Origin of the sequence: Streptomyces sp. NPDC088766, assembly GCF_044750845.1 — a bacterium.
Lineage (GTDB): Bacteria > Actinomycetota > Actinomycetes > Streptomycetales > Streptomycetaceae > Streptomyces.
The window spans coordinates 60,665-117,412 of sequence record NZ_JBIVKQ010000022.1; the positions used below are offsets into that span (position 1 = coordinate 60,665).

The 56,748-nt window shown below is 71.8% G+C and carries 48 protein-coding genes, 1 other RNA gene, 5 pseudogenes and 1 riboswitch (1 of these 55 running past the window's edge); of the genes and pseudogenes, 20 read left to right on the forward strand and 34 right to left on the reverse strand.

Annotated elements, in window-relative coordinates; translation table 11 throughout:
- Positions 1-159 precede the first annotated feature (159 nt).
- Genes ACIP5W_RS26685 through ACIP5W_RS26695 form a run of 3 tightly spaced genes read left to right on the forward strand, consistent with a single transcriptional unit; the run spans position 160 to position 4,929 of the window.
- The gene (locus tag ACIP5W_RS26685) at positions 160-465 is read left to right on the forward strand and encodes a hypothetical protein (protein ID WP_401478531.1); all 306 of its coding nucleotides are present in this window, start codon (positions 160-162) and stop codon (positions 463-465) included.
- Complete coding sequence (locus ACIP5W_RS26690; protein ID WP_401478533.1) at positions 465-2,681, forward strand: bifunctional serine/threonine-protein kinase/ABC transporter substrate-binding protein; 2,217 nt, start codon at positions 465-467, stop codon at positions 2,679-2,681. The genes ACIP5W_RS26685 and ACIP5W_RS26690 overlap by 1 nt, the downstream gene beginning before the upstream one ends.
- Before the next feature lie 13 nt (positions 2,682-2,694).
- A complete protein-coding gene (locus tag ACIP5W_RS26695; protein ID WP_401478536.1) occupies positions 2,695-4,929 on the forward strand; it encodes a bifunctional serine/threonine-protein kinase/ABC transporter substrate-binding protein in 2,235 nt (744 codons plus the stop codon).
- 53 nt (positions 4,930-4,982) lie between these two features.
- Here the strand turns inward: ACIP5W_RS26695 and ACIP5W_RS26700 are convergent, their stop codons facing one another.
- Positions 4,983-6,455, reverse strand: coding sequence for an APC family permease (locus ACIP5W_RS26700; protein ID WP_401478539.1), 1,473 nt, complete (start codon positions 6,453-6,455; stop codon positions 4,983-4,985).
- 23 nt (positions 6,456-6,478) lie between these two features.
- A complete protein-coding gene (locus tag ACIP5W_RS26705; RefSeq protein ID WP_401478542.1) occupies positions 6,479-7,177 on the reverse strand; it encodes a FadR/GntR family transcriptional regulator in 699 nt (232 codons plus the stop codon).
- Positions 7,178-7,385: 208 nt separating this feature from the next.
- Between ACIP5W_RS26705 and ACIP5W_RS26710 the strand changes: the two genes are divergently transcribed.
- The 3 genes and pseudogenes from ACIP5W_RS26710 to ACIP5W_RS26720 all read left to right on the forward strand — a co-directional run bounded on the left by ACIP5W_RS26710 (position 7,386) and on the right by ACIP5W_RS26720 (position 9,952).
- Positions 7,386-8,828 (forward strand): amino acid permease, encoded by a 1,443-nt coding sequence (locus tag ACIP5W_RS26710; protein WP_401478545.1) that lies wholly within the window; start codon positions 7,386-7,388, stop codon positions 8,826-8,828.
- Positions 8,829-8,954: 126 nt separating this feature from the next.
- Positions 8,955-9,107, forward strand: a pseudogene (locus ACIP5W_RS26715) (hypothetical protein); the annotation flags it as partial.
- Positions 9,104-9,952, forward strand: coding sequence for a Fic/DOC family protein (locus tag ACIP5W_RS26720; protein WP_401478547.1), 849 nt, complete (start codon positions 9,104-9,106; stop codon positions 9,950-9,952). The pseudogene ACIP5W_RS26715 and the gene ACIP5W_RS26720, both read left to right, overlap by 4 nt.
- A gap of 38 nt (positions 9,953-9,990) precedes the next feature.
- Here the strand turns inward: ACIP5W_RS26720 and ACIP5W_RS26725 are convergent.
- Positions 9,991-10,260, reverse strand: a pseudogene (locus ACIP5W_RS26725) (transposase); the annotation flags it as partial.
- A gap of 410 nt (positions 10,261-10,670) precedes the next feature.
- On the opposite strand from ACIP5W_RS26725, the gene ACIP5W_RS26730 reads away from it, so the two are divergent.
- Together ACIP5W_RS26730 and ACIP5W_RS26735 are read left to right on the forward strand one after the other, a co-directional pair.
- Positions 10,671-11,339: a DUF5134 domain-containing protein gene (locus tag ACIP5W_RS26730; protein WP_401478550.1), complete on the forward strand. Its 669-nt coding sequence runs from the start codon at positions 10,671-10,673 to the stop codon at positions 11,337-11,339.
- Between the two features lie 131 nt (positions 11,340-11,470).
- Positions 11,471-11,749 carry a hypothetical protein gene (locus ACIP5W_RS26735; RefSeq protein WP_401478553.1) on the forward strand — a complete coding sequence of 93 codons (279 nt, stop codon included), beginning with the start codon at positions 11,471-11,473 and terminating at the stop codon, positions 11,747-11,749.
- A gap of 135 nt (positions 11,750-11,884) precedes the next feature.
- On the opposite strand, the gene ACIP5W_RS26740 is transcribed toward ACIP5W_RS26735, so the two are convergent.
- The 6 genes from ACIP5W_RS26740 to ACIP5W_RS26765 form a co-directional block, all read right to left on the reverse strand.
- Complete coding sequence (locus tag ACIP5W_RS26740; RefSeq protein ID WP_401478556.1) at positions 11,885-12,100, reverse strand: heavy-metal-associated domain-containing protein; 216 nt, start codon at positions 12,098-12,100, stop codon at positions 11,885-11,887.
- A gap of 212 nt (positions 12,101-12,312) precedes the next feature.
- The gene (locus tag ACIP5W_RS26745) at positions 12,313-13,764 is read right to left on the reverse strand and encodes a PepSY-associated TM helix domain-containing protein (RefSeq protein ID WP_401478559.1); all 1,452 of its coding nucleotides are present in this window, start codon (positions 13,762-13,764) and stop codon (positions 12,313-12,315) included.
- A gap of 617 nt (positions 13,765-14,381) precedes the next feature.
- Positions 14,382-14,969, reverse strand: a complete 588-nt coding sequence (locus ACIP5W_RS26750; protein WP_401478562.1) for a copper resistance protein CopC — start codon at positions 14,967-14,969, stop codon at positions 14,382-14,384.
- On the reverse strand, positions 14,948-15,523 hold the full coding sequence (locus ACIP5W_RS26755; RefSeq protein ID WP_401478565.1) for a superoxide dismutase family protein: 576 nt from the start codon (positions 15,521-15,523) through the stop codon (positions 14,948-14,950). Before ACIP5W_RS26755 ends, ACIP5W_RS26750 begins: the two co-directional genes overlap by 22 nt.
- A 220-nt stretch (positions 15,524-15,743) precedes the next feature.
- Positions 15,744-16,559, reverse strand: coding sequence for a hypothetical protein (locus ACIP5W_RS26760; RefSeq protein WP_401478568.1), 816 nt, complete (start codon positions 16,557-16,559; stop codon positions 15,744-15,746).
- Between the two features lie 104 nt (positions 16,560-16,663).
- The gene (locus tag ACIP5W_RS26765; RefSeq protein ID WP_327408372.1) at positions 16,664-16,879 is read right to left on the reverse strand and encodes a hypothetical protein; all 216 of its coding nucleotides are present in this window, start codon (positions 16,877-16,879) and stop codon (positions 16,664-16,666) included.
- A gap of 297 nt (positions 16,880-17,176) precedes the next feature.
- Here ACIP5W_RS26765 and ACIP5W_RS26770 point away from each other — a divergent pair, with 297 nt between their 5' ends.
- On the forward strand, positions 17,177-17,791 hold the full coding sequence (locus ACIP5W_RS26770) for a DJ-1/PfpI family protein (protein WP_401478571.1): 615 nt from the start codon (positions 17,177-17,179) through the stop codon (positions 17,789-17,791).
- Positions 17,792-17,809: 18 nt separating this feature from the next.
- Here the strand turns inward: ACIP5W_RS26770 and ACIP5W_RS26775 are convergent, their stop codons facing one another.
- The 20 genes and pseudogenes from ACIP5W_RS26775 to ACIP5W_RS26870 all read right to left on the reverse strand — a co-directional run.
- Positions 17,810-18,640, reverse strand: coding sequence for an ABC transporter ATP-binding protein (locus ACIP5W_RS26775; protein WP_401478574.1), 831 nt, complete (start codon positions 18,638-18,640; stop codon positions 17,810-17,812).
- A 4-nt stretch (positions 18,641-18,644) separates the two neighbouring features.
- Positions 18,645-19,610 carry an iron ABC transporter permease gene (locus ACIP5W_RS26780; protein WP_266795395.1) on the reverse strand — a complete coding sequence of 322 codons (966 nt, stop codon included), beginning with the start codon at positions 19,608-19,610 and terminating at the stop codon, positions 18,645-18,647.
- A 56-nt stretch (positions 19,611-19,666) separates the two neighbouring features.
- The gene (locus ACIP5W_RS26785) at positions 19,667-20,707 is read right to left on the reverse strand and encodes an ABC transporter substrate-binding protein (protein WP_401478578.1); all 1,041 of its coding nucleotides are present in this window, start codon (positions 20,705-20,707) and stop codon (positions 19,667-19,669) included.
- Positions 20,708-20,800: 93 nt separating this feature from the next.
- The gene (locus ACIP5W_RS26790) at positions 20,801-25,117 is read right to left on the reverse strand and encodes an amino acid adenylation domain-containing protein (RefSeq protein ID WP_401478581.1); all 4,317 of its coding nucleotides are present in this window, start codon (positions 25,115-25,117) and stop codon (positions 20,801-20,803) included.
- The gene (locus ACIP5W_RS26795) at positions 25,104-25,361 is read right to left on the reverse strand and encodes a phosphopantetheine-binding protein (RefSeq protein ID WP_093590710.1); all 258 of its coding nucleotides are present in this window, start codon (positions 25,359-25,361) and stop codon (positions 25,104-25,106) included. The genes ACIP5W_RS26790 and ACIP5W_RS26795 overlap by 14 nt, the downstream gene beginning before the upstream one ends.
- Before the next feature lie 96 nt (positions 25,362-25,457).
- Complete coding sequence (locus ACIP5W_RS26800) at positions 25,458-27,041, reverse strand: long-chain-fatty-acid--CoA ligase (protein ID WP_401478585.1); 1,584 nt, start codon at positions 27,039-27,041, stop codon at positions 25,458-25,460.
- Positions 27,042-27,063: 22 nt separating this feature from the next.
- Entirely contained in the window at positions 27,064-27,612 is a 549-nt protein-coding gene (locus ACIP5W_RS26805) for an FcoT family thioesterase (RefSeq protein ID WP_401478588.1), read from the reverse strand.
- Positions 27,609-28,499 (reverse strand): TauD/TfdA dioxygenase family protein, encoded by an 891-nt coding sequence (locus ACIP5W_RS26810; protein WP_401478591.1) that lies wholly within the window; start codon positions 28,497-28,499, stop codon positions 27,609-27,611. The genes ACIP5W_RS26805 and ACIP5W_RS26810 overlap by 4 nt, the downstream gene beginning before the upstream one ends.
- A 22-nt stretch (positions 28,500-28,521) precedes the next feature.
- Positions 28,522-28,761 carry an acyl carrier protein gene (locus ACIP5W_RS26815; RefSeq protein ID WP_327408382.1) on the reverse strand — a complete coding sequence of 80 codons (240 nt, stop codon included), beginning with the start codon at positions 28,759-28,761 and terminating at the stop codon, positions 28,522-28,524.
- Positions 28,758-29,807 (reverse strand): beta-ketoacyl-ACP synthase III, encoded by a 1,050-nt coding sequence (locus tag ACIP5W_RS26820; RefSeq protein WP_401478595.1) that lies wholly within the window; start codon positions 29,805-29,807, stop codon positions 28,758-28,760. Before ACIP5W_RS26820 ends, ACIP5W_RS26815 begins: the two co-directional genes overlap by 4 nt.
- 42 nt (positions 29,808-29,849) lie before the next feature.
- Positions 29,850-31,223 carry an MFS transporter gene (locus ACIP5W_RS26825; protein WP_401478598.1) on the reverse strand — a complete coding sequence of 458 codons (1,374 nt, stop codon included), beginning with the start codon at positions 31,221-31,223 and terminating at the stop codon, positions 29,850-29,852.
- 224 nt (positions 31,224-31,447) lie between these two features.
- The gene (locus ACIP5W_RS26830) at positions 31,448-32,203 is read right to left on the reverse strand and encodes an aspartyl/asparaginyl beta-hydroxylase domain-containing protein (RefSeq protein ID WP_401478601.1); all 756 of its coding nucleotides are present in this window, start codon (positions 32,201-32,203) and stop codon (positions 31,448-31,450) included.
- 97 nt (positions 32,204-32,300) lie between these two features.
- The gene (locus tag ACIP5W_RS26835; protein WP_401478604.1) at positions 32,301-32,942 is read right to left on the reverse strand and encodes an ATP-binding cassette domain-containing protein; all 642 of its coding nucleotides are present in this window, start codon (positions 32,940-32,942) and stop codon (positions 32,301-32,303) included.
- A gap of 181 nt (positions 32,943-33,123) precedes the next feature.
- A complete protein-coding gene (locus tag ACIP5W_RS26840) occupies positions 33,124-33,726 on the reverse strand; it encodes a sigma-70 family RNA polymerase sigma factor (RefSeq protein WP_401478607.1) in 603 nt (200 codons plus the stop codon).
- Positions 33,727-33,963: 237 nt separating this feature from the next.
- A complete protein-coding gene (locus tag ACIP5W_RS26845; protein ID WP_401478610.1) occupies positions 33,964-34,719 on the reverse strand; it encodes a hypothetical protein in 756 nt (251 codons plus the stop codon).
- Positions 34,720-34,853: 134 nt separating this feature from the next.
- Positions 34,854-35,396: a copper chaperone PCu(A)C gene (locus ACIP5W_RS26850; RefSeq protein WP_401478613.1), complete on the reverse strand. Its 543-nt coding sequence runs from the start codon at positions 35,394-35,396 to the stop codon at positions 34,854-34,856.
- On the reverse strand, positions 35,393-37,687 hold the full coding sequence (locus ACIP5W_RS26855; protein ID WP_401478616.1) for a heavy metal translocating P-type ATPase: 2,295 nt from the start codon (positions 37,685-37,687) through the stop codon (positions 35,393-35,395). The genes ACIP5W_RS26850 and ACIP5W_RS26855 overlap by 4 nt, the downstream gene beginning before the upstream one ends.
- Before the next feature lie 718 nt (positions 37,688-38,405).
- Positions 38,406-39,143: a YcnI family protein gene (locus ACIP5W_RS26860; RefSeq protein WP_401478619.1), complete on the reverse strand. Its 738-nt coding sequence runs from the start codon at positions 39,141-39,143 to the stop codon at positions 38,406-38,408.
- Positions 39,144-39,181: 38 nt separating this feature from the next.
- The gene (locus ACIP5W_RS26865; RefSeq protein WP_401478622.1) at positions 39,182-39,769 is read right to left on the reverse strand and encodes a hypothetical protein; all 588 of its coding nucleotides are present in this window, start codon (positions 39,767-39,769) and stop codon (positions 39,182-39,184) included.
- Between the two features lie 230 nt (positions 39,770-39,999).
- Positions 40,000-40,818: pseudogene (locus ACIP5W_RS26870) on the reverse strand (HoxN/HupN/NixA family nickel/cobalt transporter); the annotation flags it as partial.
- A 347-nt stretch (positions 40,819-41,165) separates the two neighbouring features.
- Positions 41,166-41,357: riboswitch (cobalamin riboswitch) on the forward strand.
- A gap of 171 nt (positions 41,358-41,528) precedes the next feature.
- Between ACIP5W_RS26870 and metE the strand changes: the two are divergent.
- The 7 genes and pseudogenes from metE to ACIP5W_RS26905 all read left to right on the forward strand — a co-directional run bounded on the left by metE (position 41,529) and on the right by ACIP5W_RS26905 (position 49,491).
- On the forward strand, positions 41,529-43,847 hold the full coding sequence (gene metE / locus ACIP5W_RS26875) for a 5-methyltetrahydropteroyltriglutamate--homocysteine S-methyltransferase (protein WP_401478625.1): 2,319 nt from the start codon (positions 41,529-41,531) through the stop codon (positions 43,845-43,847).
- 93 nt (positions 43,848-43,940) lie between these two features.
- Entirely contained in the window at positions 43,941-45,524 is a 1,584-nt protein-coding gene (locus ACIP5W_RS26880) for an ABC transporter substrate-binding protein (protein ID WP_401478723.1), read from the forward strand.
- Between the two features lie 23 nt (positions 45,525-45,547).
- Positions 45,548-46,516, forward strand: a complete 969-nt coding sequence (locus ACIP5W_RS26885) for an ABC transporter permease (protein ID WP_401478628.1) — start codon at positions 45,548-45,550, stop codon at positions 46,514-46,516.
- A gap of 13 nt (positions 46,517-46,529) precedes the next feature.
- Positions 46,530-47,411: an ABC transporter permease gene (locus ACIP5W_RS26890; protein WP_401478631.1), complete on the forward strand. Its 882-nt coding sequence runs from the start codon at positions 46,530-46,532 to the stop codon at positions 47,409-47,411.
- Positions 47,408-48,373, forward strand: a complete 966-nt coding sequence (locus ACIP5W_RS26895; RefSeq protein WP_401478633.1) for an ABC transporter ATP-binding protein — start codon at positions 47,408-47,410, stop codon at positions 48,371-48,373. Before ACIP5W_RS26890 ends, ACIP5W_RS26895 begins: the two co-directional genes overlap by 4 nt.
- Positions 48,366-49,037 carry an ABC transporter ATP-binding protein gene (locus ACIP5W_RS26900; protein ID WP_401478636.1) on the forward strand — a complete coding sequence of 224 codons (672 nt, stop codon included), beginning with the start codon at positions 48,366-48,368 and terminating at the stop codon, positions 49,035-49,037. Before ACIP5W_RS26895 ends, ACIP5W_RS26900 begins: the two co-directional genes overlap by 8 nt.
- An 18-nt stretch (positions 49,038-49,055) precedes the next feature.
- Positions 49,056-49,491: pseudogene (locus tag ACIP5W_RS26905) on the forward strand (GNAT family N-acetyltransferase).
- Positions 49,492-49,640: 149 nt separating this feature from the next.
- Here ACIP5W_RS26905 and ACIP5W_RS26910 read toward each other — a convergent pair.
- Both ACIP5W_RS26910 and ACIP5W_RS26915 read right to left on the reverse strand, forming a co-directional pair.
- The gene (locus ACIP5W_RS26910) at positions 49,641-50,288 is read right to left on the reverse strand and encodes a superoxide dismutase (RefSeq protein WP_401478639.1); all 648 of its coding nucleotides are present in this window, start codon (positions 50,286-50,288) and stop codon (positions 49,641-49,643) included.
- 71 nt (positions 50,289-50,359) lie between these two features.
- Positions 50,360-50,830: a hypothetical protein gene (locus ACIP5W_RS26915; RefSeq protein ID WP_401478726.1), complete on the reverse strand. Its 471-nt coding sequence runs from the start codon at positions 50,828-50,830 to the stop codon at positions 50,360-50,362.
- Between the two features lie 215 nt (positions 50,831-51,045).
- On the opposite strand from ACIP5W_RS26915, the gene tsaD reads away from it, so the two are divergent.
- Both tsaD and ACIP5W_RS26925 read left to right on the forward strand, forming a co-directional pair.
- Positions 51,046-52,098, forward strand: a complete 1,053-nt coding sequence (tsaD, locus tag ACIP5W_RS26920; protein ID WP_401478642.1) for a tRNA (adenosine(37)-N6)-threonylcarbamoyltransferase complex transferase subunit TsaD — start codon at positions 51,046-51,048, stop codon at positions 52,096-52,098.
- Positions 52,098-52,665, forward strand: a pseudogene (locus tag ACIP5W_RS26925) (GNAT family N-acetyltransferase). Before tsaD ends, ACIP5W_RS26925 begins: the two are co-directional and overlap by 1 nt.
- Before the next feature lie 455 nt (positions 52,666-53,120).
- Here ACIP5W_RS26925 and rnpB read toward each other — a convergent pair.
- An RNA gene (gene rnpB, locus ACIP5W_RS26930) (RNase P RNA component class A) lies at positions 53,121-53,538 on the reverse strand.
- A gap of 33 nt (positions 53,539-53,571) precedes the next feature.
- Positions 53,572-54,141, reverse strand: a complete 570-nt coding sequence (locus ACIP5W_RS26935; protein WP_401478729.1) for a Uma2 family endonuclease — start codon at positions 54,139-54,141, stop codon at positions 53,572-53,574.
- Between the two features lie 201 nt (positions 54,142-54,342).
- Here ACIP5W_RS26935 and yaaA point away from each other — a divergent pair, with 201 nt between their 5' ends.
- The gene (gene yaaA, locus ACIP5W_RS26940; protein WP_401478645.1) at positions 54,343-55,125 is read left to right on the forward strand and encodes a peroxide stress protein YaaA; all 783 of its coding nucleotides are present in this window, start codon (positions 54,343-54,345) and stop codon (positions 55,123-55,125) included.
- A gap of 72 nt (positions 55,126-55,197) precedes the next feature.
- Entirely contained in the window at positions 55,198-55,860 is a 663-nt protein-coding gene (gene eda / locus ACIP5W_RS26945; protein WP_401478648.1) for a bifunctional 4-hydroxy-2-oxoglutarate aldolase/2-dehydro-3-deoxy-phosphogluconate aldolase, read from the forward strand.
- On the opposite strand, the gene ACIP5W_RS26950 is transcribed toward eda, so the two are convergent.
- Positions 55,832-56,748, reverse strand: partial view of a bifunctional RNase H/acid phosphatase gene (locus tag ACIP5W_RS26950; protein ID WP_401478651.1) — the 3' portion only. 613 nt of this gene lie beyond the right edge of the window; 917 of the gene's 1,530 nt are visible here — the last part of the coding sequence; its start codon lies off the right edge, out of view; the stop codon is at positions 55,832-55,834. The genes eda and ACIP5W_RS26950 overlap by 29 nt on opposite strands.

Below are 56,748 nucleotides of genomic sequence, written 5' to 3' on the forward strand. Positions count from 1 at the left end.
GGGCCGGCGCGGGGGGGCGGGGCGCCCCCCCCCCCCCCCGCCCCCCCCCCCCCCCCCGGCGGGGGGGGGGGGGGGGGGGGCGGGGGGCGGGCGCGCCCCCCCCCCCCCCCCCCCCCCCCCCCCGCCGACGAACAGCTGGCCACCACGCTGGAGGAGCCGTTGCGCTGCCGGGAGCAGCAGGTCCGTGCCGGCGAGCGGATCTCCGGACTCATGTCCGCCGCCATTCCTTACGGCCAGGGCAGCAACACCTACGCCGACGACCAGGTCGTGGAGATCGGTTCGTACGTCACCGGGGACGGCGAGCAGCCGTACCGCTGGTACGTCACCCGGCTCGGCACGGTGACCCTGGCGGTGTCGGTGAAGGGCGCCGCGGGTTACCCGGACGCCGAGTTGAACCAGTACGCGTCGCACGCCACCGTCGCGATGCTCGACCGCGTGGAGTTCGAGCTCGGGGGGAAGGGCTGATGGAGCCGTTGCGTTCGTCCGATCCCGCGCGTATCGCGGACCACCGCCTGCTCGGGCGGCTCGGCGCCGGAGGCATGGGCGTGGTGTACCTGGCGCGCACGCCCGGCGGCGCGCTGGTGGCGCTGAAGGTCCTGCTCGCGGAGTACGCCGAGGAGCCGGGCTTCAAGGAGCGGTTCCGCCGCGAGGTCGAGGTGGCCCGGCGGGTCGGCAGTCCCTGGGCGGTGCCGCTGGTGGACGCCGACCCGGACGCCGCGGCGCCGTGGCTGGCGACGGCCTTCGTGCCCGGCCCGTCGCTGGGCGAGGCGGTGGCCGCGTACGGGCCCCTGCCGGAGCGCGGGCTGCGGCTGCTCGGCGCCCGGCTGGCCGAGGCGCTGGGCGAGGTGCACCGGGCCGGGCTGGTCCACCGGGACCTGAAGCCCGGCAACGTGCTGATCGCCCATGACGGGCCGCGGCTCATCGACTTCGGCATCGCCCGGGCCCCGGAGGACCGCACGCTCACGGCGACCGGGATGGTGGTCGGCACGCCCGGCTACCTGTCGCCCGAGCAGGCCGGGGGAGCCGGTGGGGACGGCATCGGCCCGGCGAGCGACGTGTTCTCCCTCGGGTGCGTCCTGGCGTTCGCGGCGACCGGCCGGGCACCGTTCGGCAGCGGGACGGTCGACGCCCTGCTGTACCGGGCCGTGCACGATCCGGCGGACCTCGACGGGGTGCCCGCGGGCCTGCTCGGGGTGCTGGAGCGCTGTCTGGAGAAGGATCCGGACCGGCGGCCGGCCGCCGGGGAACTGGTGCGGGAACTGGCGGCCGACGACGCTCCGCAGGACGGGGAGGCGGCAGACTGGCTGCCCGAGCCGGTCGCCCGGCTGATCGCCGAGCGCTCGGCCGCCGCGCTCGCGCTGCCGGACATCGAGCACACGCTGGCGCCGACCGCCCCGGGGTCGGCGGAGCCCGACACGCACGAGACGTCCGGCTCGCCGCAGCCGCAGGACGCCCGTCCGGCCGGCCGGCGCCGTTTCCTGCTGCTCGCCGGCGGGGCCGCGGCGCTGGCGGCGGGCGGGGGCGGGGCGTGGTGGGCGGTCGCCCGGGACGGCCGTTCGGGAGGCGACAGCCCTGCCGCCGCCGCGTCCTCGCGCCGCCCGGTGCACACCGTCGTGCTGCACGGTGACCTCAGCGGCCCGCAGCGGGAGACGGGCAGGGCCCAGGAGCGCGGACTGCGGCTGGCCGTCGCGGAGTTCAACGCGCGCGACGACGCCCCGTTCACCGTGAAGGCCAGGACCGTCGACGACGCGGGCGACCCGGCGGCATCGGCCCGGCTCGCCGCGGAGCTCACGGCCGATCCGGCGGTCCTCGCCGTGGTCGGCCCGACCACCGACGCCACGGCGCAGGCGGCGCTCGCGAAGTACGACGCCGCACTGCTGCCGGTCGTCGCCGTGTCCCCCGGCAGTGTCAGCCTCGTCACCCAGGGGTACCGCTCGTTCCTGCTCGGACGGCTGCCCGACTCGGTGCTCGCCGTGTACGCGAGCAACTACCTCCTCGGCAGAGCCGGTTCACGCAAGGTCGGCCTCGTCGTGGACCGCCCGGCCGGCAACTACGCCACGGACCTGGGCACTTCCCTCAGCACCCAGCTCGGCAACGCACAGCGGCCGCCGGTTCCGGAAGTGGTCAGCGCGATGCGCCGCGACTTCGGCAGCGCGGTGGACGGGGTGCTCTCCGCCGGCGCCGACTCCGTGTTCTTCGCCGGTCTGCCCGACCGGGGGGCGTCGATCGCCGCGACGTTGCGGCAACGCGGCTTCCGGGGTGCGCGGGTGTCCGGCCCGGCGCTGCTCGACGGGCGTTTCCCGACCGCAGGTCAGGAGGCGGCCGAGGGATGGGTGATGGTGGCTCCGGTCATCGACGCGACCCGCAAGCCCGAGGCGAAGAAGTTCGCCGCCGCCTATCGCGAGCGCTTCGAGGAGGCGCCGCCCCGGTACGCGGCGGAGGCCTACGACGTGACCGGGATGCTGCTGAAGGCCCTGTCCGGGCTGCCGGCGAAGAAACGCACCCGGGCGAACCTGCTCGCGGCCGTGCGGACGGGAAAGTACGAGGGCATCACGAAACCGTTCGCCTTCCAGCAGACCGGCCTGACCGGCCTGATCGCCATCGACGGCAACGGTGGCTACCTCTGGCGGGTCGCGCAGGGCGACTTCGTGTACGACGGCCCCGCGCCGCTCACGGTCTGACGGAGCCCGTCCGATGGAGCCCCTGCGGACCGGCGACCCGTCCCGGATCGGCCACTACCGTCTGCTGCGCCGGCTGGGCGCCGGCGGCATGGGCGTGGTCTTCCTGGCCCGCGCGCCGGGCGGGGCCGTCGCCGCGGTGAAGACGGTCCGTTCCTCGTACGCCGACGGGACGGGCTTCCGGGCCCGGTTCGGCCGTGAGGTGGAGGCAGCCCGGCAGGTGGACAACCGCTGGGTGGTGCCGTTGCTGGACGCGGACGCCGACGCCGAGACACCGTGGCTGGCGACCTCGTACGTACCGGGCCCCTCGCTCGCCGAGACGGTGGACACCTTCGGGCCGCTGTCGCTCGCCTCCGTGCGGGTGCTGGGCGTGCGGCTCGCCGAGGCGCTCGAGGCGGTGCACGCGGCCGGTCTCGTGCACCGCGACGTGAAGCCGGGCAACGTCCTGCTGGCGCCGGACGGGCCGCGGCTCATCGACTTCGGGATCGCCCGCGCGCCGGAGGCCACCGCGCTCACCTCCAGCGGCGTGATCGTCGGCTCGCCCGGTTTCCTGTCGCCGGAGCAGGCGCGGGCGCGGAGCGGCGAAATCGGGCCGCCCAGCGACGTGTTCTCGCTGGGGTGCGTGCTGGCGTTCGCCGCGACCGGGGTGCGGCCGTTCGGTGGCGGCGCGGCGGCCGGCATGCTGCTGCGCACGGTCTACGACGAACCGGATCCGGCGGCGGTCCCGGACGCTCTGGCACCCGTGCTGAGAGCCTGCCTGCACAAGGATCCGTCCGGCCGCCCCACCCTCGCACGGCTGCGCGAGGCGCTCGGGGAAGGAGCGGGAGGAGCGGAGGCCGGTTCCGCCGAGCGGTCGGGCTGGCTGCCCGCGCCGGTCACCCGGCTGATCAACGACCGTTCCGCCGCGGTGCTCGCCATCGGCGCGATCGAGCCGACCCGGGTGCCCCCGGCCGCGCCGCCGGACACGGTGTCACCGTCACCGGAGGCCGCGACGCTCACGGCCGTCACGGCCACCCGGCCCCCCGCCCGCACCGTCGGCCGCCGCCGCTTGCTGCTGCTCGGCTCGACGGCGGGCGTGCTGGCGGCGGGCGGTGGCGGGACCTGGTGGTGGAGCACCCGGCCGAAGCCGGGTACGGCCTCGCCGTCCGGGACCGGCCGTGCGCGCCCCGAGCTGGTCGTGGCGTTCCACGGCGACCTGACCGGCGCCCGGAAGGAGACCGGGAACGCCCAGCTCGAGGCGGCCCGGCTGGCCGTCGAGCAGATCAACTCCGGGAGCGATCACCCCTTCCGGCTGAAGCTGCGGACGTACGACGACGGCGGTGACCCGGAGCGGGCCGGTGAGCTGGCCGGGCGGCTGGCGAAGGACGCCGGCGTCCTCGCCGTGCTGGGCCCCACCACCGACGCCTGCTTCCTCGCCTCCGAGGTCACGTACACCAAGGCGGTGATGCCCGTCGTGTCGGTGTCGGTGGGCGCCGACACGCAGAGCACGACGATCGGCACGAGCGTGTTCCACTGCCATGCGGCGCTGAGCGTCACGAACGGGCTCCTCGCCGCCCCCTGCGTCCGCTACCTCGGCAACCACGTCGACGCCCGCCGGGCGTTCCTCGTGGACGACCGGGCGCAGGGCGACTTCGCCTGGACCCTGTGCGACCAGACCGGGCAGGCGCTGCGGCGGGACGGCCGCGACGCGACGGTGACCGGTGTCGCCGCCGGAAGGATCGACTACGCCGCTCTCGCCGCCGCGGTGGTGTCCGCCCGCGCGGACGCGGTCCTCTTCACCGGCGACGCGGCCCGGGCCGCCGGACTCGCGTCGGCGCTGAGCAACGCCCGGTTCACCGGCGCCCGGATGGCGACGGAACGCGCGTTCGCCCCGCGGTTCCTCACCTCGGCCGACGCCGCCGCCACCGGCTGGGTCTTCGTCACCTCCTTCACCGATCCGACGGCCCGCCCGGCCGCCCGGGCCTTCACGAAGGCCTACCGCGCCCGCCACGGCACCGACCCCGGCTGGTACGCGGCGGAGGCCCACGACGCCGTGATGTTCCTGGCGCAGGCCTGCGCGAAGGACGGCTCGGCGCTGACGGAACGGGGCGCGATCGCCCGCCGGATGCCCGAGATCACGTACGAGGGCATCACCAGGACCGTCCGGTTCGAGCAGGGGTACGGCTACAACCACGACGCGATGTTCCTGTTCCGGGCCGCGGACGGGGCGTTCCGGTACCTGGGGCAGTACCAGGAGGCGGCGGTCTCCTGAGGGGAGCGCCTCTCCCCCGTCCGGCGGGACGACCGGTGGCCGTCCCACCGCGTTCACTCCGCGTCGGCGACGACCGCCCCGACGCGGTCGGCCAGCCCCGGGTCGCGCCGCACCAGGAGGGCCGCGTAGCAGACGGCCGCGAGGAGGGTGGCCAGAGCCGCGTACGGGAACCAGCTGTACGGGGCCGGCTGTCCGGGCTTGGCGAGGTAGTACAGCGGGACCAGGACGGCGAGGGCGCCGACCGCGGGCAGCATCAGGTGCCGCACGATCCGGAACTCCTGCGGACGGTACCTGCGGTAGTACAGCGGCAGCGCGATGTTGGACGCGAGGTAGACCAGCAGGATCAGAATGGCGCCCAGGCTCGAGGACTCGGCGAAGAAGACCACCGGGTTCATCTGACCGCCGTTCTCTCCGAGCACATGCCCCAGACCCCAGCCGACGATGATCAGCAGCGCGGTCGCGGCGAAGGTGACGATCGCGTTGTTCGGCGTACGGCGCGTGGGGTGGACGTACCCGAAGAAGGACGGCAGCAGCCCCTCCCGCCCCGCGTTGAACACCAGCCTCGCCTGGGAGTTGATGCCCGCGACGAGCACGCCGAGGGTGGAGGTCAGGCCGCCGACGTAGGCGAGGATCGCCAGCGCCCCGAGCGTGTGCTGGGCGACGTCGACGAAGGGGATCCGGGACTCGCCGAGCCTTTGCACGTCGTAGCCGAAGCCGGTCACCGTGGCGTAGGAGAAGAGGATGTAGCTCACCGTCATGATCGCCACGGAGGAGAACACGGCGCGGCCGACGTTGCGCCGCGGGTTCTCGGTCTCCTCGGCCAGTGCCGCCGAGTTCTCCCAGCCGATGAACAGGTACACCGCCAGCGGGAAGCCCGCCGCGAGGCTCTTGACTCCGTGGGTGAGGTGGGAGGGCAGGAACGGGGCCGCGGAGAGGGCGCCCCGGTGTTCGACGATCGCCGCGACCGAGACCACGACCAGCACGAGCATCTCCACGCCGAAGAAGTAGCCGGCCCACTTGGTGGACACCACGATCCCGCGCAGCATCAGCACCACCGACAGCCCGGTCAGCAGCAGCGTCCAGATGATCCACGGCAGGTCGACGCCGGTGTAGTGGTGCAGGGTGATCTGCATGAACCCGCCCGAGATCGCGATGACGGAGGCCATCGCGATGATGTAGCCGAGTCCGGCCAGCAGAGCCGTGGTCACCGCGCTGACCGGCCCGAAGGTCCTGCCGACGAAGGTGGTGAAGCTGCCCGCCGAGGGGTGCGCCCGGGAGAACTCGGCCAACGTGTTGCCGAACAGCGCGACCGCCACGCCCGCCGCCACGATGGTCAGCGGGGACGCGACGCCCGCGGTGGTGGCCAGGAAGGCGAAACCGAAGAAGAAGCTCATGGCGGGGCCGACGTTGGCCATCGTGGCGGCGGCGATGTCCGCCATGCCGAGGACGCCGCCGCGCAACCGCTGGGGGGTGCCACCGGCGGGGCCCGGCGTCGACGACGGTCCGACGGTTCGGGACTCGGGCATGGCGACAGCTCCCTTCTGAGAGGTCAGTTCGGTCCGGCGTGCCGGTGTGCCTTCACCGCTCGTACGGCCGGGTCCATCGCGCCACGGGCGAGCTCGTCGAGCAGGTCGGCGTGGCAGCGGTTGCGGGCCCGCACGAGCGCCGGGCCCGGCGCGGGCTCCAGCAGGCACTGCCGTCCGAGCAGGTCGGCGGCGAACCCGCGGATCCCGGCGCCGCCGAGCGCCTGAGCGAGGTCGAGGTGGAAACGGGTCTCCAGTTCGAGCAGCCGCGCCGGGTCGTCGGCCAGGTCCATCTCCTCGACCAGTGCCCGCAGCCCGTCGAGCCGGCCGTCCGGCAGTTCGCCCGCGGCGTGCGCCACGAGCCCGCACTCGAGCAGCAGATGGAGGGCGTCCAGTGAAGCCGCCTCGTCGGCGTCGTGCATCACGGCGACGACGGCGTCCCAGTCCGTCGCGACGAAGGTTCCGCCCGCCCGGCCCCGGCGCCGGTCGAGCAGGCCGTCCTGGCACATGGCCTCCAGCGCGCGGCGCACGGTGATCTCACTGATCCCGAGCTCCTCGCCGAGGACGCCGGCGTCCGGCAGCCGGTCCCCCGGCGACACCGACCGCAGACGCACCCGCAGGGCGATCCGGGACCGGACGAGCTCCGCTCCCGTGGGACCCCGGCCGGCCAGGACGCGGGTGTCCCAGCCGGTGTAGGGGCCGAACTTGCCCGCTGCATTCGCCACGGCGCCACCTTAACGGCCTGCCGAGCAGGGTCACGCCGTGGTCCACAGAGGGCTCCCAGAGCTCCCGGAAGTGAGGGTTCCGCGCTGCACGAAAAATAGAGCAAGGTGAACAGTTAAACAAGTCTTGTTCTTTTCGATCGTACTGAACTAATTTCCAGACGCCCCCCTGGTCCGTACTCCCTGTCCACCCACCCTCATGGATGTCGAGATGACCACAACCCTCCCCAAGAGCCCTCCCACGGAAGAGTCCGGCGGCCTGCAGGCCGGACTGAAGAACCGCCACCTGTCGATGATCGCGATCGGCGGAGTCATCGGCGCCGGCCTGTTCGTCGGCTCCGGCTCCGGCATCGCCGCCGCCGGCCCCGGCATCCTCGTCTCCTACGCGCTCGTCGGCGTCCTCGTCGTCCTCGTGATGCGCATGCTCGGCGAGATGGCCGCGGCCAACCCCACCTCCGGTTCGTTCTCCGCCTACGCGGACCGCGCACTGGGCCGCTGGGCCGGCTTCACCATCGGCTGGCTGTACTGGTTCTTCTGGGTCGTGGTGCTCGCCGTCGAGGCGACCGCCGGGGCCAAGATCCTGGCCGGCTGGATCCCCGCGGTGCCCCAGTGGGGCTGGGCCCTGATCGTCATGATCGTCCTCACCGCCACCAACCTGGCCTCGGTCAGCTCCTACGGCGAGTTCGAGTTCTGGTTCGCCGGCATCAAGGTCGTCGCCATCGCCGCGTTCATCGTGCTCGGCGGCCTCGCGCTCTTCGGCCTGCTGCCCGGCTCCGACCACCCGGCGAGCGGCTTCTCCAACCTCACCGCGCACGGCGGCTTCCTGCCGAACGGGCCCGGCGCGATCCTCACCGGCGTCCTGATGGTCGTCTTCTCCTTCATGGGCAGCGAGATCGTCACCCTGGCGGCGGGCGAGACCGCCGACCCGCGGGCCGCCGTCACCAAGGCCACCAACAGCGTGATCTGGCGGATCGCGGTGTTCTACCTGGGCTCGATCCTGGTCGTGGTGTCGCTGCTGCGCTGGGACGACCCGGCGATCCTCAAGGACGGCTCGTACGTCGCCGCCCTGAGCTCCATCGGCATCCCGCACGCCGCGCAGATCATGAACGCCATCGTGCTGACCTCGGTGCTGTCCTGTCTCAACTCCGGCCTGTACACCGCCTCGCGCATGGCCTTCTCCCTCGGCCGCCGCAACGACGCCCCGGCCGCCTTCGGACGGACCACCGGACGCGGCGTCCCCCGCGCGGCCATCCTGGCCTCGGTCGTCTTCGGCTTCGTCGCCGTCGCCTTCAACTACCTCTGGCCCGACACGGTCTTCCAGTTCCTGCTCAACGCCTCCGGCGCGATCGCCCTGTTCGTCTGGCTGGTGATCTGCTTCTCCCAGCTGCGGATGCGCAAGATCATCCAGCGCGAGTCGCCGGAGAAGCTCGTCGTGAGGATGTGGCTCTACCCCTACCTGACCTGGGCGACCATCGCCCTGATCACCTTCGTCCTGGGCTACATGCTGACCGACACGGCCGACGGCGGCGGCCGCGACCAGGTGGTCCTGTCCACGGCGGTGGCCATCGCGGTGGTGGTCTTCGCGGTGGTCCGGCAGCGGCTGTCGGGCGGGAACCGGGCGCGGGAGGCGGGCGACACGGCTCCTCCGTCCTGACGATCGCGGGCGGGACCGTCCGGGCCGGCGCCGGCATCGACACACGTCGACGCCGACGCCGGTTCGGACGGTCCCGCAGGACGTCCACGGTGAGCCTGCGGGAAATCCGCGGCACGACGTGCGGCCGTCGCCTCGGCCACCGGCTCCATCGAGGCCGAGGGGCTGCGCGTCAGTGCAGACACCACCGCCGGCCTCGACGCCTACGCACGCGGAGAACTCGACGCCGCAGCCTTGCGCGCCCGCACCCTCGCCCGCTACACCCGCAAGGCCGCTGAGTGACCGACCCCTACAGCGAGCCCAACGGCGTCCTCCGAAACAGTCTCGGCATCACCGACGCAACCGAGCTCTCCGAGGCCGAAGCGGACATCGCCGCCGTGGAACTCGCCATCCTGGACGCCGAGCCGCTGCCCGGCAGCCACGACCTCGCACACCTGCAAGCGTTCCACCGGCAGATCTTCGGCAGCGTGTACCCGTGGGCCGGGGAGCCAAGAACCATTGAGATCTCCAAGGGCACATCGTTCTGCCCGTCGATCCACATCGTCTCCTTCGCAAAGGACGTGTTCCGCAAGCTCGCCGACAACAACCACCTGCAAAGCCTGGACCGCCTGGAGTTCATCCGAGCCCTGGCCGACCTGTACGGCGATGTGAACGCCATCCACCCCTTCCGGGAAGGCAACGGCCGCACCCAGCGCGCCTTCCTCGCCCAACTCGCCCGCGAAGCGGGATACACCATCTCCTGGCAGGCCATGGACCAAGAGGAGAACATCGCCGCATCGGGGCCAGCTTCAACGCGAACAACGACCTACTGGAGAAGATGCTCGACGCCCTGGTACGTCCCGCCTGACTGGCGTCCGCCGGTGGCGCCGTCACCGAGATTGAGGTTTCCCCGTGATCTCGGACACGTGATCGTTGTGCCGCGAGGGCGTGCTGGTTCGCTGCCTGGTCTCGGCCGGGGTGAGACAGCCGAAGGTCTTGTGCCTGCGCAGTCGGCGGCGGTTGCAGAAGGTCTCGATGGAGGAGAAGACCTCCGCGCGGGCGGTGGCCCGGTCGGGCCAGGTACGGGTGCCGATCTCCTCCTTGAGCAGGGCCCAGAAGCTTTCCGCGGCAGCGTTGTCGAAGCATGATCCGGTGCGCCCGCAGCTCTGCCGCAGCCCGGACTTCGCTATTCGCTCCCGGAACCGGGTGGATGTGTATTCGGTGAGTTCAGGATCTCGATCGTCTGCTGCTGTTCGCGGACCTCTTTGCGCAACCGCTTGAGCTCCTCGCGCTCGGCGCTGGTCAGCTCGCCGGACCCGTCCTCTCCCCGGTCCGCCTTCGCCCGGCGGTACCAGCACCGCAGGGACTCCGAACTGATGCCGAGCTCCCGGCCGACAGCAGTGACCGTCTTGCCCGAGGAATCGACGAGCGCGATCGCGTCCCGCTTGAACTCCTCGGTGTACCGCTTCGTGTACGTGCTTCCACCTGGTGCTACTTCCTGTGGAACCTCAAGATCCCAGTCTCCAGGTGTCCACGATCAAGGGGAAGCTTCAGGGGCTCCCTTCCCCGTGCGCTGGTGCGGGCGCGTCCTACGCCTGCGGTCCTGCCTCGCCACTGATGTGACGGCGCTCATACGGAGTGCCTGGAACTCACTCAGGCCACTCACCGACTCCTGTTGTGGCCGTTCGCCAGGTCCGCGTCCTGACCGGGAGGCGATCAGGCGCCCGAAATCCCGTGCCGCCGTGGCGGCTTGTGGAGGGCATCTGTCGTAGCACCTCCCCCGTTCGTTCGTGCCCCCTGCCTGTGCGTCCGGCCCTGGAACTGGTCGGCGGCGCCGTGCGGCGTCCTTGGAGCGGGGGTGGTGCGGTGGTTGCCGCGAGCGGGCTGCGCTGGGTTCTGAGTCTGCTGTTCGCCGTGCCCGTCGCGTACGGCGTGTGGAGGCTGGTGCTTCCAGGAACCAGCGCCGGGGAACGCGTGGATCACGCGCTGCACGCGGCCATGGGCGTGCTGATGATCGCGATGGCCTGGCCGTGGGGAACGGACCTGCCGGTCGTTCCCCAGGTTGTGCTCTTCAGCGTGGGCGCTCTGTGGTTCGTGGCCGCCGCTCCGTTCCGCGCGCATGGCGGGTCCCGGGGCCGGGTGGTGGTCGCCGCTCTTCCGCACGTCGTGATGATGGGGGCGATGGCATGGATGGTGTCGGCGATGGGCTCCTCGGGGACGGTGTCCGACGGTGGAGGCTCGGCCGGGATGCACGACATGGCCGGAATGGACATGTCGGGTGGCTCGGGTCTCGCCTCCATGAGCCTGACGGGCGCGGGCTCCGTCGCGACGGCGGTGGTGCTCGCGATCGTCCTCGGTGTGCTGGGACTCGTGTGGCTGACGCGTGCGCTCGACCGGGCGCGGGGCAGGCGCCAGGACGGTGGTGGTCCTGAGGGCGACGGGGTGGGGGCGACGGATGTGATCAGTGTCCTGGCCCCTGCGTGTCATGCGGCGATGGCGCTGGGTATGGCCGTCATGTTCGCCGTGCTCGCGTGATGCGGCCGGTTCACCGGAGAAACCTGTCGGTGCGCTGTTTCCCGCGGTTCCTCGTGGGGAGTTGACGGTCGAGCCGTCGTGTCCCGCGATCGGTGGGCGGGACAGCGGCGAGGAACAGGGGGTGAGGTGCCGTGGCCGGAGCACTCGGCAGTCAGGTGAGCGGCGTGGACGAGGCGTGGCCCTGGGAGCGGCCGGTCGCTCGTGCACGCGGGCGGACGGCGGTGAGCGAACCCCTGAGCAGGGTGTGGTCCCTGTCCGTCCTGGCGACGACGGTGCTCGCCGGAGGCTACGCCTGGCTGGGATTCTTCGTCGGCGATGTGCCTGGGGCGCTGATCGGGGCTGCCGCGGGGCTGGTGACGAGCGGGGGGCTGCACCTGGCGGTCAACCGGGCCGTGTCGGGTCCGCGTTGACGCTCCCGTGTCTCCCACGTCTCCCACGTCTCCCACGGTCCGGGTCTTCCGACGCCTACTGGTGAAAGAAGTCATTCCGCTCTTGGCCACCGGGGCCGCACAACACCCGGCGGCCGTGAGCAGAACGGGTGTCCGTCACGCCGCGGCCGGTTCCGTGACCTCGTACCCCGCCTCCACGATCGCCGCGCGCAGCCGGGCGTCGTCCAGCTCCGTGCCGCCGACGGAGACCGACCCCGCCGTGACGTCGACGTCCACGTCGGTGACACCGGGGACCTGGGAGACCTCCTCGGTGATACTCGCGGCGCAGTGCTCGCAGCTCATGCCGGTGACGCGGTACTGCTTCTGTGCCATGGCGCAACTCCTGGATGTGGGTGAGGCGTTCGCACGCCTCTTGATACGGATGTACGGGTTCTCTCGTTCATCCGGTGCCGCCCACCACTGAGTCGTGGCGCCGAGGGGGTGAGTTCCCGGCTGTGGCGCGTGTCACTCTCCCGGGGCATTGCATAGCGGGGGCCGGAGCGCGGAGTTTCCCGCCCCGGCCCCGGCCCCCGCCCTGGGCCCGGTCAGCCCGCGTTGGCGGACCCGGCCGTGCGGCGGTTCCGGACGACGCCCACGGTCAGGTCGACGGCGAGGAACACGGCCAGCGGGATACCGAACAGCGGAATGATCCAGCCGATCACGGCGACCACGATGATGCCGACGGCGACGGCCCCGGACGGCAGGTTGCGCCAGCCTCCGCGGGCGGGTGGGGTACCGAGCGCGGTGCGACGGTCGGAGCGGGTGGGGCGGCGCTGCCACCACATCCGGTAGCCCCAGGCGGTCACGCAGATCAGGCCGACGGCGAGGAGGGCCAGAAGGATCTGGTTGACGAGGCCGAAGAGGGTGCCCATGTGGGCGTTGATGCCCCAGCGGGTGAGTTTGGCCATCACCGGCCAGTCGGCGAAGGCGACCTTGTCGGTCACGCGGTCGGTGGCGGCGTCGACGGCGACGCTGTCGCGTCCGACCGGCCAGAGGTTGCGGGTCTGCGTCACGGTCCAGGCGGAGGCGTTGTCCGCAGGTACGGCGATCTCCACCGGGCCGCCGACGCCGTCGGCGCGGGCTGCCTTCAGGACGTCGTCTATCGCGGCCGGGTCGACGCTCTTCGTGGCGCCGGAGCCGGTCGTGCCGGTGGTCAGGGTGGTGGCCACGGAGGGGGTGTGGGAGTGGAGCGCGTCCAGCGCCTCGCCGAAGTTGGCACCGGCGTAGCGCGACCATGTCAGGCCGGTGGCCGAGAGGCCCAGCAGTCCGACGGCGAGCCAGACTCCGGTCGCGGCGTGCCAGCTGCGGGTGCGCCGTACGCCCTGTTTCGCGGCACGGTCGGGCAGCAGCAGGCGGCGGGCGGTCCGTTTGCCGTGCCGGCGGCGCCACCACAGGAACAGGCCGCCGAGGACGAGCACCCACAGCCAGCTGGCCGCGATCTCCGAGTAGTAGCGGCCTACGGTCCCCAGGTTGAGGTTGCGGTGCAGGGCGTCCAGCCACGTGGTGAGCGGGGTCTCGGCGTACCAGGTGGTCAGCTGTCCCGTCGTCTTGCCGGTGTACGGGTCGACGTAGACGGTGTGGGTCTTCTCCCCGAGTTCGGGCAGGGCGAAGTCCACCTGGGTGGTGTCGTCGCCGCTTCCCGGACGTACGGCGGTCAGCGTGCCCTTCGGGTGCTGCGCGCGGGCGGCGGTGACCTGATCGGACAGCGGCACGGTGCTGCCGCTGGTGTGGGCGACGTGGAGTTCCTTGCCGTAGACGAGCGAGTCGAGTTGGGGGGTGAAGGTGTAGAGCAGGCCGGTGACGGCCGCGACGAGCAGGAAGGGCGCCACCATGATCCCGGCGTAGAAGTGCAGCCGTGCCAGCAGCGGGCCGAGGCCCTCCGCCTTGCGCGCGGGCGCGGGCTCCGTCGGCTTCCCGGCCGTCCTGGTGGAGGTGGCCTCGGTGCCGTCCCCGGCCGGTTCGGGCAAGGCTGGTTCTTCGGAGTCGACGATCGTCATCTTCACCTCGTGCTGGGTCGGTGGTGCACCGGGCACCGGAATCCGTGCAGGACGTTCGGCGCCGGGTCGGTGGATCGCCGTGACGCCGCTCCAGGGGCCCGAATTCAGCCACTGTCCTGAAGTAGTCGACTGGAAGGTGTTCCGAGTTCCCGGGGAATCGCTCGAATTGGCCGAGTCCGGCCGGGGCGGATGAGACGGCGCACAGGTGGGGTCGGAGCGGACGCCGGACGCTGGGCGTTCCCACGTGGTCGTCGCCAGGACCGCTGCGGTTCCCCGAGGCCAGGGGGGACAATCCTCGCGTGGGACGGTTCGGCGTCGTCGCTCCCGTGCCCCGTGGCGCCGTGCCACGATGACTTCACCCGGGCCACGGATGGAATGCGCCTTCCCGAGCGTGGCCCGGCCTCTGTGCCTGCCGACCGCCATGTCGCCCGCCGGCCGCCGGCACCCACCGGGGTGGCGGCCGGCGGGCTCAGAAAGCCGTCGGCGACAGCCCGCCGCCCGCTGCGGGCCCGCGTCGCGGGCCGGTGACACGCGCGGCTTCGGGCGCGGGTCGGTCGTCACCTCGCGGGCCCACCGGCCCGGACTCCCGTCCCGGTTACGGAAGTCCGGGCATCAGGTCACTCGCCGGCGCCCCCTTCCGGGGTTCTGCGGCGCCTCAGTGTGCGGACGGCGAGGAATCCGCCGCCCGCCGCCACGGCGACGACCCCGGCGAGGGCCGCGGTCGCCGTGGTGGAGCCGAGGCCCAGGACGGAGTCCGAGCCACCCGTCTCCGGGGCGGGCAGGCTCAGGGCCGCGCACGCCGCCGGGGTGCCGGCGGGCTTGGTGCCGTCGGCGGCCTCGAACTGGTAGGCGTTGTTCTGGGCGTCCCCGTCCCCCGCGGTGATCGAGTAGGTGAGGGTGATGATGCCCTTCGGCAGCGGTGAGACGGCGGCGCATGCCGTGGTCGTGTCGGTGACGACCGGCTCTCCGACCGGGATCTCCTTGCCGTCCGGCCCGATCATCCTGATCTTCGGCGCGATGCCGGAGGTCAGGTTGTCGAACGTCAGCCTGACCACGTCGGTCCCGGCCCCGACCGTGGCCCCGGGGGCCGGTGCGGCGTCCTTGAGCGCGGTGTGGGCGTACGCGGGCGCGTTCCCCAGGAGCAGCAGCGCGCCCGCACACACGGCGGATCCGGCCGTCGCCGTCAGAAGTCGAAGTCGGCGCATGCGATCCGGTTGTCCTGTGCCTCGTTGGGGTGGACGACGATCGCGACCGCGTCCTTGCCGGTCTTGCGGGAGTTGGTCACCGTCGTCATGCCCATACCGGACTTGTCGGCGGTGAACATCAGGTGGATCTCGTTCGGGGGCGTGGTCGCGCCGCCCTTGTCGAACTGGAAGTGTGATCCGCCGTTGTCGTCCGAGCAGCGCTGGGCGTGCAGGTGGGCCATGTAGACGTGACCGGGCTTCAGTCCGGTGAGAGACACGGTGACAGTGGTGCCCTTGGGACCCTGGCCCAGCCATGCGGTGCCCTTGACGTCGTTCATGCCCGGGGGCCGGGTGTCGAGCAGCGTGAAGGTGCCCTTCACCACGGTCGCGCCGGACAACTTGTAGGCGGGAGTGGCGGACGGGTCGCCCATCATCTTGTCGGACATGCCGTCCATGCCGTGGGAGGAGGACGAGGCGGATGCCCCGCTGTGGGCGGAGGCGTGACCGGCCGAGTCGCCTCCACAGCCGGTGAGCAGGACCGTCAAGGTGGTCGCGAGGAGGGCGCCCAGGGCCAACCGGACGCTTCGGCGCGCGGGCTGAGGTGTCGGCGGGCGGTCTGTGGCGGACGGATGGACAGAGGTGACGTCGTACATGGGAATCCCGATCGATGCAGGGCACCGCACGCCGCCGCAGGCAGGCGGACGGGTGCGTGCCGGGCCGAGGTGGACGAACACACGGAGCACACGGCAGCAGCGCGTGCGGACCGCCCTGTCCGCCCCGGCGGACCGGAGAGATTCAGGGACACATGGCGAACAGCGGACCACAGGACGCGCGCAGGACTGCGGGGCGGTGGTGTGGGGGTCCTCTGCGGACGACGGCGTGCCTGAGCACGGCGAAAGCCGTCGGCAAGGCCGGGGCGTCTTCCGGCGACGGCCGGCCCGCTCGGGTACGGAGATCGGGTACGGGGCGCCCGAGGAGCCCGCGGACGCGGCGGAGCGGCGCGAACAGGACGACCGCGAGGGCCCGGCCGAGCCGGTGGACCGCCGTCTCGCCGCGCCACAGCCACACCCCGCACACGACGGCGGCGAGAAGGTGCGCGAGGAACATCGCGGCGGGGCCCTGCAGGCCCGCGGCCGAGAGTGTCGGCAGGCCATGGGAGCCGCCCGCCGTTGCGCCGTGCGCCATGGTCATGCCCGCCCCGGAGTGGTCCATGTGCATGGCCATCCCTGAGGGGGAGAACATCATGGCGTGGCCCGTGCCGGTGGCCGATGCGGTCTCCACGGCGCGGGCCGGTCCGTGGGCCACCCCGTGTGCCAGGTCGAACAGCACATGCAGCAGCCCCTGCGCGGCGGTCGTGACAGCGACCACGGTCACGGGGCCGCGTTCTCGGCGGGTGAGCCACCAGCCGGCCGAGGCCGTGCCCGTGAACGCCGCTCCCAGCGCCCACCGGGGCAGCAGGTCGCCGGACATCAGGGCATGTCCGAGCGCGCTCGTCAGCACGCAGACGGCAGCGAAGACCGCCGCCGACAGCGCGCGTGGGCTGCCGACGCGTTCCGCGGCCGACGTCGCGCGGCTCGCCCGGCGCGTTGCGCCGGGACGGCTCCGGGACACCAGTCAACTCCTCGTACCGATGGGCTCATCGCCTCTTACGGACGGGAGTGGTCTTTCATTCAGCCGCGCGGCGGTCCGTCGTGGGCCGGGGGGCGCGGCGGACGTCAGGCGGTGACTATGCCGTCCAGCTTTCCGGCCTTCGCCTCGGCCACCAGGGAGGAGAACTGGTCGGCGCTCATCTGGACGCGCTGCCCGAAGTCGTCGGTGAGCAGGACGCGGCGGTCCGCGGGGGCACTCGGGTCGACGAACAGCTGCGGACAGCCGCAGTTGCACTCTCCGCAGAAGGTCGCCAGGGGCTCCAGGCCGTTGATCTCGTTCATCGTGCGCTGCCTTTCGACGGGAGGGTCGGGCAACCAGGTCCTTGCCGTCGCCTGGCCGGATGGTGGTGGCCGAGACATACCCCCGCGCGCACGGCGCCACGCGCCGGCACACGCAGCGGCCGGGGCACGGCCGAGCGCGCCCGTGCGCCGTTTCGCACCCGGTGCTTCACGTACCCGGCGTCCCGGCGGAACCAGCCAGCACCGGCCAACGACTACTTGAGGGAGGGCTGTTGCTCGTCCGCGAGACGGCGTCGGTCAGCCCGTGCCGTCGGTCGAACAGCGGGCTAGGGTGTGGCCATGGCCGACGACGTTCTGACCATCGGTGTGCTGCTCTTCGACGATGTCGAGGAACTCGACGTGGTGGGTCCGTGGGAAGTGCTCGGGTTCTGGGCCTCCCACATCGCGACCTCGTCGGTGCGCGTGGTGGCTCTCGGCCCGCAGGTCGGAGTGGTGCGCGGCTCGAAGGGCCTCGGCATGGTCGCCGACCACGCCATGGACGAGGCGCTGCCGCTCGACCTGCTCGTCCATCCCGGTGGCAACGGCACCCGCGGCCTGGTCAAGGACGCGGCCCACCTGGAGTGGCTGCGCAACCTGCACGAGCGAGGCACCGTGCTGGCGAGCGTGTGCACCGGTTCACTGGTGCTGGCCGCGGCCGGGCTGCTGGCCGACCGGCCGGCCACCACCCACCGTGACTACCTCGACAAGCTCGCGAAGATCGACCCATCGATCGAGGTGCGGCGCGGAGAGCGGTTCGTCGACGACGGCACCGTCGTCACCAGTGCCGGCGTGTCGGCCGGCATCGACATGGCGCTGCACCTCGTGGCGCGATACGACGGGGCCGAGTCTGCGGAGTTCACGCGGGCCGGAATCCAGTACGAGGCTCCGGAACCCGTCCCGGGCTCCGGAGCCTGACGCCCACTCACCGCCGGTTCAGCGGTCAGCCGTCTCTGCCAGGCGGGCGGCAGCGTCATCCCCGGGATTCTCACCGTGCGCGAGGGGCCTGGCCTCGTAGGTGATCCGGACTACGCCATCGGCATGCCGTTCGGTACTCGCGCGGACCCCGAAGACATCGGCGAGCAGGTCCGGAGTGAGGACGTCCAGGACCGGCCCCGCCGCCGCGACGGCACCGCCGCTCAGGACGACCAAGTGGTCGCAGAGGCGGGCGGCGAGGTCGAGGTCGTGCAGCACGGCGAGCGTGGTGACACCGGTGGCACGAATCAGGTCCAGGAGTTCGAAACGGGCCCGGATGTCGAGGTGGTTGGTCAGTTCGTCCAGCACGAGGAGCCTGGGGTTCTGGGCCAGTGCCCGTGCCAGCAGGACGCGTTGGCGTTCGCCTCCGGAGAGAGAGGTGTAGTCGCGGTCCGTGAAGGGCCGTACCCCGCAGCGGTCGATGGCATCGGACACCGCCTCGTGGTCCTGGGGACCGTCACGGCCGAGCAGACCGTGATGAGGGGAACGGCCGAGAGCGACGATCTCGCCCACGGTCAGGCCGGTGGTGTTGCCGCCCGCGTCCTGAAGGACCGCCGCCGTACGGCGGGCCGCGGCCCTGGGGGACAGTTCCCACACGTCGTCCTCGCCCACCCTGACCACCCCCTCGGCCGGGCGCAGGGAGCGGTAGACGGTGCGCAGCAGGGTGGACTTGCCGCTGCCGTTGGGGCCGACGAGGCCGACGATCTCGCCCGCGCGGGCCTCCAGGCTCACGTCGCGCAGGATCGGGGTGCGGTCGAGGGCGACGTGGAGCCGATCGACGATGAGTTTCATGCGTTTAGTCCAGGCCCTTGTTGCGGCGCAGCAGCCACAGGAAGAAGGGGGCGCCGAGCAGGGCGGTCAGGATGCCCAGCGGCAGTTCGTTGGGGCGGTTGAGGGTGCGGGAGAGCAGGTCGACGAGGACCAGGTAGACAGCGCCCAGCAGGGCCGTCAGGGGCAGCAGCCGACGGTGGTCGGCGCCGATGGTCAGCCGCACCAGGTGCGGAATCATCAGGCCGACGAAGCCGATGCCGCCCGCGACCGCGATGACCGTGCCGGTCAGCAGCGCGCTGAGGACCAGCAGGACGGCCCGCAGCCGGCTGACGTCGACGCCGAGCGCGGTGGCCGACTCGTCCCCGGCCAGCAGCACGTTGAGGCGGCGGCCGAACAGGGACAGCAGCACGGTCGTCACCAGCACCACGACGGCGACCGTGGGCAGTTGGTCCCACTGGGCGCCCGCGACGCTGCCCAGCATCCAGAACATGACCGTCCGCAGCTCGGTGGGGGTCGCCTGGAGCTGGACGTAGCTGGTCGCGGAGAGGAAGACATAGCCGATGGCGACACCCGCGAGGACCAGCCGGGTCGGGGCCAGCCGCCCCTGGCGCCGGCCGAGCGCGAAGACCAGGGCTCCGGCGGCCACCGCGCCGAGGAAGGCCGCCGCCGACACCCCCAGCCCGGCCAGCGCCACTCCCCCACCCAGGGTGATGACGAGGACCGCGCCGAGCGTGGCGCCGTAGGAGAAGCCCAGCACGACGGGGTCGGCCAGCGGGTTGGACACCACGGTCTGCAGGACAGCCCCGGTCACGGCCAGGCCCGCGCCGACCAGCGCCGCCAGGACCACCCGCGGGGTGCGGAAGTTCCAGACGATCTGGTCCAGCGCCAGGTCCGAGGGGGCCGGCCCCGCGCCGGTGACGTGGTGCAGGACAATCGCCCACACGTCCGCGACCGGGACGTTGACGGCTCCGATGCTGATCGCCACGATCATGGTGGCGACCAGCGCGACGGGCAGCAGCGTGAACGCGAGCGGGACCTTCAGCCGGGTCAGAAGGCGTCCGGGTGCAGCATCTTCGCGACCTTCTGCACGGCCAGGTCGTTGCTCGGGCCGAGGTACATCGAGTCGGACAGCGTCACGTACGTGTTGTTCTTGGCGGCCGGCCACTGGGGGAACTCCTTGAGCAGCTTCTTGGCGTACGCCGCCGGGTTCGGGTCGTTGTAGGCGATCACGACGAGGGCGTCTACGTCGGTCGCGGCGACCTTCTCCTTGCTCAGGTCGGCGAAGGACGTCTCGGAGGCGTTCTCGAAGGCGTTGGAGCCGCCCGCCTTGGCGAGAATGTCGTTGTAGATGCCCTTGGCGACGACGGAGCTGAAGTCGTTGCCGCCCATGGACATGTTGGAGAACAGCACCATGACCTTGGGCTGCTTCTCGCCCTTCACCTTGTCCGTGACGGCCGCGATGTTCTTCTCCGAGGCGGCGATCAGCTTCTCGGCCTTGTCGCTGACGTCGAAGACCTTGCCCATGTCGCGCAGCAGCTGGTAGCTGTCGGCGATGGTCATCTTCGAAGTGTCCTGGTCGCAGCCCTGCGGGGAGACGTAGCTGTTCGCGCCTACGTCCTTGAGCTGGTCGCGGGTGGCGAAGCCGTTCTTCTCGTCGAAGCCGTACGAGGTGGTGGACAGCACCAGGTCCGGGCGCAGGCCGAGCATGGCCTCGCGGGGGATGTCGTAGGCGTCGTTGAGTTTGACGTCGCCGGTGGGCAGTTTCTTGATGGCGGCGGCCCGGCCAGAGACCTCGGACATGCCGTAGGTCTGCTGGTTGGCGACGATCCTGTCACCGAGACCGAGGGCGAGGAGCGTGGAGACCTCGGCGACCGAGGCACCGTTCATGACGACGACCCGGCCGGGGGCCTTCTTGAAGGTCTCCTTCTGGCCGCAGTTGTCGAGGGTGACCGGATACCCGGTCTTCGAAGCCGCGGCCTCGGTCGTCGTGTCGCTCGCCTTGTCGTCGGACGACGAGCCGCCGCATGCCGCCGTGAGCAGACACAGTGCTGCGGCCAGAGCGGTGGCGACCGGCCGGTTGATCGGCATGCGGGCTCCTTGCGTGAGGGGTGTGCTGATGGGCTGGCGGGTTCTGTTGCAGTAGTCGGGGCGAAGTGCGCGTGAGTTCCCGGCAGTTGCCGACTATTTCGCGGCCACCTCGGAACGGGTCTCCCGCCGCCGGGCGGGGGCGGGCAGCACCCCCGCCGTCACGCTGTGGTCCAGGTAGCGGAAGAACAGGCTGCGGTCGAGGGGCGGGCAGGTGATGCCGCTGCGCTCCAGGCCGGCGCGGACCCGGTCGGCGCGGACGTGCCCGAGACTCAGATCGGTCTCGGTGGTCCGGTCGGCGGAGCCGTCCTGGGCAGAGTCGAAGAAGGCGAGCGTCGTGGCCGCGACGTCGGCCGAGCCCGGCAGTTGCTCACGCCAGCGCGCCAGCGGCAGGGAGCGTACGGAATAGCCGTACTCCCGCACCCAGTCGTGGACGTCCGCAAGCCGTACGCGGGGCAGGGTGGCGTGGTTGAAGACCGGGCCGGTGGCTGTCGTGTCCGGGTTCAGGGACAGGTGGACGAGGGAGCGTGCGACGAAGTCCACGGGAGTCCAGATCTCGTCCTCGTACAGCTCCGGGACGATGCCTTCGGGGATGCCCGCGCGCAGCACGCTCCACAGGAAGTCCGACTCGTTGACGTATCCCGTGTCGGCCGGCCCGATGACGCGGCCCAGTCGGTGGACGGTGACGGGCAGGCCGCGTTCGGCTGCCTGTTCCAGGAGCCGTTCGGAGGCCCATTTGGACTGTTGGTAGCCGTGGCGCAGGCCTTCGTGGGGCGGCAGGAACGCCTCCGGCACCTCGGGGCTGTGGCTCGCGGGCGGGGCCACGGAGAGGGTGGAGACGTAGTGCAGGGGCGTGGTGCTGACGGCGGCGAGGCGTAGCAGTTGCCGGGTGGACTCGGTGTTGGCGGCCCGCAGGGTGGCGTAGTCGCGCATGATGCTGACGGTCGCGGCGTTGTGGAAGATCGCGTCGCAGGTCGCGGCGAGGTCGGCCAGGGTCTCCCGGGGCAGCCCGAGATCGGCGCGGGCGAGGTCGGCGGGCAGGGCCGTCAGGCGGGCCGACGCCTGCTCGTCGAGTGTGATTCCGTGCCGGGTGAGAGTCGTGTGGATGCGGGCGGTTGCCTCGGGCACGTCGGCCGCCCGTACCGTGCAGACGATCTCGGCCCCCGTGTCGGCCAGCAGTCGGGCCAACAGGTGCGCGCCCACGAATCCGGTGGCTCCGGTGAGCAGGATGCGCCGGGGGGCGTCGCGGGCGGCGCGGCTGGTGCCGGGCCGGATGCCCGGGTCGAGCCGGGTGTCGGCCAGGAGGTCCGGCGGGAGTCCGGCGGGGGCGGCGACGCTCGGCCGTTCCGTGTCGGCGAGGAAGCGGGCCAGGGCCGCGGCGGAGGGGTGCTGGAAGAGCCAGGCGACCTTGATGTCCCGGCCGAGTTCCACGCCGAGCCGGTTGGCGGCCTGGATCGCCTGGAGGGACTGGGCGCCCAGGTCGAACACGTCGTCGTCGACCGCCACGGCCCCGGTGCCGAGGAGGCTCCGCCAGACGCCGCTGATGGTCTGCTCCAGTGGGCTCCCGGTGGTCGGTGCCCGGTGCGCGGACGGCTCGGCGAGCGCGGCTCGGTCGATCTTGCCCGAGCTGGTACGGGGCAGCCGCTCCACGAACTCGACGGCGGAGGGGATCATCGCGGCGGGCAGCCTCGCCCGCAGGTGCTCCCTGATGTCGGCGGCGGACGGTCCCGGGCCCTCGGAGACGAGGTGGGCGGCCAGGCGCCGGGTGCCGTCCGGGAGGACCTGTCCGGCGACGGCCGCTTCCCGTACCCGGGGATGGGTGAGCAGGGCGCTCTCGACCTCGGCGGGCTGCACGCGATGTCCGCTGATCTTGAACTCGGTGTCGGCCCGGCCCAGATAACGCAGTTGTCCGTCCTCGCCGATGCGGACCAGGTCGCCGGTGCGGTAGGCGCGCGGGGCGTCGGGCAGGGCGGTGAGCGGGGCGAACCGCGCACTGTCCGGCACCTCGGGCCGGTAGCCGTCGGCGAGGGTGGGGCCCAGCAGGTACAGCTCGCCGTCGACCACCGCCGCGCGGGTGCCGGGCAGGGGCAGGCCGATGGGGACGTCTCCGGCGGCGAGTTCGGGGTCGTGCAGGTCGGCGACGGTGGCGACCACGGTGGCCTCGGTCGGGCCGTAGGTGTTCAGCAGCGCGACCGAGGTGCCGACCGCCCCCCGCCAGCGCTCGACCCGTTCGGGCAGGGCCGCCTCGCCGCCGATGACGACGGTCCGCAGCGCCTCGGGCAGGGTGGCGGCACCGGTCGAGACCGCGTAGGCGACCTCGTGCCAGTAGGCGGTGGGCAGGTCGAGGACGGTCACCCGCGACCGTGCGCAGGCGTCGAGGAAACGCGGCACCGACTCGGTCATGTCGTCGGTCCGGATCACCAGCGTGGCCCCGGCGCACAGGGTCAGGAAGATCTCCTCCACACTGGCGTCGAAGTGCAGCGGCGCGAACTGCAGGACACGGTCCTCGCGGCGCAGCCCGTAGCGGGGTGTGGCCGCGGCGACGAAGTGGGCCAGCGCCCCGTGTCCGACGGCCACGCCCTTGGGGCGGCCGGTGGAGCCCGAGGTGTGCAGGACGTACGCGAGATCCGTGGGTCCGGGCGGTGTGGGGGTGGCGGCGGACACGGGGGCCTGCTCGTGCAGCGGGAGTACGGTGTGGTCCGCGAAGTCGGTCGCACGGTCGCCGGTCGTCAGGACGAGCGCGGGAGCGATGTCGGCGAGCAGGCGGGCCGTGCGGTCGGCAGGCGCCTCGGGGGCGACGGGGCAGTAGACGGCGCCGGACATCAGCACCCCGAGGACGGCGGTGACGGCGTCGGCGCCCCGGGGCAGAGCCACCGCCACCGCATCGCCCCGGCGGACACCCCGGGCAGCCAGCCGGCGGGCGATGTTCCTCGCTCCACCGAAGAGTTGGGCGTAGGTGAGACGGTCCCCGGCGTGGTCGACGGCGACGGCAGCGCCCCGGCGTGCCGCGTGATCGGCGATCAGGCTCAGTACCGGGCGGGCGGGCTTGGACAGCGGGCCGCCGTCCAGGACGGGAACGGCCTGATGTGCCCGAGGCCCGCCGAGCGGCCGGTCCGGGCCGGAGAGCGCCTCCGCCAGCAGGGCGAGCAGACCTTCTTGGAAGTCGGCTGTCTCGGCCTCTGTGTACAGGTCGGGGTTGGCGTCGACGGCGACGCGCAGTCCCGTGCCGTCGCCGCGGTCGTAGACGTTGACGGCGAGGTCGTCGACGGGGCCGGCGGAGACGTTGTGGACGGTGCTGGGATGCCCGGCGAACTTCAGGTCGTATTCGAAGGGCATGATGTTCACGCCCGGCCCGGACAGCCGGCGCTGGCCGCCCACCAGTTTCAGGTCGCGGCGCAACTGCTCGTAGCGGTAGCGCTGGTGGGGCAGTCCGGCGCGCAGTTCGCGTGAGAGGCGGGGGGCGAGGAGGCGCAGGCTGTCGTCGGGGGTGACGGGGACGCGCAGGGGCAGGATGTTGCGGACCATCGCGGGCACCCGCAGGGAGACCGAGCCCAGGCGGCCCATCGCGGGCAGGCTCAGCACGATCTCCGGTGCGCGGGTGAGCCGGTGGAGGTGGGCGACGGTCACCGCGAGCAGCACCTCGGACCAGGTGACCGACAGTTCCCGGGCGACCGTGCGCAATCGGCTTGCTTCGGACGGGTCGAGGTCGGTGACGTGCCGGTGGAAGGTCCGGGCGGGCAGGGCGGAGCGGCCGGCCGGGGTGGCGACGGGCGGGTGGTCGGCGTAGCGGTCGGTCCAGTAGGTCCGGTCCTTGGTGTGGCGGGCGGAGTCGCGGTAGGCGGCCTCCTCTGCGCGGACGGACTCCAGGGTGCCGAAGCCGCTCTCCGGTACGGGTTCGCCGGCCACAAAAGCGCTGTACACCTCTGCGACGCGCCGGGCCACGAGGGAGAGACCGAAGCCGTCGAGGGCGATGTGGTGGACGCGGTGGTACCAGAGGAACTCCTGCGGTGCGGTGCGCAGCAGGGCGTGGCCGAAGACCGGGCCTCGGGTGAGGTCGACGGGGCGGGCCATGTCCTGGTCCATCCAGGCCAGGGCGGCGGCGTGCGGGTCGGGGTCGTCCGTGAGGTCGGCGATGTGGGTGCGCCAGTCACCGGCCGGGGTGGCGGTCTGCCGGGGGCGGCCGGTGTCGTCGGTGTCGAAGGTGACGTTCAGGGCCTCGGTCTCGGCGACGACGTGGTGCAGGGCCCGGTCGAAGACGGCCGGGTCGACCGGGCCGGTGATGCGCAGGTACTCGGCGGTGTTGTAGGCGGGGCTGTCCGCGTCGAGCTGCTGGCCGGCCCAGATGCCCTCCTGGGCGGCCAACAGGGGACGGTGCTCGGGCTCGGGCATGGTCCGGCGGTCAGGCGTCGGCATGGTCGGCTCCCCGTGTGCGTTCGGTGAGGAGCTGCCACCACTGGGCGAAGGAGGTGCGCTCGGCGAGTTCGACGAAGGTCACGTCGGCGCCCGCCGCCTGCCAGCGTTCCAGCAGGGTGACGATGCGCAGCGAGTCCAGCCCGGCGTCCAGCGGGCTGTCCTCCAGGTCGACTTCACCGGGCTCCAGGAACAGGCACTCCGCCAGGTCGGCGCGGAAGCTGTCCAGGGTGAGGGGTTCGGGCATGGGGGGCTCTCTCTCAGTGACTCGTCCGGTGGTGTGCCGGGGCTCGCCGGGCTGCCCGCGCCGATGGCCGACACGGCAATGGCGCGGGCGGATCGGTCAGTTGACCTTGCGCGCGGAGTCGCTCCAGAAGCGGTCGCGCAGTTCGCGGCGGAGGATCTTGCCGCTGGGGTTGCGCGGGACGTGGTCGGTGAACTCGTAGCTCGCGGGCAGTTTGAACGCGGCCAGACGCGGCACGAGGAAGGTGTGCAGGTCCCGGGGGCTGGGCCGCTCGCCTGCCGCAGGGACGACGAAGGCGTGCACCTTCTCGCCCCACCGCTCGTCGGGAATGCCGACCACGACCGCCTCCCCGACCCCGGGGTGGTGTTCCAGGACGTTCTCGATCTCGGCGGGGTAGACGTTCTCGCCCGCGACGAGGATGGCGTCCTTGATGCGGTCGCGGATGAAGACGTAGCCGTCCTCGTCGAGGTACCCGGCGTCCCCGGTGTGGATCCAGCCGTCGACGAGCGTCTCGGCGGTCTTGTCGGGCAGTCCCCAGTACTCGACCATCCGCGCGGGGGTGTGCAGGCAGACCTCGCCGACCGCGCCCGGGGGCAGCTCCCGGCCCTCGTCGTCGATCACCTTGGCCCGCACCCCCGGGTAGGGGTGGCCGGCGGCCTGCATGAGCGACCCGCCCGGGACATGGGCGGCCGGGGGCAGGCAGACAGCGGTGTTGCCGGTCTCGGTCAGCCCGTAGATCTGGGCGAACTCGCAGTCCAGGACGGCGAGACTCTCCTCCAGCAGCGCTTCGGAGATCGGGGAGCCGCCGTACACGGTCTTGCGCAGGGTGGTGAAGTCCTTCGCGCTCACCCCGGGTTCGGTGAGCATCATGCGCAACATCGCCGGGACCACGCAGGCGGTGGTGATGCCGAGGTCGCGGATGAGGTCGATGGCCTGCCGGGCGGCGAAGGCACGCATCGCCACCACCGTCGTACCGGCGTTGAAGTTCTGGGTGGCCCACCACAGTCCGCCGACGTGGAAGCCGGGGATGCCGATCAGGGCGATGTCGCCCGCTCGCCAGTCGATCCAGTCCAGTCCCTCGCTCGCGAGACCGTCGCGGATCGCGAAGAAGCTGCGGTGGGCGAGGACGACGCCCTTGGGCAGGCCGGTGGTGCCGCTGGTGTAGAGCTGGGCGACCGGGGTGTCGGGGGTCGGCTCGAACTCCGTGTCGCTGTCGAGGTGTTCGGCTCGCCAGGTGGCTATCGCGTTCACCGGTACGACGCTCTCGGGCGGCTTGGTGGGCATGTTCTCGACGATCGGGGCGAACTCGTCCTCCAGGAACAGCAGCCGGGTGCCGGAGTCCTGGAGGATGTGGCTCACCTCGGGCGCGGTGAGCCGCCAGTTGACCGGGACCAGCACGGTGCCGGTCTTGGCACAGGCGAAGAGGGCCTCGTAGTAGTGCTCGGACTCCCTGCCCAGGAAGGCCACCCGGTCACCCTCGCCGAGTCCCCCGGCCCGCAGGGCGTGCGCCATACGGTTGCTGTGTTGGTGCAGGTCCGCGTAGGTCAGGGTGCGGTCCTCGCAGATCACCGCCGTGGCGTCCGGCTGCCGGGCGGCGTGGAAGCGGGTGGTGTGGACGAGGGTGCTCAGTTCGGCGTGGTGGAGCCTGGTGCCCTTCGGCTGCGGCGCCGTGGATGTCTCCATGAAAGCTCTGCCTCCGGTGAGGTCAGGAAATGTTGACGAATGCGAGGGTCGCCTCGCCGTCGCTCCGGCCGCCGTGGGCGTCCTGGTAGCGGAAGACGGTCTGGGCGTGGAGGAAGGGGCTGCCGCCGCCGGGGGCCCGCCGGGTCACGGAGCGGAACTCCATCTCCCCTGTGAATTGACGGGGGTTGACGGGCCGCCGGAAGTTCGAGGCGAAGCGGGCGATGAGGATGTCAGGAAGCTGGTGGCGCCAGAAGTCGTCGAGGGTCCAGTCCTCGAAGCCGGTCAGCAGCCCTTCCTTCACGGACTTGGCGACCAGGTAGTACATCATCTGGTTGTAGGCGATGTTGACCTCGACCGAGTTCAGATGGCCGGTGTCGTCGATGTAGCAGGACTCCTCGATCGCGAACGCGCAGCGTGCGGAGGCGAGTCCGGCTGCGGCCGTGACCTCGGCCGACTTCAGGTACTTGCAGTGCTCCTTGTAGGGCACCAGGATCCGGGCCAGCAGTTCCTCGTCGGTGGGGTACGACCGCTGGGGCGGGGCGTCGGCGCGGGCGGTGGCGGGCGCGGTCACGCGGCGCGCATCCCGTCGTAGAGCCTGCGCTCGTCGTGGACGGTGACGCGGTGGGAGACAGTGGGCTCCGGGGTGGTGGTGTGGCGGGCGCGGTGGATGAGGCTGCGGTTGTCCCAGACCAGCAGGTCGCCCTTCTCGAAGCTCTGCAGGTGGATGCCCTCGTGCTCGAAGGTGTCGTCGAGCTGGCCGGTGGCCTCGAAGAGCCGCTTGAGGAGCTCTTCGTCGAGCGGTTCGCCGTCCTCGTTCTCGATGCCGACGGTGAAGCCCTCGCTGATGTAGAGGACCGTTTCGCCGGTCATGGGGTGGGTGAAGGTGGTGGGCTGGACGACGGGCGGGGTCTTCGTCTCGACCTCTTCGATGATCTCGGAGATCGGGCGGTAGACGTCGTGCGGCCGGATCTTGAAGTACTTGCGCACCGAGTGGCGGCAGCGCGTCCCGGCGATCTCCTTCTTCAGCTCGGCCGGCAGCTTCTCGTACGCCCGGCCCATGTCGATGAAGTAGGTGCCGCGGTTCTTCTCGGGGACGACCTGGGGGTGGATGAGGGTGATGCCGAAGGGGTCGGGCATGAACTGGTAGTCGGCGTGCCAGAACTTGCCGGTCTTCGGCACACCTATCTGCCTGCCGTTCTCCGGGACGTTGGAGGAGACGAATATCTCCGGGACGTCCGGGTGCTTGTACATCGGCTCGTAGTACGTCTCGGGGCGTCCCAGACGCTTGCCCAGGGCGAGGAACTGCTCGGGGGTGAGGTCCTGGCCCTTCAGGACGGCGATCTTCTTCGTGTAGACGGCCGCCTTGAGGGCCTCGATGTCCGCCTCGGAGGCGGTGGTGTGGTCGAAGTCCTCGACGGTGACACCGAGCGCGGCTCCCGGCTGGTCATTGATCTGCATGGCTGCGGTCCTCTCGTGGGGTTCAGACGGTGGTGGTGCGGCGGGAGTCGACCAGGTCGGCGATCTGGCCGAGGGTGAGGTCGGGCTGGAGTTCGTCGTCGCCGACGGTGACGCCGAGGTCGCGTTCGATGCGGATGCTGATCTCGACCGTCGTCAGGGAGTCCACGTCCAGCGCGCCGAGGGTGGCCTCGGGACGGATCAGGTCCGCGGGGACGTCGTGCAGATGGACGATGACGGCGACGATCTGCTCGTAGGTGGTCATGGTGTGGTCCGTTCCGGGTGCGGGTGCGGGGCGAGTTCGGGCCAGGTCGTCAGGCAGGAGCCCCAGGTGAGGCCGCCGCCGAAGGCGGTGAGCAGGAGGCGGTCGCCGGGGCGGATCCGCCGGTGGGCCACGGCGTCGGCCAGGGCGAGCGGGATGGAGGCGGCTCCGGTGTTGCCGACCGCGTCGACGTTGGCCACGCAACGCTCCCGCGGCAGGCCCAGGTCGTCGGCGACGGAGTGCAGGATGCGCAGGTTGGCCTGGTGGGGCACGAAGTGGTCGACGTCGCCGGTCTTCCACCCGGCCCGGTCCAGGGTCGCCCTGGCCGAGGCGGCCATGCGGGTCACCGCGTGCCGGTAGACCTCCTTGCCGCGCATCGCGAAGTACCGGTCAGCGTGGGTGGGTTCGCCTCCGGTGGCACGCTGGCGGGAGCCGCCGGCGGCGACCGTGATCAGGTCTTCGTGGGCGCCGTCGCTGCCGAGATCGAAGTGGCCGACCGCGCCGGCCTCGTCCGCGTCTCCCGCGCGCAGGACGACCGCGCCGGCGCCGTCCCCGAAGATGATGGCGTTGGTGCGGTCCAGCGGGTCGACGATGGTGGAGTAGGTGTCCGCGCCGATCAGCAGCACCCGGCGGGCGACCCCGACGGCGATCAGCCCGGCGGCTGTTGCGAGGCCGTACACGAAACCCGTACACACCGCGCCGACGTCGAAGGCCGCCGCCCCCACGAGGCCGAGGCGGGTGGCCACCACGGGCGCGGTGGCGGGGCAGGGACGGTCCGGGGTGGTCGTGGTGACGATCACCGCGTCAGCGGGGGCGCCACCGGCCGAGCGCAGGGCGAGCCGACCCGCTTCGACGGCGAGGTCGGAGGTGGCCTGGCCGGGCTCGGCGACGTGCCGGCTGCGAATCCCGGTGCGGGTACGGATCCAGGTGTCGTCGGTGTCCAGCCGCTCGGCGAGTTCGTCGTTGGTGACCACACGGGGCGGCACCCATCCGGCCAGTCCGCACAGGACGGCCGCCGGGCCCGGCGGGCTTGGGGTGTTGCTGGGCACAGCTGTTCTCCTCGTGGGGTGAGAAGGGGGTGGGTGAGGCGTCTACACGGCGGCGGTCGCGGTTCTGCGCAGGGTCAGGGTGAGCGGCACGCCGCAGCACAGGACGGCCGCGACCGCGAACACGGCGCCACGTATCCCGGTCAACAGGGCCTCGTCCGGCGGGCCCTGACCGACGCTGCCGGACAGGGCGACCAGCAGGGCGAGGCCGACCGCGCCGCCGACCTGGAGCGTCGTGGAGGCCATGCCGGAGGCCACGCCCTGGTCCTCGGCGGCCACTCCGGAGGCGGCGACGATCCACATGCCGGTCCAGGCGGCGCCCTGGCCGAGCCCGAGCAGCACGATCCCCGGCAGCAGCAGGGCGTACGAACCGTCCCCGGTGAGCGCGAGACCGAGGGCGGCCGCCCCTGCCGCACCCAGCGCCATGCCGCCGACCAGCATGCGGCGTACTCCGACGCGGGCGACGGCCCACTCACCGGCCTGGGTGCCCAGGGCGGTCACCACGGCCGGGACGAGGAACGCCAGGCCCGTTGCGAACGCGCCGTAGCCGCGCACGTTCTGGAAGTACAGGGTCATGAAGTAGGGCAGCGAGCTGAAGGTGGCGCTGTAGAGGGCGGTGATCGCCATGGCGGCGACCAGGCCCCGGTGGGCGAACAGCCGGGCCGGGACCAGCGGATCGCGCGCGCGGGTCTCGACGAACGCGAAGACGCTCAGCAGAGTGACCGAGAGCACCGCGCTCAGCAGGGCGGACGGGCTGCCCCAGCCGGCCTCGGGAGCGTGCACCAGCAGGAACACGAAGAGCGTGATCCCACCGGTGGCGGCCAGCGCGCCGGTGACGTCGAACCGCCGGGTGCCGGTGCGCGGGCCGTCCGCAGGGAAAAGCCGCAGGCCCGCCCACGCCAGCGCCGCCGCGACGGGGACGTTGACGAAGAACACCGACGGCCAGCCGAACGCCTCCACGAGCACCCCGCCCAGCAGCGACCCGAAACACAGACCCCCGGCCCCGGCCGCGCCCCATACCGCGAGAGCCCGGTTCCGGTGAGGGCCCTCCTCGTAGATCGTGTTGATCAGGGCGAGGGTGGCGGGGAAGAGCAGCGAGCCGCCGATGCCCTGCGCCGCGCGGACGGCGATGAGGACGCCGGCCGACTGGGACAGGCCTCCCACCAGCGAGGACCCCGCGTAGACGAGCGCCGCGGCGACGAAGGTCCGACGCCGGCCCAGCAGATCGGCCGTGCGGCCACCGAGCAGGAGGAAGCCGCCCGTCGTGACGACGTAGGCGCTGACCACCCACTGCAGGTCGTGCGGGGAGAAACCGAGTTCGGCGCCTATCTCGGGGAGGGCGACGTAGACGATGTTGTAGTCGAGCGCGATGACCAGCTGGGCCAGCGCCAGAACGAGAAGGGAAAGTCGTGCTCGCACCGGTCGACGTCCTCCTCACTGATCAGCGAAAAAAAGAAACAACAAGAAATTCAGGTCGCCGAATTGAATCGGTCGACCATTTTCAGTCACCATAACACCGGCAGCACGGCTTGAAAACGGCCCGCACGGAAGGCGTCAATCGAGGGTGTTGAATGCATTTTCGGGCAGCACGGAAAGCCGACAGCACTGCTGTCGGATGGCTTATCGGTCCCTGATTCAGCTGGTCAGTCGTTTCCCATAAGGCGCCTGACTTCCGTGATGAGCGCGGTCAGCGCCTGTCGTTCCGGAACGGTGGTCTCCGGGTGCCACAGGTCCACGAGCAGGCAGGTTCGCGGGCGGTCGCCGTCGTTACGCGCCTCGTGCTCGAAGGAGTAGTCGAAGAGCAGGCACTTCCCCTCCTGCCAGGACCGGGTTTCACCGGCCACTGTGATGCTGCACCCGTCCGGAATGTCGACAGCGAGATGAAGATTGATGCTGAAGTTCCACAGGTCGCAATGCGGGGCGATGGACGCCCCGGGCAGCAGAGTGGAGAAATGGCATTCCAGGAGGGGGCAGATCAGGTCTGTCTCGGCGGCGAACTCTTTGAGGACTTTGTATGCCGTGGGTGCGGTTCCCGCGGATTCCTCGACCAGTCCCCCGTTCCGGTACAGGTAGAGGGCCTGCCAGTCCTGCTGGCGGGTCAGGTAGTGCTCGTAGTCCGAGAACGCCTCCCGGTGCCCGGCCCAGGCCGCGCCCAGTTCCTCCTTGATCGCCGGATGGGCGGCTTCGAACGCCTCGACGACCGGGGTCAGTTCGGGATGGCCGTGGGGGTCGTGCCAGGGCGTCGGGGAGAGCCCCGGGAGGATCCACTTGGCGCCCTTCTGGAGCGGGTGGCGCCGCGCTCCTCCCCCGGGCTCCAGCATCCGTTCCACGCGTTGGATCGAGTCCGCGCCGTGCGTGCTTCTGATCGCCGCGAAGGCGTCGTCTATCTCGGGTGTCATGCAGGCCCCTCCTGGCCACTACCGCCGTGGTCGGCTGACGAGCCGGTGTCGCAGTAGTAGTCGGGTGAAGAAGCCGCGGAGTTCCCGCGATGTTCCGTCAATTCTGTAGACAGGCAGGGGACTTGGGCCCGACGCCAGTCGCGAGGGGTGTACAGGGTGCGCCGGGGCGGTCGGACGTCGTACCCACCCGCCGGTCGCACAGGGCCCTGAGCACCGGGTCCGCGGTCGCCATCAGGAGGGTCACCGGCAGTTCGGCGAGCAGGAGCACAAGAGCCTCGCGGTCGTCCGGTTCGAGTCCTTCGGCAGGCTCGTCGGCCAGCAGCACACCGGCTCCTGCCGCCATACAGCCGATCACCCGGGCCCAGTGCAGGCGCTGGATCTCGCCCGGCGTGAGGCCGTGCAGGGGGAGGTTCGTCAGTTCTGCGACGCCCAGCAGGTCAGCGGCGAAGGCAGCCGCTGCCGGGTGTGCGCTGCGGGCCAGTACGTCGGCCGCCCGCGCCTGCGAGCGGGCCGGGACGGGGCTCCGGGGGAGCCAGGCGCAGGCCCTGGTGCGCCACGCCCGCTCGGCGGGAGTGCGGCTGCCCCGGCCGCCCACCGTGATCTGCCCGCCGTCCACCGGGTTCAGCCCGGCCACCGCGCGCAGCAGCGCCGTGGCTGTCGCCCCGTCCCGGCCGCTCAGGGCGACACGTTCGCCGGCCGCGACGTGCAGCGTCAGCTCCTGGGCGCCTGCGCAGGTCACGGCCCTCAGTCCTACGTCCAGTGCGAGCGGATCGGCCGCACGTGGCCACAACCGCGGTACTGGAGAGCGGGATCGCTCGCTGTTGACTGTCACGTCCCAGTAGTCGCCCGCCCGGGCCGTCGAGTTCCCGGTGGCGCGGCCCGCGTCTCGGGGCCGCGCCACCGGGGGAAGTGGCCCGGTGTCAGGCCGCGAGGGCGCTCGGTGTCCCGGCTTCCTGCAGCAGCCGCTCCAGGGTGGCGCGGGCTCGGTTGACCCGGGAGCGGACCGTGCCGACGGGGCAGCCGACGAACCCGGCCGTCTCCTCGTACGACAGCCCGACCACCTGGGTCAGCACGAACGCTTCCCGGCGTTCGTCGGGCAGGCTCTCCAGCAGGTCGAGCAGGGCCACCCCCTCGTCGAAGCCCGGCAGGCCGCTCGGCTGTGAGCGTTCCACCGCCGTCTGCCAGTCGACGGCGTCCGCGATCCGGGGCCGGACCGCGGCCCGGCGCAGGCTGTCGGCGACCGCGCGCCGGGCGATGGCCAGCAGCCAGGTCCGGGCCGAGGCGCGGCCTTCGTAGCGGTGCAGGCTGCCGAAGGCGCGCGCGAAGGTGTCCTGGGTCAGGTCGTGGGCGGTCTGGGGATCGCCGCTGAGGTGGGCCACGTAGCGCAGCACGTCACCGTGCAGGGCGCGGACGAAGTGTTCGGCCGCGTCGGGGTCGCCGCCGCGGGCAGCCAGTGCCCAGGCGGTCGCCGACGCGTCCGCGGAGGCGCGGTCCGCGCGGACAGCGGGCAGGACAGAGATCATCACGTGATGTCCTTCTCAGGTCTTCCGGGACCGGGCCCGCACGAGGGCACGGCACACCGGCACATGGGGTGCGTCCGTACGCGAGAGGTACGGCGATGCCCGGGGCCTGTGAGGGACTGCCTGCCGGCGGCGGCGCGTGAGCGCGCCGCCGCGAGAGGACCGTCGGCAGATCTGCGCGCGAATGCGCCGCAGGACGACGGGAGGCGCAGGGCTGGGCCCCGGGTGGATCCGGCTGTCTCAGACGACAGCGGCACCCGCGGGCGGCCCACGGAAGGTGAGGGAACAGCACAACAGCAGCCGCACCGGAGCCGGGCAGGCGAAGTCACGGCGCCTGCGCACGGACGGGCGGCCCAGCGGTGCGGGCACGGCCGCCAGCAGCAGCCGCAGCGGGGCCGTCAGCCAGGCCGCCGCGGTCCTGAGGACGCGGAACACGGCCCGCTCGCCATGGGCCAGCCACAGCCCGCACAGCACCGCGGCCAGCAGGTGCGCGCCGAACATGCCGACCGAAGCCGCACCGCTCATGCCGTGCATGTCGTGCAGGTGTCCGACGCCGGCCATGCCGTGCATGTCGTGCAGGTGTCCGACGCCGGCCATGCCGTGCACCGAGTGCGCGGCCGACCCCATGTCCATGCCGCCCATGGAGCCCATGTCCATCGACCCCGTCGAGCCCATGTCCATGGTGCTCGTGCCCGTCGAGCCGCCGGCGCCGGGCATGACGGCAGGCTCCGGCGCCGACGCGAGCTTCTGCGCCTGGGTGAACGTCTCGTGGAGCACCGCCTGCGCGGCGGTCACGACCACCACGATCGGCTTGCGGCCACGCTCCCGGCCGGCCAGCAACCATCCGGCCACGCCGGTCGCGGTCGCTCCGGCGGCCATCGCCCACCACGGCACGGGGGTCCCCGACATGGTCACGTGCCCGAGGGCGGCGAGCAGCACGCAGGCGGCGGCGAACACGCCGGCCCGCAGCACGCGGCACCACCCTCGGACAGTCATAGCCCGCTCATCCTCGCACCCGGCGTCCGATCGTCGTCAGAGGGTACGTACGAACTCCCGTCCCTCGACTCACCGCCAGCGAGGTGACACACCTCACACCAAGTACAGCGGAACTCGGGGACGGCAGCGGACGACTACGTGAGCGACGCCGAATCCGGCGGCACCACGACGGCCAGGACCTTCACCCGGCCGCTGCGCCGGAACTCCAGGGTGAACGACACGAGATCACCTGAACGCCACTGGTCCGAGGGCACGGGCACGGTCAGGTCCACCCCGCTCGGCGACATGGCGAGGCTGTCGCCCGCCGCGACGGAGACGGAGTCGATCGTGGACCGGTAGGCCGCGTTGCCCTGCCGCATGCGGTGCCGGGAGAGCGTTATCTCACCGGGGACATCACGTGCCGTGATCCGGACCAGGGTGTCGGCCGAGCCGCCCTCGTTGGCGATGTGGAAGAACGCCGCCGTCTCCGGGACTCCGTCGGACGGCAGCAGCACTTTGCCCTCCGTGACCCGGACGGCCGCCGGGCTGCCGGCCCGGCCCGTGCCGACCCAGGCCGTCAGGCCGGCCAGCGCCACACTGCACGCGGCGACGGGCACGAGAGCGGCGAGCGCTGCGTCCCGCAGCCGCCGCCGGTCGAGTCGCTTGAGGGAGGACAGCGGGTCCGTGATCGGCTTCATCGGGCACCGGCCTTCGCGCCCCGCGTCCCGGGGCGGCTCCGGCCGCGGGCGGCAGAGGGCTGCCAGGTGCGCAGCCGCAGGCTGTTGGCGACCACCAGCACGGAACTCACCGACATCGCCGCGGCGGCGAACATCGGATCGAGCAGGCCGACCATGGCCAGCGGCACGGTGACGACGTTGTAGCCGAACGCCCACACCAGGTTGGCCCGGATCGTGCCCAGCGTGCGCCGGGCGAGCAGGACGGCGTCGACGAGCGCCTCGATGTCCCCGCGGGCCAGGGTCAGGTCGGCGGCGCCGATGGCCACGTCGGTGCCGCTGCCCATGGCGATGCCCAGGTCGGCTTCGGCGAGTGCGGCGGCGTCGTTCACGCCGTCGCCGACCACCGCGACCCTGGCGCCCTCCTCCTTCAACTGCCGTACGAGGGCGGCCTTGTCCTCGGGGGTGCAGCGGGCGTGCACCTCGTCGATGTTCAGGGCGGCGGCGACCGCTCGGGCGGGCGCCGGGCGGTCGCCGGTGGCGAGCACCGGGCGGACACCCAGCCGGCGCAGCCGCTCCACGGCCCGGTAGCTGCCGGGGCGCACCAGGTCCCCGACCGCGATCAGTGCCTTGGCCCGGCCGTCGACCCGCACCAGGACCGGGGTGTGCGCGGCCTCCTCGGCCTCGGCCAGCGCTTTGGCCAGCGCGCGCGGCAGCTTGCCGTCCGGTGCACCCACCTCCACCGTGAGGCCGTCCACCCGGCCGCTCACGCCGTGTCCCGGCACCGCGGCGAAGTCCGTTACGTCCGGCAGCGGTCCGGGCGCCTGTGTGCGGCCCGCGTACGCGGTGACCGCCCGCCCGATCGGATGCTCGGAGCCGCGCTCCACCGCCCCGGCCAGCCGCATCACCGCATCCTGCCCGAGCTCGCCCGGCAGCACGGTGACCTTGGCCACCGTCATGTGGCCGGTGGTCAGCGTGCCGGTCTTGTCCAGCACGACCGTGTCCACATGCTGCAGAGCCTCCAGTGTCTGCGGCCCGCTCACCAGCACGCCCAGCTGGGCCCCCCGCCCGGTGGCCGCCATCAGGGCGGTCGGCGTCGCCAGCCCCAGCGCGCACGGGCAGGCCACGACCAGGACGGCCACACAGGCGGTGAGCGCCGCCTGCGGGTCGGCTCCGGCACCCAGCCAGAACCCCAGGACGGTCACCGCGACCGCCAGGACCACGGGAACGAAGACTCCGGCGACCGCGTCGGCCAGCCGCTGCGCCCGCGCCTTGCCGGCCTGCGCCTCCGTCACGAGGCGGGTGATCCGGGCGAGCTGGGTGTCCGCGCCGACCGCCGTGGCCTCGACGAGCAGCAGCCCGCCCGCGTTGACGGCCCCGCCGACCAGGGCCGAGCCGGGAGACACCTCCACGGGTTCGCTCTCGCCGGTGACCAGCGACAGGTCCACAGCCGAACTGCCCTCCACGACCCGCCCGTCGGTGGCGACCCGCTCACCGGGACGCACCACGAAGACCTGCCCCACCCGCAACTGCTCGATGGGGACCGACCTCTCACCGTGCCCGTCGCGTACGGACACCTTCTTGGCGGCCAGTTCCGCCAGCGACCGCAGCGCCGCACCGGTCCCCCGCCGCGCCCGCGCCTCCAGGAACCGCCCGGTCAGCACGAACAGCGGCACACTGACGGCGGCTTCGAGATACAGGTGCGCCATGCCCTCCGACGCGGAGGGCACCAGACTGAACGACATCCGCATCCCGGGCTCGCCCGCTCCCCCGAGGAACAGCGCGTACACCGACCAGGAGAAGGACGCCGCGACGCCGAGCGAGACGAGGGTGTCCATGGTGGCCGTGGAGTGCCGCAGCCCCCGCAGCGCCCTGATGTGAAAGGGCCAGGCGCTCCACACAGCCACCGGGGCGGCCAGCACGAAGCACAGCCACTGCCAGTTGCGGAACTGCAGGGCCGGCACCATCGACAGCACCAGGACCGGCACCGCCAGCAGAGCGGTGACCACGATCCGTTCCCGCTCACGGCGGGCCTCGTCGCTCGCGGCCTCGTCCGCTTCCTCGGTCGGCTCCTCGTCCTCACGCACGGGCAGGGCGGCCTGGTATCCGGCCTGCTCGACCGCGGTGACGAGATCCTCGGGCGCGACGGCGGCCGGGTGGCTGACCCGCGCGAGCCCCGTGGCCAGGTTGACCGTGGCCGTGACGCCCTCCAGCTTGGCGAGCTTCTTCTCCACCCTCCGGACGCAGGCCGCGCAGGTCATCCCGCCCACGGTGACGTCCGTGACCACGAGGCTCGCCATCGGTTCGGCCACCATCACTCACCGCTCCCATGGCCCATCCCCGGCATGTCGTCCATGCCACCGCCGCCACCGCCGCCCCCGTCACTCCCGCCGCTCCCGCCACTGCTCCCGGTTCTCCCAGTGCCGTGCATACCCGGCGCCACCGGCCCCGCCGCCGACCCGGCGGCGTAGGACACCGAGAACACCAGCGCCAGCAGAAGCAGGAACCCGCAGAGCGCGGGAGCCGGGAGCAGTCTGCGGGCGGCCCCGCCGGCGGAGGGGGGTGACAAGGGAATATCGGCCATGCCCGACCTTCCTGGTCGCATCGAACCGTCCTGCGAGAGACGGCGGTTGTAGCCGTAGCACTCCAGTAGTCGAGTCGACAGAGCGTCGAGTTCCAGCATCTAATCGTGACTTGCGTCACATGGGTAACCGGTGTTGTACCCGCCTGACCGAGAACGTCGAGGCAGGCTCGCACGCCGGTGAGCAGTTCGCGGACGCCGGGCCGGTCAGTCCCTCCCCGGCGGCCCCACAGATGTCGCCCCACAGAAGGCACCCGCGTGCACACGGCTCAGCCGGGCAGGCGCGCACTGCGTACGCCTCCACTTCCGGCGAATCCAGTTGCACCCGTCCAAGGGGCGGACAGGCGAGGGTCCGACCCCTGGAGCGCTCCTACGGCGTGCGCCACGTATATGGCAACGGCTCGACGACGCCGTGCCCTGCCGACTGCTCACCATCGGCAGGGCACGCCGCCTCACTCGGGCCGGGAACCGCCGGAGCGGCCACGCACAATGGCGAAGGCCGCCGCGGCCAGGCCCAGTACGCCCACGACCAGCCCGGCCACGCCGAGACCGCGGGCGGTGGAGTCGCTGCTGTCGGAGGCCGCGGACGCGGAGGTCTTCGAGGGGGACGCGGAGGCGGTCGGCACGCCGGCCTCGTCCGACGCGTTCTTCGCGGTCAGCTTGAGGACCGGAGCCGGGTTCTCCGGCTCCTCGTCGCCCTGCGCAGCCTCCTCGATCCAGCGGACGGTCTTGCCGTCGGAGTAGGTCTGGAGCGTCTTGAAGGTCAGCTGGCCGGTGTCCTCGGGCAGCTGCCCGAAGGCGACGTCGAAGTCCTCGTAGTGCCCGGGGTCGATCTTGCCGCCGGTCCAGGTGACCTCGGAGACGGCGTCGGTGATGGTGCCGTCGTCGGTCTTGACCGGCGTCTTGAGCTTCGTGTTCGTGACCTTGGCGCTCCAGCCGTCGCGCGGGGAGACGAGGACGCCGAGGACGGGGTGGTCGGTGGGCAGGAAGACCTGGACCTTGGTGGTGGAGGCGGTGTCCTCCTCGTTGGGGACGCGGAAGGTCAGGACGCCGTCGGTGGCGCCCTTGGCGTAGCTGTCGGGGTGGACGGTGACGTGCGCGGAGGCGATGCCCGCGGCGGCCAGGACTCCGGCCGCGGCGAGAGCGGTGACGGCGCCGGCGCGGCGCGGCGTGATGCGTACTCGGGACATGGGTGGGTCGATCTCCCTACGGGAAGGGCGTGTCGGGGTCAGATCGGGTACGCGCTCCCGGGCGGCGGCCCGCGCCGCTGCACCGCGTGCCGCAGCAGGAGGCCTCTGAGCAGGCGCGGTCCGTCGGCCCACCGACGCGGTCCTACGACGTCCCGCACATCCGGCAGCAGCCGTACCCCGCCGCTCACCAGCCACCAGGCCACCAGGCCCGGCACGAGCGCCGCGGCCCGGCGCAGCAGCGACCACAGCGCGGCCTCCCCGCGCCGCAGCCAGCAGGTCAGTACCAGGGCAGCCGCGACATGAGCGGCGATGGCGTGCGGGGTCAGGGCATGCGCGTGGGACATGCGCATGCCCTGCATGCCCATCGTGGCGTGCGGCCGGGCGGCACCGTACGCGACGTGCAGTGCGCCCTGGGCGGTGAGAGTGCCGATGCCGATGGCCGCCAGCGACCGCTCCCGGCCGCCCAGCAGGTACCCGGCCCCGAAGACCGGCACGAACCCGGCGGCCTGCACCCACACGGCCGGTGCCGTACCGGTCGCCAGCGCGTGCCCCCCGGCGGCGAGCAGCACGCACAGCGCGGCGAACACCGCCGCGCGCAGGCTCCGTACCGCCGGGGACGCACTCATGCCCCGATGCTGCCATGCGGCCGACGGATCACTCCCCCCGCCTGGGCAGGAAAACCACCACGGCGTCCGGTCCGGCGCAGTCCGCCTTCCTCTCAGCAGTCGGACCCGGGCACCGTCCCGTTCCCGGCACTGGCACAGAGGCCAGGACGAGCAAGTACGCCGGGAACAGGGCCGTCCTCGCGCTTCACCGCCACGGCCGCACAGTCCGGCAGCGGATCGCGCGCCGGGTGTCAGCCGCCCTCGGCGAGACGGGCGGCCCACCTCTGCTCCACCTTGGCCAGCCGCCAGTACACCAGCGCCGCCGCCCACACGATCACGAACAGGCCGACGATGATGTAGCCGACGTTGTCCGGGTCCAGGCCGGCGATCCATTCGGTCACCGCGTCGCGCAGACCGAGCTTCTCGTGCAGTGCTCCGACCAGTTCGATGGTGCCGATCAGGAAGGCGACCGCGATGGACAGACCCGTGATGGCGAGGTTGTAGAACACCTTGCGCACCGGGTTGGAGAACGCCCACTGGTAGGCGAAGTTCATGAACGTCCCGTCGAGGGTGTCGAACAGGCTCATCCCCGCCGCGAACAGCAGCGGCAGGCACAGGATCGCGTACCACGGCAGCCCAGCGGCGGCGCCGCTGCCCGCCATCACCATCAGGATGACCTCGGTGGCGGTGTCGAAGCCGAGACCGAACAGGAAGCCCAGCGGGAACATCTGCCCGGGCCGGGTGATCGACCTGGTGAAACGGCCCAGGATGCGGTTCATGAACCCCCGCGAGTCCAGGTGCTGCTCGAGAGCGGCCTCGTCGTACGTGCCGGAGCGCATCGCCCGGAAGACCCGCAGGATGCCGGCGAGCGCTACGAGGTTGAGCGCCGCGATGAGGTAGAGGAAGGTCCCGGAAACGGTCGTGCCGACGACACCGAGCGTCTGGTGGGTACGGGAGTCGTCGTTCAGCAGCGTGCCGGCGAGCTGCGCGCCGCCCGCGACCAGGGCGGCCATGGCGACCACCACGCTGGAGTGGCCGAGCCCGAACCAGAACCCGACGCCCCTCGGCCGTATCGAATGCGACCACGTCTCATGGGCGTTCGGCTCCCAGCGCGACCCGACCCTCAGGCGGCATCCGCCGGAGCCGTCAGCGCCCGTGATGGTGACTGGCTCGGTTACTTGCCCTCAGCCTGAGACATCCGGACGGCCGAAGGGCTCTCTCAAGTCACGTCCTCGCGGGAGCCCTTCGTCCTACCCCCCTGCGAGTGAAGGCTGAGAAGACGATCACGTGCAGGACGAACGTGCCGACGCGGCAGGTTTCAGTCCCATGTCGGCCCAGGGGGCGAGCAGTTCCTGACACCAGGTGACCTCTGCGGGTCGCCCCTGCGCCCGGGCCGTGTATAGGCTGGCCGCGCAGCTGGTTCGCCCTGTCCGCCAGGCAGGCGCGTCGTAAGAGGGAACCCGGTGGGAATCCGGGACTGCCCCGCAGCGGTGAGCGGGAACGACCGCCGTCATACGCACTGGGCCTGGATGTGACGGGCTTGGGAAGCGACGGCCAGTAGGTGCCTCGTGGAAGAACGAGGCGTGCCCGTGAGTCCGAAGACCTGCCACTGCCCGCGCGCGGACCGCCGTGCGCGGAGATCCCGGTGACCTCGTGGGCGGGTCGGCGTACATATCAGGCGGGCACGCATGTCGTGGCTCGTCCGGTCTGTCATCGCTTCGCGCTCGCACTCCCCGGTCTTTGGGGTCGCTCTCGTCCAGAGCTCGCGAAGGAGAGTTTCGTGACAGCCAAGTCCGCAGCCGCGGCCGTACGGGCCACCGTCCACGGTTATCCCCGTCAGGGACCCGACCGGGAACTGAAGAAGGCGATCGAGGGCTACTGGAAGGGCCGGGTCACCGCCGACGCCCTCCGCGAGACGGCCGCCGGCATCCGCCGCGCCAACTGGGGGCAGCTCGCAGACGCAGGTCTCCACGAGGTCCCGACCGGTGACTTCTCGCACTACGACCACGTCCTCGACACCAGCGTCATGGTCGGCGCGATCCCCGCCCGGCATCGCGCAGCCGTCGATGCCGACGCCCTCGACGGGTACTTCGCCATGGCCCGCGGCACCCAGGACAGTGCGCCGCTGGAGATGACGAAGTGGTTCGACACCAACTACCACTACCTCGTGCCGGAGCTGGGTCCGGACACCGTGTTCGCGGCCGACTCGACGAAGCAGGTCAGTGAGCTGCGGGAAGCCCTGGCGCTGGGGCTCGCCGCGCGGCCCGTCCTGGTCGGCCCGGTCACCTATCTGCTGCTCGCCAAGCCCGCCCCCGACGCCCCCGACGGCTTCGACCCGCTCACCCTTCTCGACCGGCTGCTCCCTGTGTACAGCGAGGTGCTCGCCGACCTGCGGGCGGCGGGCGCCGAGTGGGTGCAGCTCGACGAGCCCGCCCTGGTCCAGGACCGCGCCCCGGCCGAGCTGAACGCCACCGCTCGCGCCTACCGCGATCTGGGCGGCCTCACCGACCGGCCACGGCTGCTGGTCGCCTCCTATTTCGACCGGCTCGGCGAGGCACTCCCCGTGCTGGCCAAGGCCCCCGTCGAGGGGCTCGCCCTCGATTTCACCGGACCGGCCGCCGCCAACCTGGACGCCCTGGCCGCCGTGGGCGGACTGCCCGGCAAGCGCCTGATCGCCGGGGTCGTCAGCGGCCGCAATATCTGGGTCAACGACCTCTCCGCGTCCCTCGCCACCCTCGGCACCCTGCTCGGGCTGGCCGACCGGGTCGACGTCGCCGCCTCCTGCTCCCTCCTCCACGTCCCGCTGGACACGTCGGCCGAGCGGGACATCGAGCCGCAGATCCTGCGCTGGCTGGCCTTCGCCAGGCAGAAGACCGCCGAGATCGCCACCCTCGCCAAGGGCCTCGCCCAGGGCACCGACACCATCGCCGCCGAACTGGCCGCCAACCGCGCCGACCTGGCCTCCCGGGCGGGTTCACCGATCACCCACGACCCTGCCGTCCGCGCACGCACGGCGGCCGTCACCGCGTTCGACGCCCGCCGCTCCTATCCCTACCGGCAACGCGCCGCCGCCCAACGCGCCCACCTGAAGCTGCCGTTGCTGCCCACGACGACCATCGGCTCCTTCCCGCAGACCGGAGAACTGCGCGCCGCCCGTGCCGACCTGCGCGCGGGCCGGATCGACCCGGCCGCATACGAGGAGCGCATCAGGGCCGAGATCCAGGAGGTGATCTCCTTCCAGGAGAAGACCGGCATCGACGTCCTGGTCCACGGCGAGGCCGAACGCAACGACATGGTCCAGTACTTCGCCGAACAGCTCACCGGCTACCTCGCCACCCGGCACGGCTGGGTGCAGTCGTACGGCACCCGCTACGTGCGTCCGCCGATCCTGGCCGGCGACATCTCCCGCCCCGGGCCGATGACCGTGCGCTGGACGTCGTACGCCCAGTCCCTCACCACCAAGCCGGTCAAGGGCATGCTCACCGGTCCGGTGACCATGCTCGCCTGGTCCTTCGTCCGCGACGACCAGCCCCTCGGCGAGACCGCCCGCCAGGTCGCCCTCGCCCTGCGCGACGAGGTCAACGACCTGGAGACGGCCGGGACTTCCGTCATCCAGGTCGACGAACCCGCACTGCGCGAGACACTGCCACTGCGGGCCGCCGACCATCCCGCCTACCTCGCCTGGGCGACGGAGGCGTTCCGGCTCAGCACCAGCGGAGTCCGTCCCGACACACAGATCCACACCCACATGTGCTACGCCGAGTTCGGCGACATCGTCCAGGCGATCGACGACCTCGACGCCGACGTCATCAGCCTGGAGGCGGCCCGCTCGCACATGCAGGTCGCCCGGGAACTGGCGGCGCACGGCTATCCGCGGGAGGCCGGGCCTGGTGTGTACGACATCCACTCCCCGCGCGTGCCGAGCACGGAGGAGGCCGCCGACCTGCTGCGCACCGGTCTCAAGGCCATCCCCGCCGAACGCCTGTGGGTCAACCCCGACTGCGGCCTGAAGACCCGCGGCTGGCCCGAGGTCCGGGCCTCCCTGGAACGCCTGGTCGCAGCCGCGAGGGAGGTACGCCGGGAGGTGTCCACGGACTGACAGAAGCGGCGGACTGTCCTCCCATCGATCCGGGTAGCCCTTATTGCAATTAATATGCAACAGCTCTGGATCATCAATAAGGGTGTGAGGTTCATGACGGTCCGACGGATACGGACAGCCGCCGCGGCGGCGATACTCACGGGTGTCGCCGCCTGCTCGGCCCCCGGCAACAGCACGGGAAGCGGCGACGCGGCCGACTCGGTCGTGATCGGGGTGGCCTCGGAGCCGGACACGCTCAGTCCGCTGCTCGGGTACGGCAAGGACGGCAACTCGAAGATCTTCGACGGGCTGCTCGCCCGCGGCGCCGACCTGAAGCTGAGACCGGCGCTCGCGAAGGCCCTGCCGGAGGTCGCCGCCGACGGCCTCACCTACACCTACACCCTGCGCGACGGCGTGAAGTTCAGCGACGGCGAGCCCCTGACCTCCGCCGACGTCGTCTTCACGTACGACACGATCCTCGACGCGAAGACCAACAACACCAACCGCAGCGAACTGGACGCCATCAAGGACGTGCGGGCGGACGGCCGCGACAAGGTGGTCTTCACCCTCAAGTACCCGTACGCGCCCTTCGCCGGGCGCACGGTCCTGCCCATCGTCCCCGAGCACGTCGCGGGCAGGCAGGATCCCAACACCGGCTCCTTCAACACCAAGCCGGTCGGCACCGGCCCCTACCTGCTCGCCTCCTGGAGCAAGGGCGAGAAGCTCACCTTCAAGGCCAACCCCGGCTACTGGGGCGGTGCGCCGAAGGTGAAGAAGGTGACCATGGCGGTCATCGCGGACGACGATGTACGCGCCACCCGGCTGCGTTCCGGCGACCTCGACGGCGCGATCCTGCCGCCCAATCTCGCCGCCACCTTCAAGAGCGACAAGGCGAAGAAGACGTACGACGCGAAGTCCTACGACTTCCGCACGGTGACCCTCCCGCAGGAGAACAAGGTCACCGGCGACCGGGCGATCCGCCAGGCCCTGGACACGGCCGTGGACCGGCAGGCCATGGTCGACAAGATCCTGGACGGCGCCGGGCGCCCGGCGTACGGGCCGCTGCCCGTCGACGACCCCTGGTTCGCCAAGGGCATCGAGCGCAAGCAGGACCTCACCAAGGCCAGGCAGATCCTGGACCAGGCGGGCTGGAAATCCGCCGACGGCGGCATCCGCGCCAAGGACGGACAGCGGGCCTCGTTCACCCTCCTCTACCCCTCCGGCGACAAGGTCCGCCAGGACCACGCCCTCGCCTACGCCTCCGACGCCAAGAAGGCCGGCATCGACGTGAAGGTGGAGAGCGCCACCTGGGAGGTCATCGAGCCACGCATGAAGAACACCGCGGTCCTGGCGGGCTTCGGCAGCAACGGCGACCCCGACTACGGCCTCTACACGCTGCTGCACTCCTCCCTCGCCGGCGACGGGTTCAACAACATGGCCCGCTACGACGACCCGGTCGTGGACAAGGCCCTGGACACCGGCCGCCACAGCTCGGACCCGGCGATCCGCAAGGCCGCCTACGACAGCCTCCAGCGCGAACTGGTGAAGAACCCCGGCTACACCTTCCTCACCCACATCGACCACGTGTACGTCCTCGCCGACCGCTGGGAGGGCCTGACCACGCAGGTCGAGCCGCACGAGCACGGCTTCGCCTCCGGCCCGTGGTGGAACCTCGAAGCCTGGCAGCCGAAGAAGTGAGGTCCTCCCTTCCCTGGGGAGCGATGGCACGACTGGCGGGCCGGAGGCTGCTGTTCGCCGCCCCGATCCTGCTTGTCGTGACCTTCGGCGTCTTCGCGATCGCCGCGGCCTCCCCCTTCGACCCCGTCAGGGCGTATGCGGGCACGGCAGCCCTGGGCGCCGACGCGGAGACGCTGGCGCGGCTGCGGGAGAACCTGGGCGTGGACCAGCCGTTCACCTCCCGCTGGTGGCACTGGCTGACCGCCGCGCTCGGCGGCGATCTCGGGCAGTCCAGCGTGCTGCGGCAGCCCGTTGCCCAGGTCATCGGCGAACGCCTCGTCTGGTCCTCGCTGTTGTGCGCGGTCGCGTTCGGGGTGGCCGTGCTGACGGGCACGGTGCTCGGGGTGCTCGCGGCCCGGCGCCCGGGATCGGTGCTCGACCGGATCATCACCTCCCTCGCCTACTCGCTGGAGGCGGCGCCCGTCTTCTGGCTCGCCCTGCTGGCCGTGTGGCTGTTCGCCCTGCACCTGGGTGTGCTCCCGGCCGGCGGTCTCACCGACACGGCGAGCGAGCAGGTCACACCGGGGCAGGTGGCCCGTCACCTCGTGCTGCCGGCCGGGGTGCTCGCCGTCTCCCAGCTGCCCTGGTTCACCTTGTACGTCCGCCAAGGCGTCGGCGACGCTCTCGCCGAGGACCCTGTAGGCGGGGCACGGGCCAGGGGGCTGAGTGAGCGAACGGTCCTGCTCGGCCATGCCCTGCGCTCCGGCCTGCTCCCGGTCCTCACCCTGGTCGGCTCCCGGGTGCCCGAACTCATCACCGGAGCCCTGCTGGTGGAGAGCGTCTTCAGCTGGCCCGGCATCGCTGCGGCCACCGTCCAGGCGGCCACCGCCGTCGACTTCCCGCTGCTCGCCGCCCTGACAACGCTGGCCACCGCCGCGGTCCTCGTCGGCAACCTCCTCGCCGACCTGCTCTACGGCCTGTTCGACCCGAGGGTGAAGTTCAGTGACATGTGAAGCGACTGGCGAGATGACAGGTGCATCGACGGCCGAGCCCGTCTGGCGGTCGTACGGCACGAGCCGCCGCTCCACCAGGACACTGCGGGTGCGCATCTCGCTGGCCCTGGTGGGTGTCATCGTCCTCGCCGTACTCCTGGTGCCACCGCTGGTGCAGCTCGACCAGCAGGCGGTCGACCTGGGCGCGAAGCTGCTGTCCCCGAGCTGGTCGCACCCCTTCGGCACCGACGACCTCGGCCGGGACCTGCTTTTGCGCTGTGTCTACGGCCTGCGGGTGTCCCTGCTGGTCGGAGTCGCGGCAGCCCTGGCGGCGACCGTGATCGGCGCGGCGGTCGGGGCGACGGCCGGGGCGCTGGGCGGCTGGGCCGACCGCGCCCTCATGAGGGTCGTCGACACCGTCTCCTCCGTACCCCACCTGCTGCTGGGCATCTTCATCGTCGCGATGTTCCGGCCGGGCGTCTGGCCGGTGGTGGTCTCGGTCGCGCTCACCCACTGGCTGTCGACCGCCCGGATCGTGCGCGCCGAGGTGCTGTCCCTGCGCTCGCGCCCCCACATCGACGCCGCCGTCTCCGGCGGCGCGTCCCGGTGGCGGGTCGCCGTACGGCACCTGCTGCCCGGTGTGCTGCCGCAGGCCACGCTGGCCGCCGTACTGATGGTGCCGCACGCCATGTGGCACGAATCCGCCCTCTCCTTCCTCGGACTCGGCCTGCCCACCCACACGGCCAGCCTCGGCAACCTCATCCAGGGCGCACGCGGCTCGCTGCTCGCCGGGCAGTGGTGGCCGACCCTCTTCCCGGGCCTGTTCATCATCGTGCCCACGCTCGCCATCGCCGGTCTCGCGGGGGCCTGGCGGGAGCGGATCAATCCCCGCCGCCGATCGGAGCTGATGCTGTGACCGACCCCACCCCGGTCCTCTCGGTACGCGGCCTGTCCGTGCGTTTCCTCATGCCGGGCGGGCGGCGGATCGCCGCCGTCACCGACGCGTACTTCGACGTGGCGGCCGGCGAGTGTCTCGCCCTGATCGGCGAGAGCGGCTGCGGCAAGTCGGTCCTCGCCTCCGCCCTGCTGGGTCTGCTGCCCGCCAACGCCCAGGGCGCGGGCGAGGCCCGGCTCGGTGATCTGGATCTGCTCGCCGCCGACGAACGGACGCTGGCGCGGACGGTACGGGGCCGCCTGATCGGCCTCATTCCGCAGAGTCCCGCCGCGCACCTCACGCCGGTGCGCACGGTCCGCTCCCAACTGGAAGAAGCCGTCAAGGCGTTGACCGACACGCGAGGACGGGCAGCCCTGCGATCCGCGGCCGAGGCAGCTGCCGAACGCGCCGCCTTCCCCGCCGGCCACCTCGACCACCACCCGCACGAACTCTCCGGCGGCCTGGCCCAGCGCGCCGCCACCGCTCTCGCCCTCGTCGGCGACGCGCCCCTGCTCCTGGCCGACGAGCCCACCACCGGCCTCGACCGCGACCTGGTGGACCACACCGTGGACGAACTACGCCGCCACGTCGACACCGGCCGACGCGCCCTGCTCGTGATCACCCACGACCTGGCCGCCGCCGAGCGCATCGCCGACCGCGTGGCCGTGATGTACGCGGGCCGGATCGTCGAACTCACCGACGCGAAAGCCTTCTTCGGCGCTCCCGGCCCCTGCCACCCCTACAGCCGCGGCCTCCTCCAGGCCCTCCCCGACCGCGCCTTCACCCCGATCCCCGGCATGCCGCCCGAACTCGGCGCCCTGCCCGACGGCTGCGCCTTCGCCGCGCGCTGCGAGCGGGCCACCGACGCCTGCACCGCACTTCCCCAGCCGGCCGACGGCGTCGCCTGCCACCACCCGCACGTACCGGAGGACCTCCGTGCTTGAACTGCACGACATCACCGCCGGCTACGACAAGAACACTCCCGTCGTCCGCAACGCCACCCTGGCCCTCGCTCCCGGCGAGAGCGTCGGGCTCCTGGGTCCCAGCGGCTGCGGCAAATCCACCCTGGCCCGGGTCGCAGCTCTGCTGCACCGCCCCGACACAGGAACGGTGACGCTCGACGGCGAACCCGTACGTGGCTGGCGCTACCGCGCCCCACGCCCTCAACGCACCGCCTTCGGCGTGGTCTTCCAGCAGCCCCGCCTCTCCGCCGACCCGCGGCTGCGGCTCACGGACCTGATCGCCGAGCCCCTGCGCGCCACCGGCCGGCGCGACGAAATTGCACCGCGCCTCGCCGAGTTGGTCCTGTCCGTCGGCCTCACCCCCGACCTCTTGGACCGCCGACCCCACGAGGTCAGCGACGGCCAGCTCCAACGCGCCTGCCTCGCCCGCGCCCTCGTCCTGCGTCCGCGCTGGCTGATCTGCGACGAGATGACCGCGATGCTCGACGCCTCCACCGCCGCCGCCCTGGTGGCGGCCGTCGAGGACTACCGCACCGCCACCGGTGCCGGACTGCTCGCCGTCGGCCACGACCAGGTGCTCCTGGACCGCTGGTGCGACCGCACCGTCCACTGGGAGAAAGTGACCGCCGCAGCGGCCGGGGAGTAGGCGGATGCAGTCCAGACGATCAGACGCGCCACCGTGCAGGACGCAGACCACCTCACCCGCCTGATCCACAGCTGCGCTGCCTGCCGGGGACCGTACGCCTCGATCGTCTCCGGCTACCGGGTCACCGCCGACCACATCGCCCGACACCGGGTCTTCGTGGCCGTCGATGAGGCCGAACGGCTCCAGGGCTTCTACGCCCTGCTGCTTGAGCCACCGGGAGCTGGACCTGGCGTTCGTGGCGGACGACGCTCAGGGAAGAGGTGTCGGCCGGCTCCTCATCGAGCACATGATCGCTCAGGGCAGAGCGGCCGGCCTGACCGAGGTACGGGTGGTCTGCCATCCCCCGGCCGAGGAGTTCTACCGACGCCTGGGCGCCGTACGGGTGGGCACGGTTGCCCCCTCACCACCGAAGGTCGACCGGGAGCGTCCCGAGTTGCGGTTCGCCATCACGTGAGCCCGCCCAACCACCCTTCAAGCCAGCCGCAGCAGCAGGAAGGCTCCCGCAGGCATCGGGCCTGCGGGAGCCTTCCGTTGTACCGCCTGCTCCGTGAAGGGTGAGAAGACGATCACGAGCAGGACGTCGGTGCCGACGTGCCTACGGCGTCACGGGCGCAGCAGCAGGCTGTCGCCGCGTTCCTTGGCGGCGGCGTAGCGCTTGGCCACGTCCTGCCAGTTGACGACGGCCCACATGGCGTCGATGAAGTCGACCTTCTGGTTCTTGTACTGGAGGTAGAAGGCGTGCTCCCACGCGTCGAAGACCAGGATCGGGGTCGAGCCCTGGCCGACGTTGCCCTGGTGGTCGTAGACCTGCTCGACGATCAGCCGGCCGCTGACCGGCTCGTAGGCCAGGACGCCCCAGCCGGAGCCCTGGGTGGTCGCGGCGGCCTTGGTGAGCTGGGCCTTGAAACCGGCGAAGGAGCCGAAGGACTCGGTGATCGCGTCGGCGAGGTCGCCCACGCCGTCGGCGGCCAGGGGCTCGCCGCCGCCGTCCTTCGGGCCGGTCATGTTCTGCCAGTAGATGCTGTGCAGGATGTGGCCGGACAGGTGGAAGGCCAGGTTCTTCTCCAGGCCGTTGATGGAGCCCCAGGTCTCCTTGTCCCGCGCCTCCGCCAGCTGCTCCAGCGTGTCGTTGGCGCCCTTGACGTAGGCGGCGTGGTGCTTGTCGTGGTGCAGCTCGATGATCTCGGGGCTGATGACGGGAGCGAGCGCCGCGTAGTCGTACGGAAGTTCCGGGAGCGTGTACACCGGCATGTCCAACGTCCTCCGACATAATTGCGAATGATGTGCAGCTGCACGCTAGCAGCAAGAAGTGTCGCTGCCGATCAGGCGTTGGACCTAGGACTCGGGGCCGTGTCAGGGCAGCTGCAAACAAGCCTTTGCCTGTGGACAGCGGACGCGGGAACAGGCGGAGGCGCGAGGCTGGTCCAGCAGCTGGCACATGACAGAGCGACAGTACGGTCGGACGCCCGCGTACGCCTGAAGCGGCACATATTGCGCCGCACTGCGGACGGCTCCGTTTGCCGACCCTCCTGTCCACGTCCGGGCGCCATATCTCCCGGGCCGGAGCTTTCGAGGAACTGGCCGGGTCCGGGCATGCCGTGAATCCCCGTCTCGGAGCTGGCGAGCCGGCACTTGTCCGAGGCGGTGGGCAGGATCGAGGAGCCGACGATGACGTACCCGATGATGTCCAGGTCCCGGCCCGAGACCCAGCCCCATAACGGGCCGTGCAGGTCCACCTTCTCGGCGATCAGGCCCAGCAGTTCGACCGCGCCGATGATGACGGCAACGGCGATGGAGGTGGATGCGGGGCACTGCCCATGGGACGGACGCTGTCAGGCGAGACAGCGCCCCGCATCCGGTTCGGGGTGGTGGCGGCACGGGTCGCGCCCGCACCTCCGGTTCCTCCTTCAGCACCGCCGACGAGCTCGCGCACGCCGGGGTACACATTCGAGGTGTTCTTATTGCACACTACCCGCAATAACAAAGCAATGGCAGAAAGGAGCGGGCGGTGGGTTCTCCCGTGGTTCTCGGGATCGAGTCGTCCTGCGATGAGACCGGGGTGGGACTGGTCCGGGACGGGCGACTGCTGGGGCACGCGCTGGCGTCGAGCATGGACGAGCACGACCGCTACGGCGGTGTCGTACCGGAGATCGCCGCCCGGGCGCATGTCCATGCGGTCCGGCCGGTGATCCAGCGCGCCCTGGACGCGGCTGGACTGCGGTTGACGGACGTCGGCGCGGTGGCGGTGACCACCGGGCCAGGCCTGTCCGGCGCGCTCCAGGTCGGCCTGGCCGCGGCGAAGGGACTCGCCTACGCACTGCGGGTTCCGCTCCACGGTGTCCACCATCTCGCCGGTCATGTCGCCGCCGACACCCTGGAACACGGCCCACTGCCCGACCCCTGCATGGTGCTGATCGTCTCCGGCGGGCACACTTCGCTTCTCGTCGTGCACGATCTGGCCCGCGATCCGATCCTCCACCTGGGGGACACCCTGGACGACGCCGCCGGGGAGTGCTTCGACAAGGTCGCACGGGTCTTCGGGCTGCCGTATCCCGGCGGTCCGGCCATCGACCGGACCGCGCGCGAGGGGGATCCACGCGCGGTTCCGTTCCCTCGCCCGCTGCCGGGTTCGCACGACTTTTCCTTCTCCGGTCTGAAGACGGCGGCGGCACGCTGGGCCGAGGAACACGCGGGCCGTGAGCTGCCGGTGGCCGATGGTGCGGCCTCGATCCAGGAGGCCGTCGCGGACGTACTGACCCGCAAGGCAGTGGCCGCCTGCCACGAGCACGGGGTGGGCACGCTGGTCATGGTCGGCGGCGTGGCCGCGAACACGCGGGTGCGATCACTGGCGGAGGAGCGGTGCCGGGCAGCCGGGATCGGCCTGCGCGTACCACCGATGAAACTCTGCACGGACAACGGCGCGATGATCGCCGCGGTCGGCGACCTCCTGGTCCGGGCCGGAGCCGAACCAGCACCGCTGGACGTGTCGATCGACCCGTCGGCACCCTTGGAGTACGCGGCGCTGCACCCGGGTACGACGGTCAGGTTCGTGGCGGCCTGATGGACATCCGGCTCTTCAAGGACGGCGCCCTTCTGGCCCGCACCTCCGCCCTACGCTCTCGGTACGTCGAAGCCTTCTGCGCCCCGCCCTGGAACGAGGACGAAGAGAAAGCGATCGAGTTCCTCGGCCGACTGGTCGGCAACGTCCGGCGCCCCGGCTTCACCGCCGCACTCGCCTTCGCCGGAACACAGGCCGTCGGCTTCGCCACGGCGTGGACGACAGCAGCACCCTTCCCCACCGACCGCTGCTACCCTCAGGCCACCGCCGGCCTGGGAGCGCAACGCACCGTGGAATGACTGTGCGGCGCCCGCGAGATCGACGAACCAGCCGTACACCCGGACGCCCATGGCACCGGGCCCGGCCGCCGCACTGCTGCGATCGGTCACCGCGGACGCCCCCGAAGGCCGCTCCCGGCTGATGACCTCCGTCCGCTCCCCACGCGCCGTCTCCTTCTACCGCCGCCAGGGTTGGACCCGAGCCACCCACCCTGCCCCCGAGGGCGAGGACATCGTGGTCTTCCTCGGGCCCCGCCACCCTGCCAAAACCCTCGCCCCTCTTCCCTTGTAGGCACCGAGATCCCACATACAGAAATGTGTGGGCATCCAGGACATCGAGCTGGCCGGTCGCGGCAAAGCGGCGCGGGGACGGACAGACAGGTAGGCCTCGGCGCGGGTTCAGTCCGGTGCGTCCCCCGACCCCCCCCAGAGGGTGCCGTGGGCAGCCGCCTCGAAATACCGCCTCGCCTGTCCCGGCCCTGGCGCGGCTCGCCTGAGGACGCGCCATCGACGCTCAGCTTCAGCCAGAAGAAGACACCTCGTACATGCACTGCCGACCGCATCAGAATCCGAGATGTCCGCCACAGAGCGACCCTGAACCGCATTTGACACCCGGAATGCCCGGACATGCCGCAGGGGCGGCAGACAGAAACAACGATACCCACAGCCCAGATTCGCCCCGGATTCGACCCCGAGGGTTTGTCCAGACGGTAAACATGGCCTCTGACCTGCGGAAATACGGGACAGCAGACGAGCAGGGCTGTACGCCGGGTTCTGTCGCCCGGTCGCCTCGCGGCGGCCGGGGAGACGGCCATCCATCTAGGACCGGCGTTGCCGCCGGCCTCGTGCGGTCTACCCGCGGACTCGGGCGGGCAGCCCTCGAACGTCCGCGCAGAGCGCTTTTCACGGCGCTCCTTTTGACCTTGCTCCGGGTGGGGTTTACCTAGCTGCCCAGGTCGCCCTGGGCACTGGTGGTCTCTTACACCACCGTTTCACCCTTACCGGGACCGCCCTCTTCGAAAAGAGCACAGCCCTGGCGGTCTGTTTTCTGTGGCACTGTCCCGCGGGTCACCCCGGGTGGCCGTTAGCCATCACCCTGCCCTGTGGAGCCCGGACGTTCCTCGGGAAGCCCCTGGGGGTTTCACGCGGCCGTCCGCCCGGCTCGTCTGCCGTGGGGACCATGCTACCGGGCGACGGCTCAGAGGAAGTCCGCGGTCTCCAGGTCGAAGGCGAAGGGCTCGGGGAGGGTGAGGGGTTTGCCGAAGGGGACGGTGGAGCGCTTTCGGTAATCCTCCTGCCCCGGGTCGCTGAGAAGCGTGACCTCGGAGGATTCACGATCGACGAGAAGGTAGTGCGGGATGCCGGCACGGGCGTAGCAGCGGCGTTTGACCTCGCGGTCGGCCTTCGGTTTGGTGGAGGTCACCTCCAGGACCATCACCACGCCCTGGCAGGGCATCCAGGGACCGGCGCCCCGGTAGAGCCTCAGCACCTCGGGAGCGAACGTCCCGTCCGGAATCACATGGTCCTTGGGACAGCCTTCCGCTTTCCCCAGCTTCAACCCCTTGTTCCCGGAGAACTGCATATCAGTTCGGGACTTCCTGATCACCTGGGCCACGATCAACCCGATGTAGTCCTCGTGATCCCCGTCCGGCGGCGGTGTCACAACGATCTCCCCCTCGACAAGCTCCGCCCGGAAGCCTTCCGGGGTGTCCAGGGCGAGGAAGCCCTCCAGCAGGACCTCTTCCTGCGTGAGCGGCTCGTGGGCCATGGCAGTCACGTCACGCCCCTCCTTCGGTCGCTCGCCAGACTGGGGCATCGGTGGATCACCTGTCCGTGGGATCGGGAACCGTTCCCTCGATCGTGGCACAGGATCATCACCACCGTCGGGACACCGCTCGCTCGACCCCGCCGTGACGCGAACCGGCACCCCTTACGCTGGCGTGGAGTTCTGCCCGAAGGAGAAACGCGCGTGCTGGTCCTGCTGCCCCCGTCCGAAGGAAAGGCCGCTCCCGGCCGTGGCGTCCCGCTGAAGCCGGAGTCGCTGTCGCTGCCGGGGCTCGCCGCCGCGCGGGAGGCGGTGCTGGGCGAGCTGGTCGAGCTGTGTGCCGGGGACGAGGAGAAGGCGCGCGAGGTGCTCGGGCTGAGCGAGGGGCTGCGTGGCGAGATCGCGAAGAACGCCGGGTTGCGCACCGCGGGCACGCGGCCGGCCGGGGAGGTCTACACGGGCGTGCTGTACGACGCCCTGGACCTGGCGTCGCTCGACGCGGCCGCCGGGCGGCGGGCGGCCCGTTCGCTGCTGGTGTTCTCGGGGCTGTGGGGTGCCGTGCGGGTGACGGACCGGATCCCGTCGTACCGCTGCTCGATGGGGGTGCGGCTGCCGGGGCTGGGGGCGCTGGGCGCGCACTGGCGGGCGCCGATGGCACAGGTGCTGCCCGAGGCGGCCGGGGACGGGCTGGTGCTGGACCTGCGGTCGGCGGCGTACGCGGCGGCGTGGAAGCCGAAGGGGGAGGTGGCCGCGCGGACGGCGAGCGTGCGGGTGCTGCACGCGCCGACCCGGAAGGTGGTCAGCCACTTCAACAAGGCGACGAAGGGCCGGATCGTCCGGAGCCTGCTGACGGCGGGCATCGCCCCCGAGGACCCGGCCGCCCTGGTGGTGGCGCTGCGGGACCTCGGTCACACGGTGGAGGAGCAGGCGCCCGCGCGGGCGGGGGCGGTCTGGACGCTGGACGTGCTGGTGGACGAGATCCACTGACACCGACCGGCTCTGTTGCATCATCTGCAACGACCTTTGCGCACAATGCGCCACGAGGGCAGGATGAGGCGCATGACCTCAGCCCTGCCCTCCCCTTCGGCTGCCTCGGTACTGGATCTCGCGCCCGTCGTGCCCGTGGTGGTCGTGGCGGACGTCGCCGACGCGGTGCCGCTGGCGCGGGCGCTGGTCGCGGGCGGGCTGCCGGCGATCGAGGTGACCCTGCGCACCCCGGTCGCCCTCGACGCGATCCGCGAGATCGCCGGCGCGGTACCGGGCGCGGTGGTGGGGGCCGGGACGGTGCTCACGCCGGAGCAGGTGACGGACTGCCGGGCGGCCGGGGCGCGGTTCCTGGTGAGCCCCGGCTGGACGGACGTGCTCCTGACGGCGATGCGGGCGTCCGGGCTGCCCTTCCTGCCCGGGGTGTCGACCGCCTCGGAGGTCGTGGCGCTGCTGGAACGCGGGGTGCGGGAGATGAAGTTCTTCCCCGCGCAGGCGGCGGGCGGTACGCCCTACCTGCGGTCGCTGGCCGGCCCGTTGCCGCAGGCCCGCTTCTGCCCGACCGGCGGCATCGGTCCCGACAACGCCGCGGAGTATCTGTCCCTGCCCAACGTCGGCTGTGTGGGAGGCAGTTGGATGGTGCCGGCGGACGCGGTGGCGGCGCGGGACTGGACGCGGGTGACGGACCTGGCGCGGGCCGCCTCGCGGCTCACGCGCGCAGGTGGGACGTGTCGTTGAGGAGGCGGACGCTGGCGTTGCCGTCCGCGTAGTACGCCACGACCGACAGCGAGGCCGCCGACAGCTCCATCCGGAACAGCGCCTCGGGCGGGGCGTCCAGGGCGAGCCTGACCAGGGTCTTGATCGGGGTCACGTGGGTGACCAGCAGGACCGTACGCCCCGCGTACGCCGCGACCAGCCGGTCGCGGGTGGCGGCGATCCGGGTCGCCGTCGCCGCGAAGCTCTCGCCGCCGCCGGTCGGTTCGGCCTCCGGGTCGGCCAGCCAGGCGTTCAGGTCGTCGGGGTGGCGCTCGCGGACCTCACCGAAGGTGAGCCCCTCCCAGGCGCCGAAGTCCGTCTCGCGCAGCCCGTCGTCGACGGCGACCTCCAGCCCGAGGCGGGCCGCGACGGCCGCGGCGGTCTCCCGCGTCCGCGCGAGCGGCGAGGTGACGATGTGCTGGACGGTGCCCCGCCGGGCCAGCGCCGCCGCGACCCGCTCGGCCTGCTCCCGCCCGACGGCCGAGAGCGCGGGATCGCTCCCGCCGCTCCCGGAGAACCGTTTCTCGGGCGTGAGCGGCGTCTCGCCGTGCCGGAGCAGCACGAAGGTGGCGGGCGCTCCGAGGTCGGGGGCGGACCCCCAGCCGACGGAGGGCTGCGCCTGTCCGGCCGAGGCGGGGGCGGCGGGAGAAGCGGTGGTGGACGTGGAGGCGAGGGTGCGGGCGGCGCGGCGGTCAGCGCCGGCGCGGCCCCCGGCGGGAGGCGTGCCCGCCGCTTCTCCGGCGGAGGCGGCAGGCGCGGCCGTATCGGCCGTATCTGCCGTATCTGCCGTATCGGGCGTATCGGCCGTATCGGGCGCATTCACGTCGCCGGGCTGTCCGGCGGAGGGCGAGGTTGCCGCCGTGCGCGCCG

Excerpts from the sequence above, each read along its gene's own strand:
- ACIP5W_RS26745 (WP_401478559.1), bottom strand. The coding sequence starts at position 13,764 with ATGACGATCGTCGACTCCGAAGAACCAGCCTTGCCCGAACCGGCCGGG.
- eda (WP_401478648.1), top strand. The coding sequence starts at position 55,198 with ATGACCTCAGCCCTGCCCTCCCCTTCGGCTGCCTCGGTACTGGATCTC.
- ACIP5W_RS26860 (WP_401478619.1), bottom strand. The coding sequence starts at position 39,143 with ATGTCCCGAGTACGCATCACGCCGCGCCGCGCCGGCGCCGTCACCGCT.
- ACIP5W_RS26790 (WP_401478581.1), bottom strand. The coding sequence starts at position 25,117 with ATGCCGACGCCTGACCGCCGGACCATGCCCGAGCCCGAGCACCGTCCC.
- ACIP5W_RS26710 (WP_401478545.1), top strand. The coding sequence starts at position 7,386 with ATGACCACAACCCTCCCCAAGAGCCCTCCCACGGAAGAGTCCGGCGGC.
- ACIP5W_RS26695 (WP_401478536.1), top strand. The coding sequence starts at position 2,695 with ATGGAGCCCCTGCGGACCGGCGACCCGTCCCGGATCGGCCACTACCGT.
- ACIP5W_RS26800 (WP_401478585.1), bottom strand. The coding sequence starts at position 27,041 with ATGGAGACATCCACGGCGCCGCAGCCGAAGGGCACCAGGCTCCACCAC.
- ACIP5W_RS26850 (WP_401478613.1), bottom strand. The coding sequence starts at position 35,396 with ATGAAGCCGATCACGGACCCGCTGTCCTCCCTCAAGCGACTCGACCGG.
- ACIP5W_RS26770 (WP_401478571.1), top strand. The coding sequence starts at position 17,177 with ATGGCCGACGACGTTCTGACCATCGGTGTGCTGCTCTTCGACGATGTC.
- ACIP5W_RS26815 (WP_327408382.1), bottom strand. The coding sequence starts at position 28,761 with ATGACCACCTACGAGCAGATCGTCGCCGTCATCGTCCATCTGCACGAC.
- ACIP5W_RS26865 (WP_401478622.1), bottom strand. The coding sequence starts at position 39,769 with ATGAGTGCGTCCCCGGCGGTACGGAGCCTGCGCGCGGCGGTGTTCGCC.
- ACIP5W_RS26740 (WP_401478556.1), bottom strand. The coding sequence starts at position 12,100 with ATGGCACAGAAGCAGTACCGCGTCACCGGCATGAGCTGCGAGCACTGC.
- ACIP5W_RS26690 (WP_401478533.1), top strand. The coding sequence starts at position 465 with ATGGAGCCGTTGCGTTCGTCCGATCCCGCGCGTATCGCGGACCACCGC.
- ACIP5W_RS26855 (WP_401478616.1), bottom strand. The coding sequence starts at position 37,687 with ATGGTGGCCGAACCGATGGCGAGCCTCGTGGTCACGGACGTCACCGTG.
- ACIP5W_RS26910 (WP_401478639.1), bottom strand. The coding sequence starts at position 50,288 with ATGCCGGTGTACACGCTCCCGGAACTTCCGTACGACTACGCGGCGCTC.
- ACIP5W_RS26775 (WP_401478574.1), bottom strand. The coding sequence starts at position 18,640 with ATGAAACTCATCGTCGATCGGCTCCACGTCGCCCTCGACCGCACCCCG.
- ACIP5W_RS26750 (WP_401478562.1), bottom strand. The coding sequence starts at position 14,969 with ATGCGCCGACTTCGACTTCTGACGGCGACGGCCGGATCCGCCGTGTGT.
- ACIP5W_RS26885 (WP_401478628.1), top strand. The coding sequence starts at position 45,548 with ATGGCACGACTGGCGGGCCGGAGGCTGCTGTTCGCCGCCCCGATCCTG.
- ACIP5W_RS26810 (WP_401478591.1), bottom strand. The coding sequence starts at position 28,499 with ATGCAGATCAATGACCAGCCGGGAGCCGCGCTCGGTGTCACCGTCGAG.
- ACIP5W_RS26845 (WP_401478610.1), bottom strand. The coding sequence starts at position 34,719 with ATGACTGTCCGAGGGTGGTGCCGCGTGCTGCGGGCCGGCGTGTTCGCC.
- ACIP5W_RS26880 (WP_401478723.1), top strand. The coding sequence starts at position 43,941 with ATGACGGTCCGACGGATACGGACAGCCGCCGCGGCGGCGATACTCACG.
- ACIP5W_RS26890 (WP_401478631.1), top strand. The coding sequence starts at position 46,530 with ATGACAGGTGCATCGACGGCCGAGCCCGTCTGGCGGTCGTACGGCACG.
- ACIP5W_RS26780 (WP_266795395.1), bottom strand. The coding sequence starts at position 19,610 with ATGATCGTGGCGATCAGCATCGGAGCCGTCAACGTCCCGGTCGCGGAC.
- ACIP5W_RS26840 (WP_401478607.1), bottom strand. The coding sequence starts at position 33,726 with ATGATCTCTGTCCTGCCCGCTGTCCGCGCGGACCGCGCCTCCGCGGAC.
- ACIP5W_RS26830 (WP_401478601.1), bottom strand. The coding sequence starts at position 32,203 with ATGACACCCGAGATAGACGACGCCTTCGCGGCGATCAGAAGCACGCAC.
- ACIP5W_RS26700 (WP_401478539.1), bottom strand. The coding sequence starts at position 6,455 with ATGCCCGAGTCCCGAACCGTCGGACCGTCGTCGACGCCGGGCCCCGCC.
- ACIP5W_RS26935 (WP_401478729.1), bottom strand. The coding sequence starts at position 54,141 with ATGGCCCACGAGCCGCTCACGCAGGAAGAGGTCCTGCTGGAGGGCTTC.
- ACIP5W_RS26795 (WP_093590710.1), bottom strand. The coding sequence starts at position 25,361 with ATGCCCGAACCCCTCACCCTGGACAGCTTCCGCGCCGACCTGGCGGAG.
- ACIP5W_RS26785 (WP_401478578.1), bottom strand. The coding sequence starts at position 20,707 with ATGCCGATCAACCGGCCGGTCGCCACCGCTCTGGCCGCAGCACTGTGT.
- ACIP5W_RS26765 (WP_327408372.1), bottom strand. The coding sequence starts at position 16,879 with ATGAACGAGATCAACGGCCTGGAGCCCCTGGCGACCTTCTGCGGAGAG.